Source organism: Acinetobacter sp. B-6, from assembly GCF_056930735.1.
On record NZ_JBXPBY010000009.1, the window covers coordinates 173015 to 219758 of the forward strand.

At 37.6% G+C, this 46744-nt stretch carries 39 protein-coding genes and 2 pseudogenes (1 of these 41 only partly in view); 20 read left to right on the forward strand and 21 right to left on the reverse strand.

All coding sequences use genetic code 11. The features are described from left to right. The 4 genes from AC1Z3T_RS12850 to AC1Z3T_RS12865 form a co-directional block, all read left to right on the forward strand. Positions 1-2240: the 3' portion of an autotransporter assembly complex protein TamA gene (locus tag AC1Z3T_RS12850; protein WP_042088632.1), read on the forward strand. It extends 487 nt beyond the left edge of the window; only the last 2240 of its 2727 coding nucleotides appear in the window; the start codon falls outside the window, past its left edge; the stop codon is at positions 2238-2240. A 35-nt stretch (positions 2241-2275) separates the two neighbouring features. Continuing rightward, positions 2276-6817 carry a translocation/assembly module TamB domain-containing protein gene (locus tag AC1Z3T_RS12855; protein WP_100885041.1) on the forward strand — a complete coding sequence of 1514 codons (4542 nt, stop codon included), beginning with the start codon at positions 2276-2278 and terminating at the stop codon, positions 6815-6817. A 134-nt stretch (positions 6818-6951) separates the two neighbouring features. Beyond that, the gene (locus AC1Z3T_RS12860) at positions 6952-7503 is read left to right on the forward strand and encodes a M48 family metallopeptidase (protein WP_228153694.1); all 552 of its coding nucleotides are present in this window, start codon (positions 6952-6954) and stop codon (positions 7501-7503) included. Positions 7504-7554: 51 nt separating this feature from the next. After that, positions 7555-8808: a M48 family metalloprotease gene (locus AC1Z3T_RS12865; protein ID WP_335622445.1), complete on the forward strand. Its 1254-nt coding sequence runs from the start codon at positions 7555-7557 to the stop codon at positions 8806-8808. Between the two features lie 107 nt (positions 8809-8915). Here AC1Z3T_RS12865 and AC1Z3T_RS12870 read toward each other — a convergent pair whose 3' ends face one another. Next, entirely contained in the window at positions 8916-10544 is a 1629-nt protein-coding gene (locus AC1Z3T_RS12870; RefSeq protein ID WP_100885042.1) for a long-chain-fatty-acid--CoA ligase, read from the reverse strand. A 681-nt stretch (positions 10545-11225) separates the two neighbouring features. On the opposite strand from AC1Z3T_RS12870, the gene AC1Z3T_RS12875 reads away from it, so the two are divergent. The 5 genes from AC1Z3T_RS12875 to AC1Z3T_RS12895 all read left to right on the forward strand — a co-directional run bounded on the left by AC1Z3T_RS12875 (position 11226) and on the right by AC1Z3T_RS12895 (position 15305). Beyond that, entirely contained in the window at positions 11226-11438 is a 213-nt protein-coding gene (locus AC1Z3T_RS12875) for a hypothetical protein (RefSeq protein WP_004831094.1), read from the forward strand. A gap of 125 nt (positions 11439-11563) precedes the next feature. After that, complete coding sequence (locus tag AC1Z3T_RS12880) at positions 11564-12280, forward strand: hypothetical protein (protein WP_100885043.1); 717 nt, start codon at positions 11564-11566, stop codon at positions 12278-12280. Between the two features lie 48 nt (positions 12281-12328). Further along, positions 12329-13297, forward strand: coding sequence for a 2-hydroxyacid dehydrogenase (locus tag AC1Z3T_RS12885; protein WP_100885044.1), 969 nt, complete (start codon positions 12329-12331; stop codon positions 13295-13297). A gap of 96 nt (positions 13298-13393) precedes the next feature. Next, complete coding sequence (locus AC1Z3T_RS12890) at positions 13394-14836, forward strand: M48 family metalloprotease (protein WP_004831090.1); 1443 nt, start codon at positions 13394-13396, stop codon at positions 14834-14836. A 109-nt stretch (positions 14837-14945) separates the two neighbouring features. Then, positions 14946-15305, forward strand: a complete 360-nt coding sequence (locus AC1Z3T_RS12895; protein WP_100885045.1) for a hypothetical protein — start codon at positions 14946-14948, stop codon at positions 15303-15305. A 708-nt stretch (positions 15306-16013) separates the two neighbouring features. On the opposite strand, the gene AC1Z3T_RS12900 is transcribed toward AC1Z3T_RS12895, so the two are convergent. Next, the gene (locus AC1Z3T_RS12900; RefSeq protein WP_004831087.1) at positions 16014-16460 is read right to left on the reverse strand and encodes a GatB/YqeY domain-containing protein; all 447 of its coding nucleotides are present in this window, start codon (positions 16458-16460) and stop codon (positions 16014-16016) included. A gap of 39 nt (positions 16461-16499) precedes the next feature. After that, entirely contained in the window at positions 16500-16715 is a 216-nt protein-coding gene (gene rpsU / locus AC1Z3T_RS12905; RefSeq protein ID WP_001136722.1) for a 30S ribosomal protein S21, read from the reverse strand. A gap of 145 nt (positions 16716-16860) precedes the next feature. Between rpsU and tsaD the strand changes: the two genes are divergently transcribed. Next, entirely contained in the window at positions 16861-17886 is a 1026-nt protein-coding gene (tsaD, locus tag AC1Z3T_RS12910; protein ID WP_100885046.1) for a tRNA (adenosine(37)-N6)-threonylcarbamoyltransferase complex transferase subunit TsaD, read from the forward strand. Between the two features lie 571 nt (positions 17887-18457). On the opposite strand, the gene AC1Z3T_RS12915 is transcribed toward tsaD, so the two are convergent. From AC1Z3T_RS12915 to AC1Z3T_RS12930, 4 genes are all read right to left on the reverse strand, one after another. Beyond that, positions 18458-19558 carry a DUF6670 family protein gene (locus AC1Z3T_RS12915; protein WP_100885047.1) on the reverse strand — a complete coding sequence of 367 codons (1101 nt, stop codon included), beginning with the start codon at positions 19556-19558 and terminating at the stop codon, positions 18458-18460. Positions 19559-19891: 333 nt separating this feature from the next. After that, positions 19892-20431 carry a hypothetical protein gene (locus AC1Z3T_RS12920; protein WP_100885048.1) on the reverse strand — a complete coding sequence of 180 codons (540 nt, stop codon included), beginning with the start codon at positions 20429-20431 and terminating at the stop codon, positions 19892-19894. Positions 20432-20549: 118 nt separating this feature from the next. Continuing rightward, positions 20550-21608 carry an asparaginase gene (locus AC1Z3T_RS12925; RefSeq protein WP_005029392.1) on the reverse strand — a complete coding sequence of 353 codons (1059 nt, stop codon included), beginning with the start codon at positions 21606-21608 and terminating at the stop codon, positions 20550-20552. 303 nt (positions 21609-21911) lie between these two features. Then, positions 21912-23147, reverse strand: a complete 1236-nt coding sequence (locus AC1Z3T_RS12930; protein WP_004831081.1) for a pyridoxal phosphate-dependent aminotransferase — start codon at positions 23145-23147, stop codon at positions 21912-21914. A 151-nt stretch (positions 23148-23298) separates the two neighbouring features. Here AC1Z3T_RS12930 and msrB point away from each other — a divergent pair, with 151 nt between their 5' ends. The 4 genes from msrB to AC1Z3T_RS12950 all read left to right on the forward strand — a co-directional run bounded on the left by msrB (position 23299) and on the right by AC1Z3T_RS12950 (position 25772). Beyond that, on the forward strand, positions 23299-23718 hold the full coding sequence (msrB, locus tag AC1Z3T_RS12935; protein WP_004831080.1) for a peptide-methionine (R)-S-oxide reductase MsrB: 420 nt from the start codon (positions 23299-23301) through the stop codon (positions 23716-23718). Further along, positions 23715-24197 carry a glutathione peroxidase gene (locus tag AC1Z3T_RS12940; protein ID WP_004831079.1) on the forward strand — a complete coding sequence of 161 codons (483 nt, stop codon included), beginning with the start codon at positions 23715-23717 and terminating at the stop codon, positions 24195-24197. The genes msrB and AC1Z3T_RS12940 overlap by 4 nt, the downstream gene beginning before the upstream one ends. A 35-nt stretch (positions 24198-24232) precedes the next feature. After that, on the forward strand, positions 24233-25078 hold the full coding sequence (locus AC1Z3T_RS12945; protein ID WP_213065035.1) for a helix-turn-helix domain-containing protein: 846 nt from the start codon (positions 24233-24235) through the stop codon (positions 25076-25078). Between the two features lie 73 nt (positions 25079-25151). Beyond that, entirely contained in the window at positions 25152-25772 is a 621-nt protein-coding gene (locus AC1Z3T_RS12950) for a LysE family translocator (RefSeq protein ID WP_100885049.1), read from the forward strand. A gap of 81 nt (positions 25773-25853) precedes the next feature. Here the strand turns inward: AC1Z3T_RS12950 and AC1Z3T_RS12955 are convergent, their stop codons facing one another. The 4 genes from AC1Z3T_RS12955 to AC1Z3T_RS12970 form a co-directional block, all read right to left on the reverse strand. After that, on the reverse strand, positions 25854-29006 hold the full coding sequence (locus AC1Z3T_RS12955) for an efflux RND transporter permease subunit (RefSeq protein ID WP_100885050.1): 3153 nt from the start codon (positions 29004-29006) through the stop codon (positions 25854-25856). 1 nt (position 29007) lies between these two features. Then, positions 29008-30183: an efflux RND transporter periplasmic adaptor subunit gene (locus AC1Z3T_RS12960; protein WP_100885051.1), complete on the reverse strand. Its 1176-nt coding sequence runs from the start codon at positions 30181-30183 to the stop codon at positions 29008-29010. Between the two features lie 364 nt (positions 30184-30547). Continuing rightward, the gene (locus AC1Z3T_RS12965) at positions 30548-31027 is read right to left on the reverse strand and encodes a GNAT family N-acetyltransferase (protein ID WP_100885052.1); all 480 of its coding nucleotides are present in this window, start codon (positions 31025-31027) and stop codon (positions 30548-30550) included. 93 nt (positions 31028-31120) lie between these two features. Further along, positions 31121-31705 (reverse strand): cold shock domain-containing protein, encoded by a 585-nt coding sequence (locus tag AC1Z3T_RS12970; RefSeq protein WP_010591448.1) that lies wholly within the window; start codon positions 31703-31705, stop codon positions 31121-31123. 531 nt (positions 31706-32236) lie between these two features. On the opposite strand from AC1Z3T_RS12970, the gene AC1Z3T_RS12975 reads away from it, so the two are divergent. Further along, positions 32237-32872: a LysE family translocator gene (locus AC1Z3T_RS12975; protein ID WP_004831071.1), complete on the forward strand. Its 636-nt coding sequence runs from the start codon at positions 32237-32239 to the stop codon at positions 32870-32872. Between the two features lie 79 nt (positions 32873-32951). Here AC1Z3T_RS12975 and AC1Z3T_RS12980 read toward each other — a convergent pair. Then, positions 32952-33100, reverse strand: a pseudogene (locus tag AC1Z3T_RS12980) (IS5/IS1182 family transposase); the annotation flags it as partial. Between AC1Z3T_RS12980 and AC1Z3T_RS12985 the strand changes: the two are divergent. Next, positions 33095-33322, forward strand: a pseudogene (locus tag AC1Z3T_RS12985) (TonB-dependent siderophore receptor); the annotation flags it as partial. The pseudogenes AC1Z3T_RS12980 and AC1Z3T_RS12985 overlap by 6 nt on opposite strands. A 47-nt stretch (positions 33323-33369) precedes the next feature. Here the strand turns inward: AC1Z3T_RS12985 and dapC are convergent. The 6 genes from dapC to AC1Z3T_RS13015 all read right to left on the reverse strand — a co-directional run bounded on the left by dapC (position 33370) and on the right by AC1Z3T_RS13015 (position 40738). After that, entirely contained in the window at positions 33370-34539 is a 1170-nt protein-coding gene (gene dapC, locus AC1Z3T_RS12990) for a succinyldiaminopimelate transaminase (RefSeq protein WP_009586548.1), read from the reverse strand. A gap of 28 nt (positions 34540-34567) precedes the next feature. Next, on the reverse strand, positions 34568-37234 hold the full coding sequence (gene glnD / locus AC1Z3T_RS12995) for a [protein-PII] uridylyltransferase (protein WP_004831069.1): 2667 nt from the start codon (positions 37232-37234) through the stop codon (positions 34568-34570). Between the two features lie 26 nt (positions 37235-37260). Further along, positions 37261-38469, reverse strand: a complete 1209-nt coding sequence (purT, locus tag AC1Z3T_RS13000) for a formate-dependent phosphoribosylglycinamide formyltransferase (protein ID WP_004831068.1) — start codon at positions 38467-38469, stop codon at positions 37261-37263. A gap of 164 nt (positions 38470-38633) precedes the next feature. Continuing rightward, positions 38634-39149 carry a metal-dependent hydrolase gene (locus AC1Z3T_RS13005; protein WP_009586611.1) on the reverse strand — a complete coding sequence of 172 codons (516 nt, stop codon included), beginning with the start codon at positions 39147-39149 and terminating at the stop codon, positions 38634-38636. 514 nt (positions 39150-39663) lie between these two features. After that, a complete protein-coding gene (ygaH, locus tag AC1Z3T_RS13010) occupies positions 39664-39999 on the reverse strand; it encodes an L-valine transporter subunit YgaH (RefSeq protein WP_004831065.1) in 336 nt (111 codons plus the stop codon). A 1-nt stretch (position 40000) separates the two neighbouring features. Next, a complete protein-coding gene (locus tag AC1Z3T_RS13015) occupies positions 40001-40738 on the reverse strand; it encodes an AzlC family ABC transporter permease (protein WP_005029370.1) in 738 nt (245 codons plus the stop codon). 103 nt (positions 40739-40841) lie between these two features. Between AC1Z3T_RS13015 and AC1Z3T_RS13020 the strand changes: the two genes are divergently transcribed. Beyond that, complete coding sequence (locus tag AC1Z3T_RS13020) at positions 40842-41324, forward strand: hypothetical protein (protein WP_005029367.1); 483 nt, start codon at positions 40842-40844, stop codon at positions 41322-41324. A 67-nt stretch (positions 41325-41391) separates the two neighbouring features. Here AC1Z3T_RS13020 and AC1Z3T_RS13025 read toward each other — a convergent pair whose 3' ends face one another. Further along, positions 41392-41790 (reverse strand): hypothetical protein, encoded by a 399-nt coding sequence (locus AC1Z3T_RS13025; RefSeq protein WP_005029365.1) that lies wholly within the window; start codon positions 41788-41790, stop codon positions 41392-41394. A gap of 163 nt (positions 41791-41953) precedes the next feature. Then, on the reverse strand, positions 41954-42661 hold the full coding sequence (locus AC1Z3T_RS13030) for a Crp/Fnr family transcriptional regulator (protein WP_004831061.1): 708 nt from the start codon (positions 42659-42661) through the stop codon (positions 41954-41956). Between the two features lie 327 nt (positions 42662-42988). On the opposite strand from AC1Z3T_RS13030, the gene AC1Z3T_RS13035 reads away from it, so the two are divergent. Further along, the gene (locus AC1Z3T_RS13035) at positions 42989-43531 is read left to right on the forward strand and encodes an Mpo1 family 2-hydroxy fatty acid dioxygenase (protein ID WP_100885053.1); all 543 of its coding nucleotides are present in this window, start codon (positions 42989-42991) and stop codon (positions 43529-43531) included. A 198-nt stretch (positions 43532-43729) separates the two neighbouring features. On the opposite strand, the gene AC1Z3T_RS13040 is transcribed toward AC1Z3T_RS13035, so the two are convergent. Further along, positions 43730-44341 (reverse strand): superoxide dismutase, encoded by a 612-nt coding sequence (locus tag AC1Z3T_RS13040; RefSeq protein ID WP_042087292.1) that lies wholly within the window; start codon positions 44339-44341, stop codon positions 43730-43732. A 279-nt stretch (positions 44342-44620) separates the two neighbouring features. Between AC1Z3T_RS13040 and AC1Z3T_RS13045 the strand changes: the two genes are divergently transcribed. Both AC1Z3T_RS13045 and AC1Z3T_RS13050 read left to right on the forward strand, forming a co-directional pair. Next, positions 44621-45859, forward strand: a complete 1239-nt coding sequence (locus AC1Z3T_RS13045; protein ID WP_100885054.1) for a hypothetical protein — start codon at positions 44621-44623, stop codon at positions 45857-45859. Positions 45860-46177: 318 nt separating this feature from the next. Then, a partial coding sequence (locus AC1Z3T_RS13050; protein ID WP_483396683.1) for a phage late control D family protein occupies positions 46178-46744 on the forward strand: 567 nt, incomplete at its 3' end.

The following is a 46744-nucleotide window of genomic DNA, read 5'->3' on the forward strand; positions in this document are numbered from 1 at the left end:
CGCCTGAGGTTGAAGTCAGTAACGCCACACAACAAGAGTTAACCGAGATCACTCAAGCCCCAGTCAATGTTGATCAATTGATACAAACCATTCGTGCAGATAACCAAATTTCTGTTCAAGAAAACGAAGCTGGTAAAACCCTGGTTGATCATAACGCGAATCTTCCAGAGGAAGAGCAACCTAAAAAAGGTTTCTTTAGAAATCTTGTCAATAAAATTCGAGGACCACAGGACAACGGCGCACCGATTGCAAAAATCAGTGTCTCTGTTTCAGGTGCACCTCCTGTTTTGGCAAACAACTTAAAAGCCAAACTCGGAACGTTTACTCAAGAAGCTTATTCTGATTTTAATGGTTCAGTGCCACAATTGCGAACACTTGCAGTTCAGGCTGCACAAGCTGTGGGTTATTACAATGCCCAATTTAGATTTAATAAAATTGATGAGAGTCATTTAGGTGTAAAAGTTACTCCAAATGATCCTGTAAAAGTTACTGAACAAAACATCGAGTTCACAGGTCCTGGTGCAAATCTTGCTCAGTTCCAAGTGATTGGTGTATTACCTGACTTGGATGAAGGTGATATTCTGAATCATGGTTTATATGAAACCACCAAAACCAGAATAGCAGATGCAGCTTCCAATAATGGATTTTTTGATAGTTATTGGCGTTTGCATGATGTCAAAGTGGAGCAACCACAAAATAAAGCGCAGATTAATTTAAAGTACGAAACAGGCGAGCGTTATAAATTAGAAGATGTCGAGTTTAGAATGAGTGACCCTTCTAAACCGTTACCGATTGATTTAAAAATCTTAAAAACTTTAGCACCGTGGAAAGATGGCGCAGATTATACGGCTTGGCGTGTCAACGGTCTGGCAAATAATCTCACCAACTCACGTTATTTTAATTACACGCTTGTAGATGCGATTAAACCTGATGCGATTGTAAAACCACTGGAGTTGCCAGCAGATTTACAAGCTTTGGTCGATCAGGAAAATGTTGCTGAATCAACTTTTGCAGCACAAACAGATGCTGATAAGGCACATCTATCAGATAAAGAAGTGACCCAGAATGTAGTTAATGAAAATCAATTTGCCGGAACTCAGGGCGAAGAAGCCAACCCAAATTTAAAACAGCTGCAAGCACAGCAAAAAGAAAAAGAGTCTGATGAGGATCAGCTCAAGGATAAAGCGCGCGAAACCAAAAAAATCCCAGTGATTGTGACTTTAAATGCTGATCGTTTAAATAGTCTGGAAACAGGTATTGGTTATGGAACAGATACAGGCGTTCGTTTGCGTGGTCAGTATAGACGCGCCATTGTCAATCACTTAGGTCATTCCTTTGATGCAAACATGGAGCTGTCACAGATTCGTCAATCAATTGATGCGCGTTATAACATTCCTTATAAACATCCTTTAAATGATTATTTCAGTTTAGTTGCCGGTTATGAACGCGAAACTCGCGATGGCATTGGTAATGACATGGACTTGGTCATTGAATCTGCTGTAGCTGGGGTTGACCGCATCATCAAAGGATCACGTAAAGAGTGGCAACATATTCTGGGTGTGCGTTATCGTTTAGATCGAGTCACTCAAAATGGACCTGTCGATATAGCCAATATTCCTGACGCATTTTTGATTCCAGGCTCTGATCAAGAGCAAGAATCACTGTTGTTAGGTTATGAAGCAACCAAAACGATCAGTGATAATCGTGTCAATCCAACACGTGGCTATAAACAAAGTTATAAAATCCAATTAGGTAGTCAGTCATTACTCTCTGATACGGATATGGCAATTACCAGTGCTGAATGGAAAGGTTTGTATTCTTTTGGCGAAAATGATAACCATCAAATTGTGGGTGGTCTGAATGTGGGCTATATTTTTGCCAAAGACTTCGAAAAAGTACCTTATAACTTAAGATACTTTGCTGGTGGCGATCAAAGTCTTAGAGGTTTTGATTATAAAAGTTTATCACCTGTTGAGTATGGGTATAAAGTAGGTGGACAAGGTTTAGCCGTAGGCTCGTTAGAATACAATTATCAATTTAAAGATGGTTGGCGTGGTGCAGTCTTTAGTGACTTTGGTAATGCTTATGACAAGTCATTTAGTAATGATACTGAATATAGCGTAGGTGTGGGTCTACGTTGGAAGTCACCAATTGGTCCGATTCGAATTGATGTTGCATCTGGAATATCCGATCCAGCAAAACCAATTCGTTTGCACTTCTTTATTGGTTCGCAACTTTAATTAACTAAAAATATAAGAGAATTACTGGAAATATTATGGCTGATGAAGAACATCAAGATGTTCAAAATGAACAGCAAAATGATCAACCCAAGCAAGAAATGACCCCGAAGAAGCGTAATTTATTACGTAATATTCTGATGTCTTTACTTTTGGTCATTATTTTATTAATTGCTGCTTTGGCTGTAATGTTCAGTACTGATAAAGGCAGTAAGTTTTTATTAGATCGCGTTGCTGCAAGTCAAAAAATCATTACTTATCAATATGAAAGTGGGAATTTGCTGCAAGGAATCATTCTTAAAAATGTCTTGGTTACCTTGACTGCTGTGGATGTTAAAATTGATCGTGCAGATATTTCTTTGGGATGGCGCGCAATTTTAGAAAAAGAAATTCATCTGAGTCATGCGGATGTCAATAATTTAAGAATTATCAGTAAAAGTCCGCCAAGTGATGAACCTTTTAAATTCAGTGAAATCAAATTGCCATTTGTTTTGCGTTTAGACAAAGCAGATGTGGATCATTTGCAATTTCAGACCAGTTCCTCAAAAGTAGATATCAATGATATTCATTTGGAAAATGCATTGTGGTCAGGTACTGCTCTGAAGTTTGAAAATTCAAAAATGGACATGGGCTATTTGTCGGTCAAAGATGCCACAGGAAACATGGATTTTAAGCAAGGGGATTACCCACTCAATGCCAAAGCTATTCTTCGTCTACCTTCGTTAAAAAGTTTAAATGTTGAAGATATTTACGTCCATGCCCGTGGTTCTTTAGCCACTATTAAAGCCGGTGTTGCAACTAAAACCCCAGATTTGTTGACGGGGTGGGCAGTCATTCATCCAATGCAACATGATGTACCTATGAATGGTGCTTTGATATTTAAAGATTATCATTGGCCATTGATGCTAGACCAAGAACTTTTATCTAAAAATGGGTTAGCTAAATTTCAAGGGGATGTAAAAGGTCTAAATCTCGAACTCAACACAGATATTAGTGGTAAGAATATTCCACAAGGTCAATACACGGCTTTGGCACATACTGATTTGGTTAATCAGCTCAATATCAATAACTTAAATGGTCAGCTCATGGGTGGGGCGGTCAACCTTACCGGCTTAGTCGGCTGGCATGATGTTGTACATTGGGATATACAAGGGCGTTTAGATCGACTCAATCCAAAAGATAAAGTGATACCTCAGGCGATTCAGGATTTTCTGCCAGTTTCATTGGATGCAAAAATTGCTTCAGTTGGTGAGTTAAAGCAAGGTATGCATTTAACAGCCAATTTGGACTTTGATAAATACGAATCGTGGAAAGTTAAACTTGATCAAGCAGAACAAAAGGGCAAAAAACCTGAACCGATGTTGCTGGGTGTAAATTGGAGTAACATTGATCGCGCTGTGCCTTATGTAGGTTGGTTGAGCAGTGAGCAGGGACAAGTCAATGTCGCACTTGTAGAGGGGCAACAAAATATTCATGTTGCAACAGTTGTACGTCAGCATGAAAAAGGCAGTTTGCCAGCAGGTAAATATAATGCTCAGGTCGACCTAAAAGGCAATGATTTACATATTCCAGCCTTTGAATATATGGCAACAAAAGGCAGCTTGTCTGGAAATGCTGTGGTTGAATTACCGACTGAAAAACGTCAATTGAAGTGGAATGCATTGTTGAATGCAAAAGATTTTAATCCACAGAGCGTGGTTGCAACTGCACCAGTGGATCTGTTGAATGGGCAAATCAAAGCCAATGGCTATGCGAAACCAAACCAACAGTTGATTAATTTGGATGCGATTAACTTAACGGGACGTATTGCTGATCAGGCTAAAGCTGAAACCATTCAATTGACGGGTAAAAGCACAGCTGCAATTATTTTCAATGATGCTAAAGCTGGAGGCGCATTTAAAGGTTTTGCTGTGAATTATGATGGTGCTTTAAATGCATCGCAAATGAAGCAAGGCAGTGGTTTACTCAAAATTCGTGTTGCAGGAACACCTGAGCTGATCAAAATTTCTGAACTTCAACATGATGGTGTTGCAGGAAAAATTTTAGCCAATGGTTTGGTGCATATCAGCAATGGTATTGGTTGGGACATCAATGCTTCTTTAGTTCGTTTTAAACCACAATATTTTGTCTCATCAGTTCGTGGAGAAGTTTCAGGCAATGTCAAAACACAAGGTAACTGGTCAGATCGTTTAAAGAAAATTAATATTCAACAATTGAATATTGCAGGGATGATTAACAATAAACCGTTGCGAGGGCGCGGTAATTTAGCAGTCGTGCTGAACTCTGACCTTAAAGGTTTGATGCCTCAACAGTTTGAAGCAAATAATCTATTTTTGTCTTATGCAAGCAATCAGGTTCAAGCATCAGGTAATGCACAGAATTTAAGATTAAAATTGAATGCCCCTGCATTATATGAGCTTTACCCAGGGTTGCGTGGTACAGCACATGGTTATTTAAACTTACAGGCACAGCCTCGTTTAAGTGCGACAGCCAATCTCGCGGTGGATGATTTTAGATTCAATGACAGTTTAAGCATCAAGAAATTGAGCTTAAAAGGTGAGTTACCGACTTCAGAAACTGTGCCTTCTAAAATGGTTGCGCAATTGGAAACTTTGCGTAGTGGCAACCGTGAGATTCAACACGCAGGTATTACACTTTCAGGAACACGCAAAGCTCATCTACTACAATTACAAGCTTGGAACTATTATTCAAAGTTCTATGTGCAATTTGCTGGTGGGTTTAATGCCCAAAATGATTGGCTGGGTCAAGTGCAAAAAGGCGAATTTGACTCAGTGCGTGCACATTTATTGCAACAACAACATGCGCCTATTATTTTCAATTCAGCTAAATCAGAACTGTATGTCGGACAACATTGTTGGTTAAGTCAACAAAGCCAATTATGTTTTGACCAGCCAGTTCGTGCGAGTCAGAAGCATGGTAATGTTTCATTTGTCACTAAAAATTTAGACTTGAATGACTTCGCTGCATTTATGCCAGAAGGTTTAGCGCTTACAGGTAAGCTAAATGGTTATGCAAAAGCATCATGGGCGCAAGGGCAACAGCCTAAATTGGATGCCAAATTGGTGACACGCAATGGACAAATTGGTATTGCAGCAGAAGATCCAAATGATCCGTCAACATCCATGAATTATGATGAAGCAAGTATCATTGCGAAAAGTATCAAAGATGGTTTGTTATTGCGTACTGATTTGAAAGCGCCGAATGTGGGAACGGGATATGCAAGTGTTGTAATCAACCCGTATGTTGATGCTAAACCGATGCGTGGAGAGGTTGCTTTTAATGAAGTTCAACTGAAAATATTAAAACCATTTATTGCGGATGTGCGTAAATTGGATGGAACTTTGTCATTGGCAGGTAAGATCAATGGAACGCTGACAAAGCCGTTATTTGATGGCGAAATGCGTTTGAAAAATGGTGAAATCAGTATGATTTCACTGCCAGTAAACTTAAACAATATTCAGCTTTATACTTCAATTCGCCAAGATGTTGCCACAATCAATGGAGCTTTCAACAGTGGTCGTGGTGTAGGTAAAATTAGTGGAAGTGTCGACTGGAAAAATGATCCACATGTACAAATGCGTTTGACAGGTGATAAATTATTGATTCGCCAAGCACCTTTAATCACTGCAATTGTTGACACGGATATGGAGCTTGATGCATTACCATTAAGTAAGAAGTTAACAGTGAAAGGTAAGGTTGATGTCCCTCAGGCACTTATTTCAATGCCTGAATCAAGTGCGACAGTGGTCAATGTTTCACCAGATGTACGTATTGTGAAAGAAGGACAAAATCAGCTTGCTTTACTTAAGGCTGCACAGCCATGGTCGATTCGTGCAGATGTTTCAGTAAATTTGGGTAGTAAGGTTATTTTCCAAGGTTTTAACAGCCGTATTCCTTTAGTCGGACGTTTATATCTTTCACAACGTGGTTTGGAAACAGCAATGCGTGCCAATGGTGCGATTGGCGTCAGTCAAAAAGTGACTGTGGAAGCTTATGGTCAACGTCTGGATCTAAACCGAGCGATTGCACGTTTTAACGGACCTTTGTCAAATCCGACATTAGATGTGGATACCAACAAGAGTATTTCGGGTAGTACAGTCGGATTACGTGTGACTGGAACAGCTTCGAGTCCAAATATTCAGGTTTATAACGATGCAGGATTGTCAGACCAAGAAGCCATGAATGCGTTGATTACAGGTCGTATCAATGAAGGTTCAAGCGGATTAAGCAATGCTGAAGGATTTAAGTCTGATGTGAACAATACCATTGCCGCAGCAGGGATCAGTTTAGGCTTGGGCGGGACGCGCGCGTTTACCAATCAGATTGGGCGAACATTTGGTCTAAGTGGTTTATCTTTTGATGCGCAAGGGACAGGTGATGATACTCAAGTGAGTTTAACGGGCTATATTACACCTGACTTATATATTCGTTATGGTGTTGGTGTATTTACCCCAGTCAATAAATTGACTTTACGTTATCAAATGAATAAACGTTTGTACTTAGAAGCAAGTCAGTCTTTGGAAAAAGCCATCGACTTGTTCTACCACTGGCGTTTCTAATTTAATCTTAGCTGTTGTTTTAAAAGGACTCGGATTTTTATATTCGAGTTTTTTTTCGATTAAATCAATTGAAACAAAATTGGGTCATTGATATAAAAGAATCTAATCATGAAAAGAATATATGGACAATAACAATGTACAGCCAAGAAACGATTGCTCGGCTTGAGCAAGAATTACGAGAAAATCCCAAAGCGTATCACCGTAAAGTAAAAATACTGGCATGGCTGGGAAATTTATATATAGCATTTGGTGTCATGGTTTTGGTGATTTTATTGATTTTAGCCTGTCTATCAATTTTGGTTTTAAAGGCTTTTGCCATTAAGATCATTATTCCAGTTGCGATATTCCTATATGTCATTGTGAAATCACTTTGGATTAGTGTAGAAAAACCTCAAGGGATCGCTATTCAAGAAAAAGATGCGCCTGAGTTATTTAAAATCATTAATAACTTAAGACTAAAATTAAATTCACCTCCATTTCATCATGTACTCATTTCAGATGATTTTAATGCTGCCGTCGTTCAAACGCCTCGACTTGGGCTGTTTGGGTGGTATGAAAATTATTTAATTATTGGCTTACCGTTAATGCAATCTTTATCGGTGCTGCAATTAACTTCAGTGCTCGCACATGAGTTTGGGCATTTGTCTAAAAATCATGCTAAAACAGCGAATTGGATTTATCGCTAAAGGATTCGTTGGGCTCAGCTTTATCAACTTGTAGAGCAAAATGCCAGTCGAATAGATATTATTTTTAGACCCTTCTTTAAAAAGTTTGTGCCATATTTTGCTTCTTTTTCTTTCCCTGTTGCACGGGCAAATGAATATGAAGCTGATAAAATTTCCGTGGAATTGACATCTGCTGAAACTGTGGCACAGACCTTAACTACGGTAAATGTAGTAGGATGTTATTTAAGCGAGGAATTTTGGCCAACCATCTTTAAGCATGCCGAAAATATGCCCAAACCCACAATTTCCCCATATCTTGGATACGTTAATCAGTTGAGTGAATTTTCTGAACCGTATAAAACCAAGAAATGGTTGGATCAGTCTCTAAAATTACAAACCAATTTGGAAGATACACATCCATCATTAATGGATCGTTTAGAATCAATTGGTCAAACAGCACAGTTGATATTTGCTGAAAAAGGGCATACAGCCGATTTACTTTTGGGAGATCAGCTTGCAAAAATCACTACCACTTTTGATCATCAATGGCAAAATAACGTTTTGGATGTTTGGCAACAACACCATCAGCATATTCAACAACAAAAAGAATATTTAAAACAATTGAATGAAAAGTTAGAGCAAGGTGAAGCGCTCTCTACGGATGAAAAATTTGCACAAGTAGAACTTACTGATACAGTTTTGCATCAACCAGATATTGCATTTGATTTGATGAAAAAACTATACGAGGAAGATCTAGAAAATGCTTTGGCTAATTATATCTATGGTCGTCTTTTATTGGAGCGCAAAGATCAAAATGGTTGTGCTATTTTAGAAAGATCAGCTCAATTGAATGAGTTTTATCAAGTAACAGTTTATGAAATGCTTTACCAATTTTATCAAGAGCAAGGCATAGCTGCTGAAGCTGAAAAGTATCAACAACTCATGTTAAATCGTATCGCACTTGAACAGTTGGCAATGAGCGAACGACAAGAGGTGAGCTTCAGAGATCATTTTATGCCTCATGGATTGACCCAAGAAGTATTAGAAGATTTATTACAACAACTTAGAAAGTATACGGGTATTCAACAGGTTTGGCTGGTACAAAAGCAGGTGCAACATCTTAAACATATACCTTGCTATATTTTAGGTTTTAGTCTGAAGAAAGGCTTCGGCAAAGTGGATATTGAGGCAATCATACAAACTACAAAAGCATTACATGAAAATGTGATCTTTCCTGGTGAGACATTTCTACTTTGTTTTGATATTGATGAAAATCAAAAGATAAAAAAGAACATTAAACAAGTACAATCCGCTCAAATCATTTAACTTTATTGATCTAAAAAGTTTTCAAAATTTCGATAAAAATAAACAGCCCATCTGATGATGGGCTGTTTTAAGTTGCCTTAATGCTTTAAATCAGCATGATGTTTCAGTTAATCTGTTAATAACACATCGCCATATTGTTCACGTAAATCACGTTTCAACATTTTACCCGTGCCAGTTAATGGAATAGATTCTACGAATACCACTTTGTCTGGGATTTGCCATTTGGCGATTTTATCTGAGTAATAATCAAGCAAATCTTGCTCTGAGATTTGTGCGCCTTGATGTTTGATCGCAATCACTACTGGACGCTCATCCCATTTTGGGTGATTGGCAGCAATTACCGCAGCCATCGCAATCTCAGGATGGTTCATGGCAATATTTTCAAGTTCAACCGAAGAAATCCATTCACCTCCAGATTTGATTAAGTCTTTGGCGCGGTCACTCAAGATGAGATAGCCATCCTCATTGATTGTCGCAATATCTCCTGTGTCGAACCAGCCATCTGCACTCAATGCATTTTCGGATTTTCCATAATAAGATTCAATGATCCAATGTCCCTTCACTTGCAAGTTGCCCGTCGTATGCCCATCACGAGCAACTTCATGAGTACCATTTTCCTCATTGGTAATCCGTAAATCTACACCGAAAGGTGGGCGACCTTGAGACAAGCGGATTTTAAATTGCTCTTCAGCACTTAGATTTTGGTGTTTGGCTTTGAGCTGATTGCCAGTGCCAAGAGGGCTCATTTCTGTCATCCCCCAAGCATGAATTGTTTCACACTGATAATTATCTCTAAAAGCTTTCATCATGGCAGGAGGACATGCTGAACCGCCTACGACATTTCGTTTAAGGCTTTCCAGACTGCTTCCTGATTGTTTTGCAGCAGCAAGTAAACCTTGCCAAATGGTAGGAACACCCAATGCAATGCTCACTTTATAATCATCTATCATCTGGACCAAACTTGCACCATCTAAACCAGGACCCGGCAAAATCAAGGTACAACCGACCATTGCTGCTGCATACGGTGTTCCCCAAGCATTGACATGGAACATCGGTACGACAGGTAACATAATGTCTTTGGCTGATAAATTCAAAGAATCAGGTAGCGAGATTGCATAAGTATGCAAAATCGTTGAACGATGGCTATACAACGCACCTTTAGGATTACCTGTCGTACCAGAGGTATAGCATAATGAACTTGCAGTATTTTCCTCCAAGTTTGGCCATTCATAATCTCCCGCATTTTCCGCGATGAGTACATCATAAAATTTAGCATCAGGAAGCGCATCTGCTACATCTTGATCAAAAGCACCAAGATAAACAAAGTGTTCAACATTTGGCGTGTGTGCTTTAACAGCTTTTATAAGGGGAAGAAAGGTTTTATCAAATAACACCACTTTATCTTGGGCATCATTGATAATAAAAATCAGTTGCTCAGGAAAAAGTCGAGGGTTGATGGTATGGCAGACTAATCCGCTACCTGAAATTGCGTACCATGATTCTAGATGGCGATGATTGTTCCATGCAATTGTCGCCACTCGATCTCCTGAATGAAGCCCAAGATTTTTAAGTGCATTTGCAAATCGTTTTGCGTTTTCAGTGACATGGGTCCAATCTGTTTTTGTGATTGTGCCATCGGTATTTTTAGAAATTATTGCGGTATCACCATGATAACGTGCAGCATGTTCGATCAAGCTGCTGATTAACAATGGTTGTTGCATCATACGTCCTTGCATGAAAAATTCCTTTATAGTCTTGTTGATCGGCTTAAATTTTGATTTTCTCAAAAGCTTTCTAAATTAAAAGTAAAGACAAATAGAAGAAGCTATGATTTCATCCTATATAAAAGTCAGATTAAATCAAGCTTAAAAATCATCTTTTTTTAAACTATTTTTTATTTTTTAAAGCAATATAAAACAATGATTTAGATAAATTATCATGATTTGAAAATTTAAACAGAAAAATAATGGTCTTCGACTAAAGGCGAATAAAAAATTATTACGCATAGACTTTTAAATATGATAAACATATCACATGTCTTTCTAAGACAGTGATGTTTCAGGATGAAACTTTAAATGATGTGAGATTTCTAAAAGGAGTTTGATGATGTTGCAAAAAATCAGAAAATTATTGTGTATCCACAGTTTTGAATATGAAATTGGTCATAATATTGTGGTTAAAGAGTGTCGTAAATGCGGTGCTCATCATTAGTTTTCTTTAAACTTTAGTAAAATATCACCATATGATGATTTTATGGAATCAGTATGGTGATATTAAAAAATAAGTGTAACGATAGTACCAACAATTCATACATTTTCTTGTCATGTGCAAAGATGCGCTGTCTCTGATTTCCTCCATTGATTATATTTATGTTATATGCGTTACAATAGGATCAACTCCCTAATTTCAATTTGATTATGTCTAAAGATTTCTTGGCTGAAAGCTATATTGTTGATGAGCATCTTGCAGATACCTTATATTGGCTTTGTCAGCATCAAGATTGTTATGATGCTTTTCAATTTGATGTTGTTACTCAGGAGCTAAAAGTTCATCACGCCAATGGCACTGACATCATCCGTCAAGGGATGTACCTAACAGCAAAATACGGCATTCTCGTCACTTCACTGTAGTGGATGGATGTGATTGAGTGTTTTAGCTGGATGTGTAGTGTTTCTGTTCTTGAAGTCTAATTTATCCGCTATTTTGTGTCGATTGTTGCGACAAAAAAAACAAACATCGCTAGAATATAGCCTGTATGAAAAATATTGAATCTGTAATGAATGTGATTGTATCAGAACATCAACGTAGCATTTTGGCTACGATGGGAGTAGACCTGTGGATTAATAAGGTCGATGTACAAACACGCCATTATCAAAGTGCTTTATATCGAGATATTGAACAATCACATCCTGTAATACATCAACCGTTTGAGCCTAAAAATTTATCTACGCAAATCGATGCTGAGCGCACTCAAAAGACATCGAATATAACAGCTGAAAAGACTCAAGTTGCTGAAGTCACATTACTTGAACGTAATCCAGAAACACAGCTGACTGAAGAAGTTTCAACATCACAACATATTCAGCAGCATACCCATTTTGGGACAGAATCTGCACTAGAGTTGTCTGCATTTGAAATTCAAGCCTATGCGATTGAACATTGCCTATTATTGGTTGAAACAACTGACTTGAATGCTGAACAATTGACTTTATGGAGCAATATTCAACGTGCAGTCAACGGAGATACTCATGAATTGAAATGGCCGTTTCCCTTGCCACAGTATCAAGATGGTCGAGGAGCAAACCTTTATATTCAAGGTTTTATTGATGCATTGAGCGTAGAACGTAAGGTAATTAGTCTTGGGCAAATCACTCATCTTGGGCAACAGGATATTTTGGAGTTGCCGAGTTTAGATGAAATGCTGAAAGAACCACTGCTAAAGCGTAGATTATGGCAAATGATGCAAAAATAAATATCGAAAACTTATTGAATGATTGTGTTGGAAGGGAGTTTGATCTAAATGAAACAAAAAGTTGTTGTTTTTAGCCAAATCGATTCAGAAATTCTGTCACGTTTAAATCATCAATTTAAGGTGGTTGTTTTAGACCCGAAAAAAGGTGATATCAATCAACAGATTCGTACTGAAGTGGTTGATGCTGATGCAATGATTGGTGCAGGTCGTCTACTGAACGAAACAAATTTAGCAACGGCACAGCAGTTAAAAATTATATCTTCTGTCAGTGTTGGTTATGATAATTATGATCTTGCCTACTTAAATCAAAAGAAAATATGGCTGGCAAATACCCCTCATGTACTGACAGAAACAACCGCAGATTTAGCTTTCACATTATTAATGAGCGCAGCACGAAAGGTCCCAAGTTTAGACCACTGGACCAAGCAAGGTGAATGGAAACGTACCATCAGTCCAGCTCAATTTGGTCAAGACATTTTTGGTAAGACTCTAGGGATCATTGGCTTAGGTCATATTGGTGCCGCAATTGCCCGTCGAGGTTTTTACGGTTTTAATATGAATATTTTATATCATAACCGCCGTGAGAAAATAGAAGTCGCTCAGCAGTTCAATGCACGGTACAAAAGTCTTGAAGATTTACTTGAGCAATCTGATTTTGTAGTGACTGCAGTGGATTTAAATCAGCAATCTCAAGCACTAATCGGTGCTGCTGAACTAAAACTTATGCAGAAGCATGCGATATTTATCAATATTTCTCGTGGATCTGTGGTTGATGAGCAAGCACTGATCGACGCTTTGAGCAATCAACAGATTTTTGCTGCAGGATTGGATGTTTATCAAAAAGAACCTTTGGCTGAATCACCACTATTTCAGCTTGAAAATGTGGTGACATTACCACATATTGGTTCAGCAACTGCAGAAACCCGTAAAAAAATGGCGGAATTGGCTTATCAAAATTTGATTGATGCGTTAGCAGGTCATATGCCAAGATATTTGGTGAATCAAGACTTTAATTAAGATGTAAAGTAAAGTTAAAACAATATAACACTTCATTGCAAATTTGTTCTAAATTCAATGTTATATTGAAAACACAAAGATTATTGAGCCGATCTATTGAACAAGACCTTACTCAGCTTATGTTTATGTTTGAGCATTTCAATCAGCTCAGCAGCGACATTTACCCAGCATCAAAATGGGGGGCAATTTGATGTTCCTGAAATTGGTGGTGGGGTAGGGTTTATTGATCAACAAAAAGAAAAAACCATTGGTGAAAAAGTCTATCGTCAAGTTCAACAGCAGATGCCTGTACTCCATGACCCATGGTTAGAAGACCAGTTTATGATGGTTTTCTCCAGAATCCTAAGCCAGACCCAACTTGGACAACCTGTCGGCTTGGTGCTCATCAAGGATTCACAAATTAATGCTTTTGCTGTTCCGGGTGGTTTATTTGCGCTCAATACAGGGATGGTCACAGCATCAAACAATATCGATGAAGTTGCCAGTGTGATGGGGCATGAAATCGCCCATGTTACCCAGCGTCATTACAGTCGCTCCCAAGAAGCATTTAAAGGGCAAGGCTTATTGGCACTCGCAGGTATTATTGTCGGTGCCGCATTGGCTTCCAAGGCAGATGGTGATGTTGGCGGTGCTGTGATGATGGGTACACAAGCTGCACTCATGGACAAACAACTGAGTTATAGCCGTAACCAAGAGCGCGAAGCTGATCGTATCGGTATGCAATTTATGTATGGTGCGGGTTATGATCCAGAAAGTATGGCTGACTTCTTTGAAATTATGCATCGAGCAACCAGTCAGCTTAGTTTTTTACCTGATTTTTGGCTTACGCACCCGCTAACAACAGAGCGGATGAGTGAGGCGAGGTTAAGAGCAAATCAATTTCCAAAAGTTACCACACATAGCTCACAGCAAGAATTTGATATCATCAAATGGTATACTTTAGTGGTTTCTGGGCAAGCCAATGATCGTCAGTTAATGGCTTTTGCGCGAAAAAATAATTTTCCCGGTTTGTTGGCATTAAGTGAGTTTTATTTACTCCAAGGTGATTATGACAATGCTCAATCTCAGCTTAATTTAGCTAAACAAATCAATCCAGATCATACTTTGGTGAGCCTAATTCAAACCAATATTTATTTGGGTAGAAACAAAATCGATGATGCTTACCAAACCATTATCACAAAACAGCGCATTACGCCTGAAAATCGGGCATTAAGCTATAAATTGGCTGAAGTGTATTTAAGACAAAATAAGCCGAAAGAAGCTGAACAATTGGTTAATCGATTTGTCAGTAAAAACAATAAAGATATTATTGGTTGGCAATTGTTGCAACAGGCAGCGAATTTAGACAAACAAAATCCGATGCGTACTGTAAATGTTCTAAGAAATAGAGCGGAAGCTCAGTATTGGACAGGTGATGAAGAAAATGCCATTAAATCACTTTTACATGCCAAGCGTCTTGCTAAAGAAAACAATGCAATGAGTGCGCGAATCGAAACAAGGCTTAAAGTAATGCAAGACGAACGAAAAATGAAAATTTAATCGTATTCTTTGTTTTAAATAAACAGATTAAAGAAAATTTACTTTCTATTCTGCTATGAACAGGTTAATCTTAAATGACTGAGAATGTATAATAAAGTATTTGATTCACATGAAGAAAATTCTAATTTTTTTAAGCGCTTTACTATTTACACATAGTTTATCTGCTGCGGTGCCAGAACAATATGTTCGTGAGGTAGAGCGTATTTCTGCTCAATATAATGCTGATATGAAGTTTTTTTTGCGTAGTTTAGACCCTAAATTAACTCAATTTAATGAACAACAAAAAGCACAATTTTGTTCAATTGTTCAGAAATATGTGAATGATATATATAAAACAACTGATGAAAGTCGCCAGTATTTACCTTTGTCAGTTCAGTCGATGACTAAGCAAAATGTGATTGAAAAAGTAATGTCTTCTCCTGAAATGCAGTTACTTCATAAATATAATATTCAATGTGATTTGAAATAGTCTTTGTCTTGATCAGAGGGTATCTAGGAAACATTGAGTTATAGATATGATGCAATTTAAAATTGAAAATAATCAAACATGCTCGAAAAATTATTCAACCCTCTGATACACATGGTTTATTTTCTACAATACAAGATACGCTAACTGTGTTGAGGAGTTTCCTGAAAACCTTGCATAGGCATTGGATGAACCAAATTTGTAGGCGTTAAAGGCTTTTTTGTCAATCACGCTTGATCGCATTGTAAAACCAAGAAAACTTTGTATTTAATTATTTGTTTAAATGCTTCAAATGGGTTTTAAGGTGTTATGGGTATTCATAATATTGATGGGTAGCTCAATAGTGTATCGATTAGTTTTTGGGGAAATGCAAAATTCAAGCAAAAAGGCGATATAACTTAAGCATCAAAGTTGTTTGTCCATACCTTATTTTCTAAATGGAACTTTCTTGTTTTTAAACGCTGATGTTGAAAACTTACTGGCACGAAAGTTGTCTGAAAAGGACGGTTTTTTAATGAAAATCTTGAATATCAATCTGTAAAGATTCAGTTGATGGTTGTTTGAGAGATATTTGTCATTATCAGATTAAATGTAGAATTGAAATGCTTTTTGATATGATTATTTGGACTATTTAACGGTGTATTATTTCATTGCAAAATAAATGGATTAAATAGACCAAATCAAACAGAAATGTAGATTAATGACTGGGGCTTAGCCAAGTTTTGCTTTAATTTTGGCAGAAACTTGTGCAGGATCGGCACGTCCGGCTATGATCGGACGTAGAGAATTCATCACCTTACCCATATCTTTCATGCTAGTTGCACCTTGCGCTTCAATTGTTTGCGCAATGAGAGAATCAAGCTCGTCCTCTGACATAGCTTCAGGTAGAAATTGAGATAAAACTTCAATTTCGGCTTGTTCTTTACTAGCTAAATCTTCACGGCCTGCGCCTTCAAAGGCTTTGACCGATTCTTTACGTTGTTTGATTTGCTTTTCAATGACCGCAAGAACTTGATTATCGTCAAGCTCTATGCGCTCATCGACTTCGATTTGCTTGATTGCTGCCTGTAGACCACGTATTACCGTTAACTTATCCATTTCTTTAGCACGCATTGTTGCTTTCAAAACATCAGTTATTTGGTTTTTTAAAGTCGTCATTATGTTGTCCAGGTTGAGTCAATCAATCACAAATTAATCTTAGTAAAGGCGAGTTGTACGTACTGATTCACGCGCCAATTTCTTTTGGTAGCGTTTAACAGCAGCAGCTTTTTTACGTTTACGTTCTTGAGTTGGTTTCTCGTAGAATTCACGTTTACGAACGTCAGCTAAAACACCCGCTTTTTCGCATGAACGTTTGAAACGACGAATAGCTACGTCAACTGGTTCGCCTTCTTTCAATTTAACTTGTGGCATGAAGAATCCTCATTAAGTTATGGATAAGATCAGGGTCGAATTACCCTAGATCACAAGTGAAGGTCAGTATTTTACTCATTTACATCTCATATCACAAGTCTATAATAGCTTTGGCAATATTTTGAAATAGGTAAAAGGCAATTTAATGATCGTTCTTGGCTTAGAAACTTCGTGTGATGAAACAGGTTTGGCACTTTATGACAGTGAAGTCGGCTTAAGAGGACAAGTGCTATATAGTCAAATTAAATTGCATGCAGAGTATGGTGGTGTGGTTCCAGAGTTAGCCTCACGAGATCATGTGAGAAAGCTAATTCCTTTGATTAATCAATTGCTTGAGCAGAGTGGTATTAAGAAGTCTGAAATTGATGCAGTAGCATATACACGTGGACCAGGCTTAATGGGTGCATTGATGACAGGCGCTTTGTTTGGTCGAACTTTGGCTTTTGCTTTAAATAAACCAGCGATTGGTGTGCATCATATGGAAGGGCATATGTTGGCACCATTATTATCAGAAACTCCTCCAAAATTTCCATTTGTTGCTTTATTGGTCTCAGGTGGACACACCCAATTGATGGCTGCGCATGGAATAGGTCAGTATGAAATTCTAGGTGAGTCGATTGACGACGCTGCAGGTGAGGCATTTGATAAAGTTGCGAAAATGTTGAAATTACCTTATCCCGGCGGACCAAATATTTCAAAATTAGCTGAACAAGGCAGTAAAGAAGCATTTGAATTTCCGCGCCCTATGTTGCATCAAGGCTTGGATTTTTCATTTAGTGGTTTAAAAACTGCGGTTTCAGTACAACTGAAAAAACTTGAAACTGAACATGCCAATACTGAAAACTATCATGCTGACATTGCAGCTTCATTCCAAGAAGCTTTGGTGGATACTTTAGTAAAGAAATCAGTAAAAGCACTAAAACAAACGGGTCTAAAAAGTTTAGTGATCGCGGGTGGCGTAAGTGCAAATAAACGATTAAGAGAACGTTTAGAGTTAGACTTAGCTAAAATTAAAGCAACAGTTTATTATGCTGAACCTGCTTTATGTACCGATAATGGTGCCATGATTGCATTTGCTGGTTATCAGCGTCTAAAAGCGGGGCAGCAGGATGGATTAGCTGTGACCACAACGCCACGGTGGCCAATGACAGAATTAACACAACCTGCTTAATTAAATTGAATGATTTGATCTAATGAAAAGAGGCTGAAGCCTCTTTTTTATGGTGACAATATTGCTGTTGTTTTGAGCATTGAGACTTAATATATAACGTGAGTTCGATGCAATTAAATATTCAACTCATTGAAAAATAATAAATCCATGTAGATATTTGCTGGATTTTCATCCAATTTGAGGACGAGGAGCGGAGATCCGTAAGCGCAACCATCAATAGCGTTTCATTTCTCTTGATCAATAAAATGAAAGCGATCAATAGATTGTTTGATGATCTAAAGCTTGCACTGCCATGCTTTTCTTCTAAAGTTTAAATTCTTTTGCGTAGGCGATACCTCACTTTTCAGAGATGAAAAGTGACAAAAATCTTTCGTTGAGCGAGGGGTACATCCTTTACCCCCGCTCAACATGGCGACATCCATGTCGCCTCACGATAGCAACAACATCAATGATTCAAAAAGTACAAAATAAATGAATCATCTAAATCACTTATATGAATAATCAGGCAGTTTGACTGTATCATCTTTCATCAAGGATTTTTATCGAACTCAGGTTATATAAAGTTAATAGATCAATCATTAAAACTATTCTGGTCGACCATATCAATATATTCAATATAGCCACGTCCTTCAACCGCAGTTTCTAAATATTGCCCTGCAAAATTATAGGCACTGGCATAACCACGACCATGCCCATAGCGATAAGGGCTATCAATTTCAGCGGTAATATCTAATATAAGTTCATGGGTATCATTATGAACTGTCCAACTAAATAAACGTGGTAAACGCATCTTATGTCCGTCTGGTGCAACATAATCATCAACGTCATGTGCGATTACTTTAAATTCTACTTGTGTATAGACTTCCGCAGGACGATCAGTATGTCGTATATGTAAGGTGTACGCAGCAGGTTTTCCAAGCACATCAACTTTGGTCAACAATAATTGCGTTGCACTATCCAAATTAATGATTTGGTAGGTAAAGAATGTTAAAGGAATTTTATTGTGCTCCTCAAGTAATGTCTTTGAAAGGTTATAAGGACCAACTGCACGTGCATATTCATACGTACATAAGCCTTCAGTAAGCGTATATTCACCTTGATATTCTAATTTTCCTTTAAAGTGACTTAACAGACTAAAATGATCATAAATTGGTGATTTTACAAACCATGATGCATGATCGGAAACATTTAAATCAAATTCAAAATCTAATCCACAATAATGTCCTTTCAAATGAATGTAAGGCAATTGACCAGAAATTGAGACTTCTTCACCTAACGTTATCAGATGATCTGAATCCGAAATATGTGTTTCTTGTGGAATCATATAGGCTTTGAGTAAATGATCTTCTACGGCTGCAGTACTGGAAAAGAATGTAGCAGATTGTCGAGGATCTCCGTGGGTAATTGCGTCATGATCAAAAGCCAAGACACCTGGAGTACCAATAAAAATCATAATATTTAAGTAGCGATGTGGTTCAGGCAATAGCGGAAAGAAAATTCCATAATGCGTCCACGAATAAAATTTATCATCCACTCGTGGGTGAATGATGTCTGCAGCTGAAAATGGCAAAGTTGAATATTTAACAGCTTGATCAAGCAAAGCTTGTCCTAAAAGTAAACTCCTTCCAGAAAACTTGCTCAAAAATGAAAATTTAGGGAGTATTTTGTTCATTGTATTTCACTAAAATTCTGTCATTTTTTATCCTAGGAGGAATAACATAGGCTCAGAATTGGAGTTTAGGACAAGTTCTATGCTTTACAGGACATCACCGATTTATTTTGTCTGACAATTTAAAAAGACAACAAAATCAAAAAAGAACAAAGACAATATAAAAAGATGATAAAAACCAAACTAATCAAAACTAACGCTTAATTAGGAACATATAATGTGGAGCGATTGAGTCAAAAAAGCCAAGAACTTGTAATAAAAATACTTGATCTTGGCGAATTGTATGAATTGGACAAAGCAACGTATAGCGCGTGTTAAATTACTCAGCAGAGCGGATTAATCTGGATAAGGAATCCATGTCTTTTTTTTATCATCATATTGATATTGAACTTTGTCGGTATAGGTTGAATCAAAAGATGTAAATGAGCGTTCTTTTTTGATGCTAAAACAGTTTCGAATATTGCTATAGGTTTCATGCGTACCAGGATGATCACCATCAAACTGCGAGCCCATCAAACATAATTTTGGATCATTTAAGGAAAATGTATAGGATGGTTTCTTTTTAACATTGCCTTGATTATCTTCCCAGCCCGTAAATTGATAATTGAGTGGGTAGGCAATACCAGTTTGGGTATCTAATGCAATCATTTCTAATGAGTCAGAAGTTCCAGTATTTAATAGGATATATTTTTTATCAAAATTAGCCTTCATGTTTTTAAGTGCTGTTTTATATTTTGCCATATTGGCTTTAGTGCAATAATCGCCATTAAAATAATCACTATCACACTCAGATACTTTTTTAAAAGGGACATTGGCAGAAGCGTTAGAAAGGCAACAACCTGAAAGTATGAGGAGTGTTATCAGCTGTATTTTCATTATTTGCACCAAAATGATGTTGTGGTTTTTGCTCAATATTTATTTTTAACGACCATCATAAAAAATGCCACATATTATCGATACAGTTCAATATGTGGCAAGTGTTTACCCTAAAGCATTAATATTCCCAGAACATACGCTGGATTTCTTTAGGATCTTTGGTTTTTGTGAGCGCTAATGCTGCTAGAAGTTTGGCTTTTTGTGGGTTTAAATCATGTGCTACAACCCAACCGTATTTATCATCAGGTTGCTCAGCATTACGCAAGATAAAGCCTTGTGGAACACGTGACGAACGAATGATTTGTACGCCTTGTTGTTGAAGTTGATTCAATGTCGGCACAATATAATTCGCAACAGAACCATTTCCTGTTCCCGCATGAATAATTGCTTTAGCGCCAGCTTTTGCATAAGCCAAATATGCATCTGGAAGCATATTGCCAGAACCATAAACGATCTGTACAAGTGGGAGTGTATCACCTTGAATATTTTCAATATTAAATTCAGAACTATTGTTAAAACGCTTAGCAACATTTCTGAACCAATATGGCTTTCCTTCAACCAGTGTGCCTAAAGCACCCCATTGGCTTGCAAATGCATCAGTATGGATATTGATGGCTTTAGTGACATCGCGTGCTGCAAAAATATCATCATTCATCAGCACAAAGACGCCTTTTCCTTTGGCAGTGTCTGAAGCAGCCAATGCGACAGCACTATAAAGGTTCAAAGGTCCATCAGCAGAAAGTGCTGAAGGTGGACGCATAGAGCCAACCACGACAATCGGCTTATCAGTATGAACTGTGAGACTAAGAAAATAAGCTGTTTCTTCTAATGTATCTGTACCATGTGTAATGACCACACCATTCACATCAGGTTTTTTAACCAATTCATTGACTTTACGCGCAATAGTTAACAGCTCTTTGTCGGTTATACTTTCAGAAGCGACCTGCAAAGCTTGTACACCAGTCACATTGGCAAGGTTTTGGATCTGTGGAACAGCATTGAGTAAATCATCCACAGGAACCTTTGCCGCAGTATAGGTTGCACTGTTGGTCGAGCTTGCACCTGCTCCAGCGATTGTTCCACCTGTTGCAACAACAACGACATTGTTTTTTGCATAGCTACTAAAGGGCAAAATCATGCCAATTGCAAGCGCAAGCGCAGTAACCGTCTTTTTCATAAGTCTTCCTTTTCAGTCTTTGTTCTGGTCTTAAGCATTTTTTATGCCAGTTTTAAATCTATATAAATACTGGAGTGTTGCCCATACTTATTTAAAAATGCAAGTTTCTAAATAATCATTCAAATTTATAGTTACATACTCTTAAAATGAGATAAAGTCACGATCAGGATGATTTTTCAGCATTCGATGAATATATTGTGCAATATACCGTCAATAGTGTTGTTTGAGGGCATACTGAAGGTTGAGAAGTAAAAAAGGCATTCAAAAACGAATGCCTTTCGTTATGCTTGGGATCGGTGAAAGTTAACGCATTTTCGCCAAGAAACGGCTTAAACGGTTCATTGCTTCACGAAGCTCATTTTCAGCTGGGAGGAAAACTACGCGGAAATGATCAGGCGTAGGCCAGTTAAAACCTGTGCCTTGTACCAATAAAACTTTTTCAGCTTTTAAGAAATCTAACATGAATTTTTCATCATCTTCGATAGGATAAATTTCTGGATCAAGTTTAGGGAAGCAGTACATTGCGCCTTCAGGTTTAACACAAGATACCCCTGGAATGTCGTTCAACATTTCCCATGCGATATTACGTTGTTCGTACAAACGACCACCAGGACGAATCAAGTCATTAATCGATTGATAACCTCCTAACGCTGTTTGAATCGCATATTGTGCTTGATGGTTAGCACACAAACGCATTGACGCAAGCATGTCTAAACCTTCAATATAATCTGCAGCACGTGATTTATCACCGGTAATCGCCATCCAACCTGAACGGTAACCTGCGATACGATATGCTTTAGACAGACCATTGAAAGAAATACATAACTGATTACCTGCAAGTGCAGCTACAGAAACGTGTTCGATACCGTCATAGACGATTTTGTCGTAAATTTCGTCTGCAAATAAAATCAGATCATATTTTTTAGCCAGTGCAACAATCTGTTCTAAAACATGACGTGGATACACCGAGCCTGTTGGATTATTAGGGTTAATGACCACAATACCACGAGTATTTGGTGTGATTTTACTTTCCATGTCGGCAATGTCTGGGTACCAATAGTTTTGATCATCACACTTATAATGAATCGCAGTACCGCCCGAAAGATTTACCGCAGCAGTCCATAATGGATAATCAGGCATAGGAACCAGCATTTCGTCGCCATCATCCAATAAGCCTTGCATTGCCATAACAATCAGTTCAGATACGCCATTTCCGATATACACATCTTTGACATGTAAATCCAAAATTCCTTTTTGCTGGTAATACTGACAAATTGCCTTACGTGCCGGGAAAATACCTTTGGAATCTGTATAGCCGACTGCATTCGGTAAATTTAAAGCCACATCATTGATAATTTCTTGAGGGGCTTCAAAGCCAAACGGGGCGGGATTCCCAATATTGAGCTTAATAATTTTATGACCGGCTTCTTCCATCTCATTGGCCGCTCGTAACACTGGTCCACGAATGTCGTAGCAAACATGCTCTAACTTTGACGATTTTTTGATTTCGCGTGGGGTTGTGTTACCTAAAACGGACATAATCTTATCCAATTATTTTGAGTTAAAAATATAGATTACTGAAATATCACAATCTATGTTGAAATTTAGCTAGAAATTTTCCAAGCTCTAGCGTAAATATGGAAGTACTGAAGCATGACATTGAATGTCAAAGATTTAAAGGAGTTTAATGATGGGAAAACTCAATAAAACAGACCGAGAATGGCAAAGAGAGTTATCACCAGAGGAATTTAAAATTACCCGACAAAAGGGCACAGAGGCTCCTTTTACAGGTAAATATTGGAATACTAAACAGCATGGAACTTATGTTTGTCGATGCTGTGGTACAGAATTATTCACCTCTGACACCAAATATGACAGTGGTTGCGGATGGCCGAGTTTTTTTAAACCGATTAATAATAGTGTTATAGAAGAACAAGATGATCACTCTCATGGGATGGATCGTGTCGAAATTATATGCCATCATTGCGACGCACATTTGGGACATGTGTTTGAAGATGGACCACAACCGACGGGCTTACGCTATTGCGTGAATTCCGCTTCTTTAGAACTAAAATCACAAGAAAAAGGCGACGAGGAAACGTATCCATGACCAACATTTATCAGTTCGAGGCTGAGTTGTTAGAGGGTGAAAATAAATCTTTTTCAGATTACCAAGGAAAAGTTTTATTGATTGTCAATACTGCGAGTAAATGTGGTTTCACTCCACAGTTTGCAGGATTGGAAAAACTTTATGAAAAATATAAAGATCAAGGACTTGAAGTTCTAGGTTTTCCTTGCAATCAATTTGGTGGACAAGATCCGGGTACCAATGAACAAATTGGCAGCTACTGCCAGCGTAACTACGGTGTTTCATTTCCTATGTTTGCCAAAGTCAATGTCAAAGGACCAGAAGCACATGTGATTTTCCGTTATTTAACCAATAACAGTAAAGGTATTTTGGGGAATGGCATTAAATGGAATTTTACGAAATTCTTGATCAACAAAAAAGGAGAAGTGATCAACCGTTACGCGCCTACTACCAAACCTGAAGATATTGAGCAAGACATTGAAAAAGCCTTGGCTGAATAATCCAACATCTGTATCTCAGTCAAATTGCTAAGATGATGTACTCAGATACAACTGTTGAATTTTGGAGTGATCCACAAATGCCCTATGTTGAAACACGTAGGGCATGTCAGAGTCGAATTTGTTATAAATCCCATAGTCATCCGACATTTTCAATTGGTGCTGTGGATTGTGGTATCAGTCGATTTAGCAGTTACTTTGCTCAGGATCAACAAATACAAGCAGGTAGCTTGGTCATTATTCCTGCAGAAATTGAGCACTCCTGTAACCCACTGGAAAATGAGGTTTGGAGCTATCAAATGATGCATTTGGATGCACATTGGGTTGTTCAACTCTTTTCAGAATTGGTTGAGGATATTGAGCAGCTTTATCCTCAGCATGTTCCGGTATTAAAACCTCAGATTATCTATCATTCAGATGCTTATCAGTCATTCACTCAACTCAATGAGGTATTGTTTGATTCATCTTTATCCATTTCATTCAAGCAACAAAAGTTAGTTGAAGTCTTATCTGAAATTTTACTGTCACATTTTGAGTTGGATCTTTTAAAGCAATCCGATTATTTTCAAAAGTATTTGAGTAGAATGATTGCTTTAATTGAAAGAAGTCAGCACATTCTTTCTTTGGATGAATTAAGTCAAGCGGTGGGAATTAGCCGTTATGCGATTATTCGCTTATTTAAAAATAATTTTGGTCTTACACCACATGCTTACCAACTTAATCAGAAAATAAATACTGCCAGACATCTTTTAAAGTCGGGGCAAACAATCGTTCAGACTGCGCATGCCTTGGGCTTTAACGATCAAAGCCATTTTCACCATGTCTTTAAATCCCATACAGGTATAACACCTAAACAGTTTCAGACCCAATTTTTGAGCGCATAATTGCGCAATTTTTTACAAGATTAGCGGGTCCAAAAATATCTAAGCTGATTTAAATATTTTTTGGAATCGGCTAATGGAACTGTTTTTAATTGTTGCAGTCACACATTTTATTGCTTTACTTTCTCCCGGACCTGATTTTTTTCTGATTTTAACCACTTTATTTAGAGAAGGGCGACACGCAGCAAAATGTGTATGTCTTGGTATTGTCTTCGGTAATATCGTGGTGATCGGCTTTGTGTTTATTTCACTGTTTATACTGGGGCAACTTCATCAAGCTATTTTAGATGTGGTGAAATGGGGTGGGATAATTTATTTAAGCTATTTATCCTATCGCTGCTTTACATATGCATGGCATGCTGATTTTACTCATGATACTCAAGTAAGTAGTAGTGAGCAGAAAGTCCCTAAAAAACTAAAATCATTGTTTTATGGCATTCAATCCAGTGTTTTAAATCCTAAAAATATTCTATTTTACGGCACAATCATTTTAGTGATCTATCGACCCTATACAACATGGCAATTATGCTTGGTGAGTTTATGGATGGTCTGTGTCGTATTATTTTGGAATTTATGGTTGATTCATCTGATGAGCCAAAAAAAGGCGTTGCATTGGTTTCAATCGAAAATAAAAGCGATATATTATTTGTCGGGGTTATGTTTTGCCGTATTTGCTGGGATGTTGTTGTTTAGCTGATTAAAATGCCGATCTAAATTTTGCTTTAGATCGGCATTATTTTTTGATTTACCCATTTTTCCTAATATTTAGCCTTCACTGTTAAAGTGGAGCTTCTGATGGTTTATTGGTTTTATTGCGTCTAAACAATATATTGTGAATGTCATCAATAAAGGTATATACCACAGGAATAACCAGTAAGGAGAGGAAAGTACTGGTGATCAGCCCTCCAATCACAGAAATTGCCATTGGCGCTCTAAAGCTTGGATCAGTACCAATACCCAATGCAATTGGCAACATTCCTGCACCCATTGCTAAAGTCGTCATAATAATAGGTCGCGCACGTTTATGACAGGCATCGAGCAGTGCATTGATACGGGAATATTGTCGTTCACTCCGTGCGATAATGGCATAATCCACCAACAAGATTGAGTTCTTACTGGCAATACCCATCAACATAATCAAGCCGATCAGACTTGGCATGGAAAAACTGCTCTTTGCCAAAAGCAGCAATACAAATGCACCCCCCAGAGATAAAGGTAAAGCAACCAAAATGGTGATAGGTTGTAAGAAGTCTTTAAACAATAATACCAACACCACGTAGATACAGAGTACACCCGTCAACATGGCGAGACCAAAGCTCTCAAATAGCTGTTGCATCACATCCGCATCACCAAGGTTGGTACGCTTTACTGAAGGTGGCAAGTTTTTAATGGTTGGAAGTTGATCTACTGCATTGGCAACATCACCTAAAGGTTGATCATTGAGTTCGATATTAAAATTGATATTGCGCAATCGATTAAAGCGGTCGATTTGTGAAGGTCCACTTTCAATATTAACCTGAGCAATCGTCCCTAACATCACAGGACCTTTACTGCCTGTAATCATCAAGCGCTTAATCAAGTCTTGATCTTGGCGTGCAGATAAAGGCAGTTTGATCACAATGGGAATTTGCCGTTGTGACAGATTTAATTTTGCCAAGTTCTGATCAAAATCACCCGCAGTGGCAATACGAACAGTTTCAGCAATATTTTGAGTGGTGACGCCTAAATCCGCTGCTTTTGCAAAATCAGGACGAATCACTAATTCTGGACGAATTAATGCAGCACTTGATGTAATACTGCCAATATTAGGTATGGTGCGAATCTCACGTTCGACTTGACGTGCTGTGCTGATGAGAACATCAGGATCATCCCCTGAAAGTGCAATTTGATATTGACTGTTATTACCTGCAATACCGACTTGAATACGTGCGCCTGGAAGTGGTGCCAAGCGTTGGCGTATATCATTTTCAATTTTTTGTAAGCTGACAGAGCGGTCTGAGCGGTCGGTGACTTGAATGGTTAAGGTGGCTTTTCTCGGTTCACTGGAAGCACCACCAGCAAATGGATCGGTTCCTGAAGATCCTCCACCAATTGTGGTGTATACACTTTTAATTTCAGGATGATCTTTGATTAAATTGCGTGCATATTCAGCTGCTTTCAAACTATCAGGAAACTGAGAGCCAGGTGGTAACTCTACTCGTACTTGGGTTTGTCCAGTATCTGGCGGTGGCACAAAACCCGTTGGTAAGAGTGGAATCAGCATAATTGAGCCGACAAAAAATAAAATAGCGCTGCCCAATGTGATCCAACGGTGGTTTAAACACCATGTGACCATTCGCATATACGCTCGCATGACACGACCATCTTTTGCACGATCATGTGCTAACTCAAGATCCCCATGATCATTGGGATGTTGTATTTGATTTTCTTGTACCTGTGGCGTTTCTATTTTACCGATCCACGGTTTGAGAATATACGCTGACATCATTGGTGTGAGCAAACGCGCCACTAAAAGTGAGGCAAAAATTGCCAATGAAGCAGTCCAACCAAATTGAACAAAGAATTTACCTGCAATACCACTCATAAATGCTGTCGGTAAAAATACTGCAATCAGGGTAAATGTTGTGGCAATGACAGCTAGTCCAATTTCATCTGCTGCCTCCATTGCAGCTTCATAGGGTGTTTTACCCATTCTGAGATGCCGGATGATATTTTCAATTTCAACAATAGCATCATCGACCAAAATACCGACGACCAATGACATTGCTAAAAGCGTGACAGTATTTAAGGTGAAACCCAAATAATACATACCGATTAAAGCAGGTAAGATCGATAAGGGCAGTGCTGTTGCGGCAATGATGGTTGCTCGCCAATCCCGTAAAAACAGCCAGACCACTAAAATGGCGAGAATTGCACCCTCATACAAGAGCGACATTGAGCCTTTATAGTTATCGACCACAGGATTTACAAAGTTAAATGCTTCGGTGATTTTGATATCTGGATGAGCTTTTTTTAATTGATCCAATGCTACTTTGACGCCTGTTTCAACCTCAACCTCACTTGCACCTTTACTCCGTGTAATTTCGAATCCAATAACAGGGTGACCATTTAATAAAGCTGCAGAACGTCGTTCAGCAATGCCATCACGTACAGTAGCAACCTGATCAAGACGGATATGTCTGCCATCGCTCAGTGCGATATCCATAGTACCAATTTCAGCAGCTGTTTTAACGGTTGCAATGGTACGGATGGACTGTTCACTGCCTCCGATTTTGGTTTGACCACCTGAAGCTTCTTGCTGAATCAGTCTTAATTGACGGGTAATGTCTGTTGCTGTCGCGTTAAGTGCTAAAAGTTTTTCAGGGTCGAGTTCAACTTCGACTTGACGAGTAACCCCTCCAACCCGAGAAACAGCGCCAACCCCTTTGACTTTTAACATGGCACGGGCAATATCGTAATCGACAAACCAAGATAGTGTTTCTTCATCCATTCGAGGAGATTGAATGGTATAGGTCAGGATCGGTGAGCCAGATAAATTGATTTTGCTGACAATGGGGTCACGTAAATCCGCTGGTAAGTCTGAACGCACTTGCGAAACGGCATTGCGGACATCATCGACAGCTTCTTGCAACGGTTTTTCTAGTTGAAACTCGGCTGTAATGACCACCACACCATCTTGAATATTGGTATATTGATTTTTAAGCCCTTGTAGAGTAGCAATTGAATTTTCAATTTTACGTGCCACTTCTGTTTCAAGTTGAGGTGGAGCAGCACCGGGTAAAGCCGCCGTAACAGTGACCATCGGCAACTCAATATCAGGGAATTGTTGTATTTTCATCCAATGAAAACACATTAAACCCGCTAATCCAAGCATAATGAAAAGTAAAATGCCAGGAATTGGATTTTTAATTGACCAAGCGGAGAAATTCATATCATTTCTCCTGTGGAGCCACAAGTTGTTTTGTTAACGGGGTATCTGGAATGGTTTGACCCAGTTTGACCAAATCCCCATCTGCCAAGAAACCTGTTCCTGAAGCTACAATTCGAGTATTGGCAGGTAAATCAAGAATTTCTACTCGATTATTCAAACGTCTACCAATGCTGACTTTTTGTTGAGAGACACGATTATCTTTATTCACTATGAATACATAAGAGAAACCATCACGTAACAAAACAGCGGTTTGCGGTACAGTTAAAGCGGGTTTTTGACCTAAATCAAATTCGCCCTTAACAAACATGCCCATACGAACTGCGTCAGTGGTTGGTATATCGACATAGACCAGACCATAGCGTGTTTGTGGGTCGATCACAGGTGCAATCATTCTTACTGTCCCTTGAACAGCAGATCGAGAAGGATCAGGCGAGGTAATTTGGGCTGTCATACCTTTCGCTAGTTTATATAAATCAGTAGAGGTAACTTCAGCGCGCCATTCCAAACGATTATCACGAATTAAGCGAAACAACTCTTGACCAGTTTGTGCTAAAGAACCCACAGTCGCAGTACGTGCAGAGATTACGCCGTGATCAGGAGCAATGACTTGGGTTTGTGTTAAGCGGAGTTGATTGCTATCAATTTGTGCCTTCGCAGCATCTAGACGAGCTTGAGCTGTATTCCGTGAAGTCAGATATTGAGTAGCTTCCTGTTGAGAAATTGCGCCAGTATTTTTAAGTTGTTGGATACGTTGATTATTGAGAATTGCATCTGCAAGTACGGCTTTTGCTTCAGCATAATTGGCTTTTGCTGTAGCTAGTTCAGCACGAATACTTTCGCTATTGATTTCAGCAAGTACTTGCCCACGTTGAACTGAATCACCAACATTGACATTGACTTTGGTTATGCGCTGTCCAGACAGTTCACTACCGATGACGACTTCTTGCCAAGCAGCAATATTTCCATTGGCGGTAAAGTATTGTTTCCAATTTTGAAGCTCAGGCTGTACCACTGTAACGGTGAGAGAGGGTTTTGTATTCGACGAGGGTGTATCTACATTTTGTGAAGAAACTTGTTTTTTATTTGAAGATTTCCATGCAAAGAAAATCACCACTAAAACAATAACAATCACTGCAACAACGATCCAGATTTTTGAATTTATGCGTTTTTTTTGCATTGGGTCATGCGATTTCATTTTAGTTTTTTAAATAGGTAAAGATAGTGCAGTATCTCTAAACGATCTAGGTTTGGTCAAGCTTTGAGTGGGTTGTATCTGTGATATTTTTCAAATTTAAATGTGTATTTTTTTATCTTGAACATACTCGGGATTGGAATATTTAAAGTTTGATAAAAGAACGTGAAGCTGCATTTTGCTATGTTGAAATTATTTCTATGTTTTTAATATGAAAATAGGATGTATTGACACTTTGAGATTAAAAATAGTGAAGCAGTAAAATTAAATTACCCATGAAAGTAGCACTTTGAATGATACGAAGAATAAGGCTCTTAGATGAGTGCTAATTTATGTAAGATCCATTACATTAAAGGGTGACTGATTTATGTAGTCTGTATCTTATAAAACGTTTACCACTTATGATAATTTCTCTATCAATCACAAAGCCTAGTAAAAAAATTCCTTTCAACTTTGTCCTTGTTGGAGGTAATAGAATTGTGATTGACTCAAAACCCATTTCAGTAAAAGCTCTTTTAATAATTTCATTAAAAATTTGTTTACCTAATCCCCAATACTGAGGATGTAGTACTAAAGCTAAGTCTGCATCGCCGTCTTCATACTGCATACCGCCCCAACCAGCAAATCTCCCATCTACAATAAAAGCCCAAGGACCATAACCATATTCAATCCATTGCTGTTCTTTTTCTTTAACCCAAGCAATACATTTTTCTTCATCAAAAATAACCCCATTTGCTAAAGGCATCTGTTTGAGTACACGTTCATTTGTATTCAGCTCAATAATATCTTGGTTGCTAATATTTTTTAAACGATCAAACTTAATATTCAATTTATTTTCCTTTATTGAGAGTGTGGGGTATATACATGAAAGCCCTTTAGAGAGCTTTTAAAACCAAACTATAATTAAATTTATGGAGAAGTATCAGAATTGACTTTCGCATGGCACCCCATCTCCATCACCGTCCATTTTTGTTCCTGGGCAATTATTTATAAAAAATACTGCTTCGTCATATGATTTCATCTCACTACAGTAAACACGTCCATCACAACGATATTGTGGAACTGAATTAGTTGCGGTAGATGAAATTTTTTCAACAGGAACAACAGCTTGTCTTTTTAAAGATTCTCTTTTATATATCCCTGATAAAAATGGAATTAAGACAGCTAGAAATACCAAGAATATAAATACACCAATAAAAATTTCAAGTAAATTGAGGCTCTTTTCCTGTGGTTTTCTCTTCTTATATTGCGACCGAATTTGGCGCTTACTATAACTTGGACTTTGTTTATCTTCGATCTTAAAATCTAAACGAATAATATTTTCAGCTTTTATTCTTCCGTTTTCACTCACAATTCGAAATTTTAATTTTTCTCCGATTCTTGGAGGGAATTGCTTATAAGGAAAATCACTGATATGAAAAAATAAATCTTTCTCATGATCTTCAAGTTGGATGAAGCCATAACCTTTATTTTCATTGTAGACCTTAATTTGTCCCTCTTTAAACATATGATTCTGCAACATTGATTTTTAGGTAAATATGGTGAGCAAAGATATCATTTTTAAATGAAAAATTGAATGTCTGAGTTTATAATTGAAATAAAATAAGCCTCATATAAACTTTTAAATTCAACTATATCGAAAGTTTAATTAAGGTAAGTACTGTTTTAATCAACACTTTTATACAACTTAATTAACTCTTTGATTTAAATGAAGAGTACCTAATTAGAGGAGCACTTTATATGTAAAGAGATTTTTTACTTAGTAATTTAAGAAAATCAAACTATCTTACAGTGGCGTTTATTGCTTGATTTTATAAAAGCCAAGAAATATTATATCTGGCTAGATGCTTAAGCTAACTATTTTAATGAATTCTAAAATCTAAATTTTGTAAAACACTCATTATTTTCAATAGCTCAGCTTTTAGTATAAAGTTCGTTTTTTGAAGGGTGATATAAAAGATTTTATGTTAAATATGGTATTTCCTATCTCTATTAAAAATTTGAATTTAGAGATTGGGGTGAGGTTTGGTAATTTAAAATGACGTGGACAACTTTATTAGTTTTTATTCCAGCATGTTTTGCTTTAAATATGATCCCAGGCTCTAACAATATGTTATCAGTTCATAATGCTGTTCATTATGGGTTTAGCTCTTCCTTCGTCGGAGGAATCGGTCGTTTATTTGCATTCGTGATAATGATATTTTTAGCATCTGCAGGCTTGGCGACAATTATTACAACATCAAAGATCTTATTTCTTTTTATTAAAGTATTAGGTGCACTGTACTTAATATATTTAGCTATCCAATTGTGGCGTATTGAACCTGAAGAACAGGTTATACATGGTGAAAAATCTTTAGTGAAAAAGCCTAGTAAGCTTTCACTTATGCGACATGAGTTTATTGTTGCTGGTGGTAATCCAAAGGCAATTTTAATTTTTACAGCTTTTTTACCTCAATTTGTATCTTCTAGTGAGCCTGTTGGTGAACAGTTTTTAATACTTGGAGTTGTTTTTATTATTTTAGAAATAGTAGCGATAAGTATTTATGCATTTTTAGGATTAAATCTCCAAAAGTTACTTTCAACCAGGACTGCAAAAAAAATGTTTAATAGAATTTGTAGTGGGATGCTTGGAATAGCAGGATTTGCACTTTTATTGAGTAAAAAAAATGCATAACCGTCAAATCTTTTGTTAACAATATTTAATTAATAAGCTAAATGTAGCTTAGGATCTGTTGATATTTAGTATTGATAACTTAACCTACAAGAGCCATCAATATACAGGCGAATACAACAGAAATTTTATAGTTCCGTTTAAACTTCTCATATCGAGTGGCTATTCCTCTATATTGCTTTAATCTACAAACATATTTTCTACAAAGTGCTTGATTTTATATAAATACCAGTAGGTGATTGGACAACGCTTGATCTTGGTGCAACATATAAAACTAAACTGGGTCAAACTCCGACTATGTTTAACTTCCGTGTGAATAATGTGTTTGATAAAAATGATTGGTCATCTGTTGGCTTATATGACAACATCAACAGTACGTCAAATACCAACAATGGATATTTGGTTGCAGGGCAACCTCGAACATTCATGCTAAGTGCTGCTTTTGATTTTTAATAGCAGTCATAAAAAATGCCCCTTGATTGGGGCATTTTTATTGTGGTTTACAAAATTGCTTTTAGACGTTGTATCACTTGTTCACATTGTGCAATATCTGCAACCAGTGCCATACGGACATGACCTTCACCCGGATTACCTTGTGCAGTATCACGCGAGAGGTAGCGACCAGGTAAAACTTTAATATTGGCTTTTTCCATAAGCATCTTGGCAAAGTTTTCATCATGATCGACTTTTAACCAGTAATAAAAACCAGCGTCTGGTTTTTGTAAAGGTAAAAGATGACCTAATTCATTTTGGAACAACTCAAATTTTGCCCGATATAACTGACGGTTTTCTTCAACATGTGATTCATCGTTCCAAGCAACAATCGAAGCCAATTGATGTTGAACAGGCATCGCAGCGCCGTGATAAGTACGGAATTTTAAATAAGGTTTGAGTAATGCCGCATCGCCAGCCACAAAGCCTGAACGCATACCCGGTAAATTAGAACGCTTAGATAGCGAATGGAATACAATGCAGTTTTTATAATCATCGCGTCCTAACTCAGCACAAACTTCCAGTAAGCCAGTAGGTGCTTCATCAAACCACAACTCTGAATAACATTCATCAGAGGCAATCACAAAACCATATTGATCAGAAAGCGCAATCAGCTTTTTAAATTGCTCTTTTGAAAGGACTGCACCAGTAGGATTGCCAGGAGTGCAAACAAACAAGAGTGCGGTTTTTTCCCAAACTTCAGCAGGGACAGCATCAAAATCACCGAGATAACCATTTTCTTCGGTACAGTTGATAAAGTAGGGCTGAGCACCTGCTAAAAGTGTTGCACCTTCATAAATTTGATAAAACGGATTCGGCATCACCACATAAGGTGCATCATCACGATTAATCAATGCTTGGACAAAGGAAAAAATCCCTTCACGGGTGCCTGTTACAGGAATTACATGATCTTCAGCACTGATACTGTTGAGATGAAAGCGACGACTCAACCATTGTGCAATACTTTCACGTAGTTCAACTAAACCTTTACTATTGGGATAAGTTGAAAGATGCTGAAAATTATCAATGATCGCTTGCTTCACAAACTCAGGTGCAGGATGCTTCGGCTCACCAATAGAAAGTGGAATCAAAGGTAAATCTGCGGGTTTTACATCCTGAAAAAGTTGCGCTAACTTTTCAAATGGATAGGGATGTAATAAAGACAAACTAGCGTTCATGAAACAATTACCACAATAGAATTAAAGATTAATGTTGCCCACAGATTTGATTTGATGCTTCATCCAGTGCCGCTTTTAATTTTGCGGTAAAGACTTCTGCTTCTGTTTCTGTAAGAGGAGTGCCATCTTTTTTAGTGACGAAGAAAATATCTTCTGCTTTTTCGCCAAGTGTAGCAATTCGAGCTGAATGGATATCTAAACCTTGCATCATAAATAAACCACCAACACGTGCAAGTAAACCGGGTTGGTCGAGAGTTGAAATTTCAACCATGTTTTGCTGTAACGCTTCATTGAGTGTTACATCAACCGTATTTTCAATATCAAAATGACGAAGTTGGCGTGGAATGCGACGCTGCATTAGACCAGGGTATTTATCTGATTCAGATAAGGCTTTAATTAAAGCCTGTTTGACCGTGTTTTCACGTTCTGGATCAGTTAATAAAGTACCAAAACGATCTAGAACGACATATGTATCTAAACTAAATGCTTTGGTTGCAGTGATAATACGCGCATCTTGGACGTCAAGATTCATACGATCTAAAATAGCAACAGTGGTTGCAAACAAGTTAGGTTGATCTTGTGTGTAAATAAAGATCTGAACAGCATCCTGTGCTGCTTTTCGATGCGCACGCATGAGCACTAATGGTGCAGGGTTGTCGCCGTGCTGCAAAATGGCGCGGGTATGCCATGCAATTTCATCTGCTGATTCTTTGAGAAAGTACTCGTCTCCCAACTCTTGCCAAACTTTTTCCACTTGATCGAGTGGGAATTCATCCACCAATACTTCACTTGCTGAAAATTTAGTATCCTCAATCAGCATTTGGTAGTCCACTGGACGACCTAAGCCTGAACGAATCACATCACGTGCATGTGTATACAGTTGACGCATTAAAGAAGAGCGCCAAGTGTTCCAAAGTTTTGGATTGGTTGCATTGATATCGGCAACAGTCAGTGTGTAAAGATAATCTAAATGCTCCATATCCCCGAGTTTTTCGGCAAATTCTTTAACTACATCGGGGTCAGAAATATCTTTTTTCTGTGCAGTCATCGACATCAATAAATGATTTTGGATCAGCCAAGCCACCAAATTACATTCACGCTCGGTAAATCCATGTGCCAAACAGAATTCAATCGCATCTTCAGCACCCAGTTCACTGTGGTCACCGCCACGTCCTTTGGCAATATCATGGAATATTGCAGCAAGGAAAACGATATCACGGCGGACTAAACGCTGAAAAACTGAACTTACAACAGGGTAATCTTTGGCAAACTCTGGCTCTTTAAAGCGATTTAAATTACGGATTAACAGTAACGTATGTGCATCGACGGTATAGATATGGAATAAATCATATTGCATTAGCCCCATAATTTGCCCAAATGCAGGAATATAATTGCCCAATACACCATAACGTTTCATCGCCACCATCGTTTCATATAAACGATAAGGCGAGCGAATAATTGCCATGAACAATGCTTGATGATTTGGATTATCTCGGAAAGCTTGATCAATTCGTTTTGCGGCTAAAGTCAACAGACGTAAAGTACGTGCACGAATGCCTTCAATTTCAGGACGATTTGCCAAGATATAGAAAATTTCTAAAATAGCACTTGGATTTTCTGAGAATGTTTTATGTTGTTGGACCGCAAGTTTGCCATCCACCAGCTTGAAGTGTTCGTTAATATTTTCAATTTTACGCTCATAATCTGGTAAGCGTGGGGTAATTACTGACTCATTGAAATATGCCAATAACATTTCATTTAACGTGGAAACCTGTTGAGCTGTCCGATAGTAACGTTTCATGAACTGTTCAATCGGATAGTTTGGATGATGGGCATCCTCTCGTGTATAGCCAAATTTAGCCGCAATATCACGCTGATAATCAAACAATAAACGGTTTTCATCGCGCTTGGTTAAACGGTGCAAGTGGTGGCGAATTTCCCATAGAAAATTTTCAGCCTCTTCAAGTACACCTAACTCAAATTCAGAAATAAAACCTAAATGAACCAAATCGTAAATACGATTTACGCGAAAATGGCGTTTTGCAATCCACCCAATTTGATTGATGTCTCGAATACCACCCGGCGCATTTTTGATATCGGGTTCTAAGTTACTTTCTGTGTTGTTGTGCTGTGCATAGCGGTGCGCTTGTTCAGCCATTTTTGCATCAAAGAACGTTTTGTCAGTCCAAGTCTGAGAAACAACTCGACGTGGCCATCTTGCTAAATGCTGATTACCAATAATTAAGCGCGCTTCAATAAGAGAAGTGGCTACAGTCAGATCGGTAGTGGCTTGTTCAAAGCAACTGCGGATGGTACGTACACTGATACCTGGTTTGAAATTGCCCACATCCCATAATGTTGAAATAAACTGTGTGACGATCTGCTCTTGTTCAGGGGAAAGGTCTTCCTCCGACAAAATCATGATGTCTACATCAGAGTAGGGCAACATCTCACGTCGACCATAGCCGCCTACAGCAAACAAACCTAAATCTGTTTGATCTAAACCCGAATGTTTCCATAAAAACATCAGGGCTTCATCTACGACATTTGAACGAGCACGAACGATTTCACGTATGGTTGTTCCATGATCATAAGCCTCATTTAACTGTTGTTCGACATCACTACGCCATTGATTGATTGCTTTAATGTCGTTGTTGTCGCTTACATATTCCAACAGAGGAGAGGTGTTGATCATGGATATTTTGTCCGCAAATTTATAGGCTATTTGTTTAAATGAACAGTCACTTTTGATGCTGCTTCTTGTGCAAGTTCACGTGCTTGGTCTGTCGTTTCGGCACGGGCAGTTGCAACGCCCATACGACGACGTTTAAATCCTTCAGGTTTACCAAAAAGACGTAGATCTGTAGCAGGGTTTTGCAAAGCAAGATTTAAGCCAGAGAATGAAAGATTATTCGCATCGGTACCTGCATAGATGACAGCACTTGCGGCAACACTATGGCGTTCGGTATTGACAGGCAAACCTAAAATAGCACGAGCATGCAATTCAAATTCACTTTGGAATTGAGATGCAAGTGTAACTAAACCAGTATCGTGTGGGCGAGGTGACACCTCACTAAACCATACTTTATCGCCTTTTACAAACAGTTCTACCCCAAAAATACCACAACCGCCTAAGGCTACAGTGACTTTATTGGCAATACGTTTTGCTTCATTTAAAGCGGCTTCAGTCATGATTTGAGGTTGCCAGCTTTCTACATAGTCTCCTGCATCTTGACGATGCCCAATCGGGTCGCAAAAGGAGGTCTCAATTTCACCCGTTTCAGGGTTTTTCGCACGTACAGTAAGTAAAGTAATTTCAAAATCAAAGTCAATTTGAGATTCGACAATCACTGTGCCCTGGTTTACACGACCACCTGTTTGTGCATATTCCCAAGCAGCATCGACTTCAGCATATTCTTTTACTCGAGATTGTCCTTTACCAGAAGAAGACATCACTGGTTTTACAAAGTTCGGATAACCAATATCATCACAAGCAGAACGGAAACTTTCTAAAGTATTTGCAAAACGATAAGCAGAAGTAGGTAAGCCTAATTCTTCCGCTGCCAAACGTCGAATTCCTTCACGATTCATGGTCAGATTTACTGCTTGAGCAGAAGGAATGACAGTGGCAATATTTTGTTGTTCAATTTCCACCAAGACTTGTGTGGCAATCGCTTCAATTTCTGGAACAATCAGATGAGGCTTAACTCTTTCGATTAAAGCTTTAAGTTCATTTGCATCTGCCATATTTAAGGCATAAGAAAAATGAGCAACTTGCATGGCAGGTGCGTTTTCGTAGCGGTCTGCCGCATGGACTTCTACACCAAGTCGTTGTAATGAAATCACCACTTCTTTACCCAGTTCACCTGAACCCAACAATAAAACTTTATACGCAGATGATTGAAGTGGGGTACCAATAGTCACGCTCATGCGATTCTTCCATGCTTGTCTTATGGATTGTTAGCATAGCAGAAGTCAGGCATCTGTTCAGGGTTGATTCACATAAAATAATGATATTGTCTAACAGTTTTTTTTATATAAGTTAAGCCACTACTTTTTTAAGTGTTCCAATGCTTTGCATAAAAAATAAATGGCTAAATTGATTTTTTTAATTTTTTCCTTTTTTGAATAAAAAGTATCAATGCAATGATACAAATGAGAATTTCAACAAAAAAAGACCAATGAAAAATAAAGTTGAGCCACCACGGTTGATAACGTGCGCTAACTTCAAAGAAGACGTAGGGCTGGTCAATAAAAGGGGCAAATAGCCAAACATCACCGACAAAAGTATCTAAGAAAATATGTAATAGTGCGGCAGATGCAAAAAGGCTGAACATCCATGCGATTTTAGAGTTGTATTTTGTTTTCACTAAATAAATTAAAGCAATAACAAAAATTGGAATCCAAAAAGAAAACCAATGTAAAAAATATTTGTGGTGATGCACAGAACGGTGGTCAAACAAATAAAAATAAAATAGATCTATATCTGGGAAGATAGCGCCAAGCATAATGATGCTAAAGAATGCTTTGTGGCTGATTTTAGTTTGTTTGAATTTTTGATGAAGAAGTCGGGCAAGAATATAACCCGAAGGTAAGTGTGCAATGAACATAATAGAAATCTTGCGAAATAAGCTTTAGGATGATTTTTTAAATGTGGTTAAGTTTTATCAATCATGAAACATTTACCATAACATAGAAATGATATGTAAAAAGATCAAGTTTGTAATGCCACGCTTAACATCTTAAGTTTAAATTATTTGTTTTACTTAGGCGATGCTTCACTTTGCTCACCTCATTTTTTAACCGTATTCTTGCACTGCAAACAAAGTAGTGCCCTGTTTTTTTTCATATCCTCCATTCGACAATCGCAACATCCATCTCGTGTTACCGTAGAAAGACCACATTTATATTTTATCAATATTTAAAAGTATTGAATGCTCATTTTTTGACTACAGCAGGAAGCCTAATGTGTTTTTATAATGTGCTTTAAACAATGTGATGAAAATTAAGAATGCACAAATTGTTGGTCAAAAAGATTCTTTATTTTAAAAACACCTTACCATTCAATGAAATGATTTCATAATCTAAACGGTGATTTTTAAAGAAGGTTTAGCATGATGAATGTTAAACATAGGTATAGACCAAACCATAGGCGAGTGCTGCAATAAGCGTCGCTAAAACGATTCGTTTAAATTTAAAGTACAACCCTGTCAGTACCACAAAACCGACGAACATCGCAAAACTCTTATTGGGTGTTTCAATTAACGGGGGAAGAGTTGCAACAATCAACATTGAGCTGATCGCTGCAATACCAATACTGCCCAATGCTATTTTTAGCCATGTTGAGCCACGTGACTGTTGATGTTGCTGGCTTTTTTGCAATAAATAAAAGGGACCAAAGCGAGAGGCAAAGTTTGCAATACCTACCAAAATACCGACCAGAATAATATGTAAGTCCATGTTAAATACTCACTTCATCTTTTTGTTTTAAAATGTAATATTTAAATAATCCCGCCAAAATACCTGATGCAATACCGATGAAAATTGCTGCTGACATATTGATAAAATAACACGCCATAGCCGAAACGACTAAAGAGACAATAACCACAAAAGTATGCTTTCTTTCAAAAGCGGCTAATAAAAAGCTCAAGAACAAAGCAGGAAGTAGGAAGTCTAATGCCGCTTGTAAGAACTGAGGCAAATGCGTGACTTGATCAGCAAATAATCCACCTAAAAATGAACCAAGTGCCCATGACATCCAGCTAAATAGGCTGAGTCCTAACATCCATGATTCTGACCACTCTTGACGACGTTGCGACAGTTTGATCATACCTGCGGCAAATACTTCATCAGTTAGTCCCCAAGCCCAAACTGCGGTCTTTTTTAAGTTTAAACGATCTTGAATGAGGTTTTGTAAGGCTGGACCATAAAGCACATGACGAATATCTAAGGCAATTACGGTGAGTGCGGTCATCCATATGGATGTGCCACTCCCTAATAATGCCACCACCAGAAACTGACTTGCACCAGCATACATGGAGCATGACAAAAAGAGTGCTTCCCACGCACTAAACCCGAATTGAGTTGCCGATACGCCAAAGGCAAAAGAAACAGGAAGGTAGGTAAAAATAATGGCTTGGCTATCTTTCGCGCCTTGCCAAAAGCCAGCGATTTGGACTGGAAGATTGTGCTCGGACACAGGACACCTAAAAACCAGAGTAAAACAAAAGGTAAAATCAAGATTGAGTATTCTACCTGAATTTACTAGCATAGGAGTGAAATGTTTATTTAGGCGTGACTTTATGTTCGCAAATCAGTCGAAATTATTATTGAGTATGACCTTGATTTTAGGTGTTTTAGGTTTACAAGCATGTGGTAATTCATCTTCTGAACCTCAGCAAAAGGTCGAAATCAAAGCTGCGCCAAAACTTACCAATGACGCAACCACATATGCTCATGCAGCTTGGACGTTAATTAACCAAGTTGAACCTTATGTTTATCGAAAACAATTAAATCTAATAGAAGACAATGTGCGAAAACCGATTCGTAAGTTGAGTACGGATTGGCGAATTAATGTCAAAATGACTGACTCTGTGACTGAAGGAAAATATGCTTTATGTCGTAAAGCCATGACCAGCTTAGACAATTGGGCGCGTTCGACGCTTGAGAAAGATGGTGAAATGCAGAAAAATCAGGCGCAATATGAGCGTGATAAAGCACAGTGTAAAGATGCAATTGATAACCCTAGTTTAGGAAATACCAAGGCGAATAATAATATTTTCTAATCAAGTATGTAAAAATGGCGCAGATGAAGCGCCATTTTTATGGTTTAACTTGATTGTGTTGCGACAATCAAGGTTTTAAAGGATTGGTTGACGCTGTTTTAACCGCTTTGTCTTTAGTCGTTGCCGCTTTTGCAGCTGTATCAGCTTTTGCCTTTGTTGCTGCATCAGTCTTCACTTTTGTAGCAGTTTCTGCTTTTGCCTTGGTTGCAGCAGTTTCTGTTTTTACCGCAGCTTTGGCATCTTTTGGTTTTGCTTCAACTGCTTTGGTGGTATCTGCTTTTGCTTTCGTTGCAGTAGTCGATGCTTTAGATGCTGTTTGCGCTGCAGGGTTGGCAGCTACACATTTTCCGCCTTTATGATTCGGACCAGTTCCACCGACTAATGTTGTACCTTTAGGGCATGCAAAAGCAGAAGCGCTAAGCACTGTGAATAGACCCGCCGTGAGAAGAGTTGTGATTTTTTTCATTTATTTCAACTTTTATTGAGATGGCATTAGCGCCTGAATAAAATATAAATCTATTTTTTCATAAGTAGAATACACAAATTGTATATTTTATTTATAAAATGATTATATATTCCAGCTATTTAAGCTTGTTTTAATTTTTATTGAAAAATACCACGCAGTTATTTTAATGTGAAGATTCATTGATTGAATGGGCAATAGCGTGTAACTGATTGATATCTAAAATTTCTATTTTTTTAAAAGCAATTTTTAGAATACCTTGTTGTTCCAGTAAGTGTAATTCTTGATTGATGGTTTGTCTTGAACATTTCAACATGAGTGCCAATTGATCTTGAGACAAATGAATCGTGTTCTTTTCAATGTATGCATGGTTTCCATAACCATTCAAAATAAACATTAAGCGTTGCGCCAAACGCTGTTGTATATGCTGTGTTTGAATCGAAATCAGTTCTAAGAAAGCAAAACGAAGTTTTTGACTGGTGAGTTGCGCGATATGGAACCAGTATTGGGGATGTTGAGCTAGAAAGTCATTCATAATCAAGTTAGGGATATGCAAAATCACACATTTATCAACAGCAATTGCATCATGTGAACGTGGCTGCTGGTCTACTAAAGATATTTCTCCAAACCACATGATTGGTTCTACGATTGCAGCAACAGATTCATTGCCTTCAATATCGATATAACCTAAGCGCACCCGACCATCTAAAACAGCATAAATGCCATTAAACGTATCTCCAGATCTAAAAATTGCCTGATCTCGCTCAAATGTTTGATAATTTGAATGTTGTTGGATAAATTGCTGGAATGGTGCAGGTAATTGAGCGTACCAGATATTTTTATTTAATAATTCAAGATCTGTTAAGTTCAGCACAAAAGTTCCTTTTTTTATTCTGCTACGCGTTTATATGATATTTCAGTTGTATCACACCATATTGGACCAATCATCACAGTTTTAGTGATCAAGTCAGTCATATCGTGCATCATGGTCTGCTATGACTCAATAACATGATTTTGCATATATCAGCATCGTAAAAATTCCAATCCATTTGCTCTGTTCTATATGGAGATATTAAATCGCAACGCTTACGCATCGTTGTTTTGCCATCATACTAAAAACTATTCATTTGTCAGCTAGCCGACAACTTTTATTTGCAAGATTTTATATAGTGGATAAAAGTAATAAACAAGGACGCTGAAAATGACTCGATTAGAACAATTGCTTAGCCAATACGCAGCCTATCATTTGGATCAAAAAAATGTGTTAACTCATTTTATTGGTATTCCAATGATCGTATTTTCCATCATGTGTTTAACTGTAAGAGCAGGCGTGATGTTATCTGGTTTTGAAATCACATTGGCTTTAGTGCTGTTGATCTTAAGTGTGATCTATTATTTAAGGCTAGATAAGGCATTGGGCTTTTTGATGTTATTGATTTACGCGATTGCCTATCCATTTGCCTATAAAATTGCTCAATTGAATATGAGTACATGGCTTGCGATTAGTATTGGTAGCTTTGTGGTGGGATGGGTGTTCCAGTTCATTGGGCATTTTTATGAAAAGAAAAAACCAGCTTTTGTGGATGATCTTGTAGGTTTAGCGATTGGTCCATTATTTGTACTTGCTGAATTTGTGTTTTTGCTTGGTTTTCGTAAAGACCTGCAAACCAAAATGTTGGCAGAAGCGAGAAAACAACGGAGTGCAATGGATCAAAAATCATTACAGACACTCCATGCAAAATAAACTCAGCATGTGAGTTAAATCAACCCTCTTTGAGTGAGTGATTCACTGAAAGAGGGAAGTAGATAAATTTTTATACAAGATAATCTTTGATTAAGATAACCAAGCCAAAAAAAAGTATGGCGCAGCCAATATAGAATTTTATTTTTTTAATTACTGAATTATGAGGCATTGGCATGAGCATTGGATCTATATAGTATTTCATTTAATCGCTTCTAAATAACGACGATTCACTTCTTCCCAATTGATGACATTGAAAAATGCTGCAATATATTCAGGACGACGATTCTGGTATTTTAAATAGTAGGCATGCTCCCACACATCAAGCCCTAACACTGGAATATTGCCATTCATCAGTGGAGAGTCTTGGTTCGCACTGCTTTCAACAATCACTTTTTTTTCAGGCGTGACGCTTAACCATGCCCAACCACTACCAAATCGTGTTAACGCTGCTTTGGTAAATGCTTCTTTGAATTTCTCAAAACCACCAACATCTTTTTCAATCGCCTCAGCAATTTCTTTGATCGGTTCACCACCACCTTGTGGGCTCATCACTGTCCAGAATAATGAGTGATTGGCATGACCACCTGCATTATTAATGACATTGTTTTTTAACTCAGCAGGAACTTCATTTACTTTTGAAACCAATGCTTCTACAGATAACTTTTCCCATTCTGTGCCTTCGATCGCTGCATTAATATTATTGATATAGGTTTGATGATGCTTGGTATGGTGGATTTCCATTGTTTGAGTATCAATATTGGGTTCAAGTGCATCATAAGCGTAAGGCAGTTGTGGAAGAGAGTAAGCCATGAAACAATCCTGTTTAGTTAAGTATAATACTAATGTTAATAATTATCATTATTATATAGGATTTAAAAAAGTGCAACCAGCAATACTCGATTATTGCGGGCTTATTTTCAAAATACGAACAAAGCAATAGGCAAAAAATTCAAAAAGTGGAATGGGGAGTTACAATCATGAAAAGTGTGAAAGTTGCTACAAGTTTAAAATTTTTTAAATAAAATTCTTTTATTGTTAAGTAAATATTGATAAAAGAGTGGTTAAATCCATATTGTAACGATAGTAGAGATGGCTAAAAAGTATAAACTTTATCCAATAAAAACCATTAAAGATTGGGAAAATGAAGATTGGGATGTGTATGAAGAGCGGAAGTCTATTTCTGGTATTATGATTTACCGAGGCTGGCCATACTCGTTGACACCTAGAGATGGCATTGGGGGGGTGTTTTCACATATTCTAAGCCCTGAAATTGCAGAATTTCTTAAAGTACATTCGATTACGGAGAGTGAACAGCAACTTGGTTTAAATAACGGTATTGTTGCTAAATTCAGAAGAAAGCTTGGTATTCAAAATAAGTTTATTTACCGAAATGATCAATGGATCCTTGAGCATAAAGATGAGCTTTTATATGACAGTCATCAAACACTCAAAGAGAAGTATGGTTTAAATCGGAATCAAGTTTACCAACATAAAGAATGGTTGTCAGAGTTAATTGATATACCTAAAAACAAAAAAATGAGAAAAACTTCAGCAGATGATCTGCAAGAACAATGGTTCCAAAAGCATAAAGCGCAAATGACAGAAATGGATATAGAAGAGATAACTTTAAAGTTTAATGTCAGTCCTTTTATCGCAACAAAAACCTATAATCGTATTCGTCAAGAACTTGGAGAGTTAACTTTTTCAGCACAATTTCAGCAAAACAAGCAGGATAAATATCAATGGTTGTTAGATCACCAAGACGAATTATTAAATTCGGGCAAAACAGTTGCAGAACTGGCTGAGCAATTTCAAAAGACCAATGGGCAAATTTTAAGAGCGAAAGCTAGACTAAGAGAAATTTTAAAAATACAAAAAGTACAAGATCAAAATCGCGAATGGTTGCTGGCAAATCAAGAGATTTTATTTCATTCAAAACTAAGCAAAGAAGAAACTGCAAAAAGATTAAGCATCGAAACTAGTCAGGTTTATAGAAGAAGAGGAAAGCTGAAAAAACTGCTCAATATCCCACATCATAATGATCTAGTTCAGGCTTGGCGTTTAGAGAATCAAGAGGTATTACTTTCTTTGCATTTGTCGATTTCTGAAATTGCTAAAATACTGAATCGGAAAGAAGGATATATTGTCAGAAATAGAGAGATTCTTCGAAAATGTCTCAATATTTCACTCAAGGATCAAATAAAAGCATGGGTGCTAGAGCACCAAAATGATTTAGAAAATTTAACGGTGGATCAACTTCAAAAAAAATATGGCATTGGGAAACATAGAATTCAAAAGTATCGAAAACTTTTAATCGAACTAAAATAAAATGAGAGACAATTAGGGGCTTAGTCAAACAACGCTAGGGCTTGTACCACAAATGATTTCCAATTTTTGATAGATCGTTTTTTTATTCTCATAAAGTGGCTGCAAAGCAGCGACCACTATGTACTTAATTATGATAATTAAGTACATATGTTTAAAACACAAAATTTTGTTTTTTGTAGTTTTTTTATTATTTAAATCAATAGCTTAAAAGGGTGTGTTTGTGCACCAACAACGATAATCAATAATAACTATCATTATTATTTGAGTGAATTTAAATTTTGTGTTAAGTTTTTCTACATTAAAAATAAGGTCATAATAATGTTGAATAATATTTTTACTATTCTTGATAAAATGGGATATGGGACACAAAAACGCGCAATTAATGTTCAATTTTCAAACTTGGAACTCAGTGCACAAGTGATGTTACAACGTATTGATGGTTTTCATGCCATCAATGAAGGATTGTCAGCAGAACTGATTTGTCTGTCTCTCAATCCATTTGTAGAACTCAAACAGTTTATCGGTTGCCAAGTCTCTGTAGATCAAGTCACAGATTCAGGCAAGCTTTTTAGAACTACAGGGATGATTACTGGGGCGAGTCAGGGACAATCAGATGGGGCTTTTACGCTTTATCGCTTGACCCTGCAAGACGCAACAAGCTTATGGCATAAGCGTCATAATAGTCGGGTGTTTTTAGATAAAAGTGTTCCTGAAATTTTTGAAATAATTTTCAATGAATGGAGAGCCAAAAGCGCTTTGTTTGCATCCAGTTTAAAACTGGACCTGAGTGGTCTCAGCAAGAGCTATGATGTACGACCGTTTTCTATGCAATTTAACGAATCTGATCACACATATTTGACTCGGATTTTACGTGAGGAATCAATC

Coding starts and splice junctions, on each gene's coding strand:
- AC1Z3T_RS12895 (WP_100885045.1), top strand. CDS start 14,946: ATGAAGAAAATTCTAATTTTTTTAAGCGCTTTACTATTTACACATAGT.
- ygaH (WP_004831065.1), bottom strand. CDS start 39,999: ATGGACTTACATATTATTCTGGTCGGTATTTTGGTAGGTATTGCAAAC.
- AC1Z3T_RS12855 (WP_100885041.1), top strand. CDS start 2,276: ATGGCTGATGAAGAACATCAAGATGTTCAAAATGAACAGCAAAATGAT.
- msrB (WP_004831080.1), top strand. CDS start 23,299: ATGGGAAAACTCAATAAAACAGACCGAGAATGGCAAAGAGAGTTATCA.
- AC1Z3T_RS12975 (WP_004831071.1), top strand. CDS start 32,237: ATGACGTGGACAACTTTATTAGTTTTTATTCCAGCATGTTTTGCTTTA.
- AC1Z3T_RS12860 (WP_228153694.1), top strand. CDS start 6,952: ATGTACAGCCAAGAAACGATTGCTCGGCTTGAGCAAGAATTACGAGAA.
- glnD (WP_004831069.1), bottom strand. CDS start 37,234: ATGATCAACACCTCTCCTCTGTTGGAATATGTAAGCGACAACAACGAC.
- purT (WP_004831068.1), bottom strand. CDS start 38,469: ATGAGCGTGACTATTGGTACCCCACTTCAATCATCTGCGTATAAAGTT.
- AC1Z3T_RS13035 (WP_100885053.1), top strand. CDS start 42,989: ATGACTCGATTAGAACAATTGCTTAGCCAATACGCAGCCTATCATTTG.
- AC1Z3T_RS13025 (WP_005029365.1), bottom strand. CDS start 41,790: ATGAAAAAAATCACAACTCTTCTCACGGCGGGTCTATTCACAGTGCTT.
- AC1Z3T_RS12940 (WP_004831079.1), top strand. CDS start 23,715: ATGACCAACATTTATCAGTTCGAGGCTGAGTTGTTAGAGGGTGAAAAT.
- AC1Z3T_RS12885 (WP_100885044.1), top strand. CDS start 12,329: ATGAAACAAAAAGTTGTTGTTTTTAGCCAAATCGATTCAGAAATTCTG.
- tsaD (WP_100885046.1), top strand. CDS start 16,861: ATGATCGTTCTTGGCTTAGAAACTTCGTGTGATGAAACAGGTTTGGCA.
- AC1Z3T_RS12920 (WP_100885048.1), bottom strand. CDS start 20,431: ATGAAAATACAGCTGATAACACTCCTCATACTTTCAGGTTGTTGCCTT.
- AC1Z3T_RS12925 (WP_005029392.1), bottom strand. CDS start 21,608: ATGAAAAAGACGGTTACTGCGCTTGCGCTTGCAATTGGCATGATTTTG.
- AC1Z3T_RS12955 (WP_100885050.1), bottom strand. CDS start 29,006: ATGAATTTCTCCGCTTGGTCAATTAAAAATCCAATTCCTGGCATTTTA.
- rpsU (WP_001136722.1), bottom strand. CDS start 16,715: ATGCCACAAGTTAAATTGAAAGAAGGCGAACCAGTTGACGTAGCTATT.
- AC1Z3T_RS12900 (WP_004831087.1), bottom strand. CDS start 16,460: ATGACGACTTTAAAAAACCAAATAACTGATGTTTTGAAAGCAACAATG.
- AC1Z3T_RS12960 (WP_100885051.1), bottom strand. CDS start 30,183: ATGCAAAAAAAACGCATAAATTCAAAAATCTGGATCGTTGTTGCAGTG.
- AC1Z3T_RS13045 (WP_100885054.1), top strand. CDS start 44,621: ATGGCTAAAAAGTATAAACTTTATCCAATAAAAACCATTAAAGATTGG.
- AC1Z3T_RS12945 (WP_213065035.1), top strand. CDS start 24,233: ATGTACTCAGATACAACTGTTGAATTTTGGAGTGATCCACAAATGCCC.
- AC1Z3T_RS12950 (WP_100885049.1), top strand. CDS start 25,152: ATGGAACTGTTTTTAATTGTTGCAGTCACACATTTTATTGCTTTACTT.
- AC1Z3T_RS12970 (WP_010591448.1), bottom strand. CDS start 31,705: ATGTTTAAAGAGGGACAAATTAAGGTCTACAATGAAAATAAAGGTTAT.
- AC1Z3T_RS12915 (WP_100885047.1), bottom strand. CDS start 19,558: ATGAACAAAATACTCCCTAAATTTTCATTTTTGAGCAAGTTTTCTGGA.
- AC1Z3T_RS12870 (WP_100885042.1), bottom strand. CDS start 10,544: ATGCAAGGACGTATGATGCAACAACCATTGTTAATCAGCAGCTTGATC.
- dapC (WP_009586548.1), bottom strand. CDS start 34,539: ATGAACGCTAGTTTGTCTTTATTACATCCCTATCCATTTGAAAAGTTA.
- AC1Z3T_RS12875 (WP_004831094.1), top strand. CDS start 11,226: ATGTCTAAAGATTTCTTGGCTGAAAGCTATATTGTTGATGAGCATCTT.
- AC1Z3T_RS13020 (WP_005029367.1), top strand. CDS start 40,842: ATGTTCGCAAATCAGTCGAAATTATTATTGAGTATGACCTTGATTTTA.
- AC1Z3T_RS12880 (WP_100885043.1), top strand. CDS start 11,564: ATGAAAAATATTGAATCTGTAATGAATGTGATTGTATCAGAACATCAA.
- AC1Z3T_RS13040 (WP_042087292.1), bottom strand. CDS start 44,341: ATGGCTTACTCTCTTCCACAACTGCCTTACGCTTATGATGCACTTGAA.
- AC1Z3T_RS13005 (WP_009586611.1), bottom strand. CDS start 39,149: ATGTTCATTGCACACTTACCTTCGGGTTATATTCTTGCCCGACTTCTT.
- AC1Z3T_RS12930 (WP_004831081.1), bottom strand. CDS start 23,147: ATGTCCGTTTTAGGTAACACAACCCCACGCGAAATCAAAAAATCGTCA.